58 protein-coding genes, 1 riboswitch and 1 other annotated feature (2 of these 60 running past the window's edge) are annotated in these 57,671 nt (G+C 46.7%); of the genes, 41 read left to right on the top strand and 17 right to left on the bottom strand.

Features of this window, described 5'->3' with window-relative positions; genetic code table 11:
• Positions 1 to 132, top strand: the final stretch of a protein-coding gene (locus K6T22_RS12815; RefSeq protein ID WP_238237666.1) for an MDR family MFS transporter. The gene continues 1,386 nt to the left of window position 1, outside the view; the window shows 132 of its 1,518 coding nt (coding positions 1,387-1,518); its start codon lies off the left edge, out of view; the stop codon is at positions 130 to 132.
• Between the two features lie 103 nt (positions 133 to 235).
• Here the strand turns inward: K6T22_RS12815 and ptsP are convergent, their stop codons facing one another.
• On the bottom strand, positions 236 to 1,960 hold the full coding sequence (gene ptsP, locus K6T22_RS12810) for a phosphoenolpyruvate--protein phosphotransferase (protein ID WP_238237665.1): 1,725 nt from the start codon (positions 1,958 to 1,960) through the stop codon (positions 236 to 238).
• 353 nt (positions 1,961 to 2,313) lie between these two features.
• Between ptsP and K6T22_RS12805 the strand changes: the two genes are divergently transcribed.
• The 3 genes from K6T22_RS12805 to K6T22_RS12795 are packed head-to-tail and all read left to right on the top strand — an operon-like array spanning position 2,314 to position 4,566.
• On the top strand, positions 2,314 to 3,726 hold the full coding sequence (locus K6T22_RS12805) for a leucyl aminopeptidase (RefSeq protein ID WP_238237664.1): 1,413 nt from the start codon (positions 2,314 to 2,316) through the stop codon (positions 3,724 to 3,726).
• A complete protein-coding gene (locus tag K6T22_RS12800; protein ID WP_238237663.1) occupies positions 3,723 to 3,893 on the top strand; it encodes a hypothetical protein in 171 nt (56 codons plus the stop codon). The genes K6T22_RS12805 and K6T22_RS12800 overlap by 4 nt, the downstream gene beginning before the upstream one ends.
• On the top strand, positions 3,874 to 4,566 hold the full coding sequence (locus K6T22_RS12795) for a DUF429 domain-containing protein (RefSeq protein ID WP_238237662.1): 693 nt from the start codon (positions 3,874 to 3,876) through the stop codon (positions 4,564 to 4,566). The genes K6T22_RS12800 and K6T22_RS12795 overlap by 20 nt, the downstream gene beginning before the upstream one ends.
• On the opposite strand, the gene ytvI is transcribed toward K6T22_RS12795, so the two are convergent.
• Positions 4,521 to 5,645: a sporulation integral membrane protein YtvI gene (ytvI, locus tag K6T22_RS12790; RefSeq protein WP_238237661.1), complete on the bottom strand. Its 1,125-nt coding sequence runs from the start codon at positions 5,643 to 5,645 to the stop codon at positions 4,521 to 4,523. The two genes, K6T22_RS12795 and ytvI, sit on opposite strands and share 46 nt — an antisense overlap.
• Before the next feature lie 89 nt (positions 5,646 to 5,734).
• Here ytvI and K6T22_RS12785 point away from each other — a divergent pair, with 89 nt between their 5' ends.
• Together K6T22_RS12785 and K6T22_RS12780 are read left to right on the top strand one after the other, a co-directional pair.
• Positions 5,735 to 5,920, top strand: coding sequence for a hypothetical protein (locus tag K6T22_RS12785; protein WP_238237660.1), 186 nt, complete (start codon positions 5,735 to 5,737; stop codon positions 5,918 to 5,920).
• Positions 5,886 to 6,773: a MazG nucleotide pyrophosphohydrolase domain-containing protein gene (locus tag K6T22_RS12780; RefSeq protein WP_238237659.1), complete on the top strand. Its 888-nt coding sequence runs from the start codon at positions 5,886 to 5,888 to the stop codon at positions 6,771 to 6,773. The genes K6T22_RS12785 and K6T22_RS12780 overlap by 35 nt, the downstream gene beginning before the upstream one ends.
• A 51-nt stretch (positions 6,774 to 6,824) precedes the next feature.
• On the opposite strand, the gene K6T22_RS12775 is transcribed toward K6T22_RS12780, so the two are convergent.
• From K6T22_RS12775 to K6T22_RS12760, 4 genes are read right to left on the bottom strand one after another with little or no spacing between them, the layout of a single operon-like run.
• On the bottom strand, positions 6,825 to 8,015 hold the full coding sequence (locus tag K6T22_RS12775; protein ID WP_238237658.1) for an aminotransferase: 1,191 nt from the start codon (positions 8,013 to 8,015) through the stop codon (positions 6,825 to 6,827).
• Complete coding sequence (locus K6T22_RS12770) at positions 8,012 to 8,509, bottom strand: Lrp/AsnC family transcriptional regulator (RefSeq protein WP_035406085.1); 498 nt, start codon at positions 8,507 to 8,509, stop codon at positions 8,012 to 8,014. Before K6T22_RS12770 ends, K6T22_RS12775 begins: the two co-directional genes overlap by 4 nt.
• 4 nt (positions 8,510 to 8,513) lie before the next feature.
• Positions 8,514 to 9,308, bottom strand: a complete 795-nt coding sequence (locus K6T22_RS12765; protein WP_238237657.1) for a glycosyltransferase family 2 protein — start codon at positions 9,306 to 9,308, stop codon at positions 8,514 to 8,516.
• Positions 9,309 to 9,365: 57 nt separating this feature from the next.
• Positions 9,366 to 9,605 (bottom strand): NifU N-terminal domain-containing protein, encoded by a 240-nt coding sequence (locus K6T22_RS12760; RefSeq protein ID WP_238237656.1) that lies wholly within the window; start codon positions 9,603 to 9,605, stop codon positions 9,366 to 9,368.
• 455 nt (positions 9,606 to 10,060) lie between these two features.
• Here K6T22_RS12760 and K6T22_RS12755 point away from each other — a divergent pair, with 455 nt between their 5' ends.
• The 9 genes from K6T22_RS12755 to K6T22_RS12715 all read left to right on the top strand — a co-directional run bounded on the left by K6T22_RS12755 (position 10,061) and on the right by K6T22_RS12715 (position 20,244).
• Positions 10,061 to 12,328, top strand: coding sequence for a ribonucleoside-diphosphate reductase subunit alpha (locus K6T22_RS12755; RefSeq protein ID WP_283205685.1), 2,268 nt, complete (start codon positions 10,061 to 10,063; stop codon positions 12,326 to 12,328).
• Between the two features lie 18 nt (positions 12,329 to 12,346).
• Positions 12,347 to 12,835 (top strand): flavodoxin domain-containing protein, encoded by a 489-nt coding sequence (locus K6T22_RS12750; protein ID WP_238237654.1) that lies wholly within the window; start codon positions 12,347 to 12,349, stop codon positions 12,833 to 12,835.
• On the top strand, positions 12,804 to 13,847 hold the full coding sequence (locus K6T22_RS12745) for a ribonucleotide-diphosphate reductase subunit beta (protein WP_238237653.1): 1,044 nt from the start codon (positions 12,804 to 12,806) through the stop codon (positions 13,845 to 13,847). Before K6T22_RS12750 ends, K6T22_RS12745 begins: the two co-directional genes overlap by 32 nt.
• A 432-nt stretch (positions 13,848 to 14,279) precedes the next feature.
• Entirely contained in the window at positions 14,280 to 14,672 is a 393-nt protein-coding gene (gene yugI, locus K6T22_RS12740) for a S1 domain-containing post-transcriptional regulator GSP13 (protein ID WP_012371159.1), read from the top strand.
• Positions 14,673 to 14,808: 136 nt separating this feature from the next.
• Positions 14,809 to 15,975: an iron-containing alcohol dehydrogenase gene (locus tag K6T22_RS12735; RefSeq protein ID WP_238237651.1), complete on the top strand. Its 1,167-nt coding sequence runs from the start codon at positions 14,809 to 14,811 to the stop codon at positions 15,973 to 15,975.
• A 113-nt stretch (positions 15,976 to 16,088) separates the two neighbouring features.
• Positions 16,089 to 17,438, top strand: coding sequence for a glucose-6-phosphate isomerase (locus K6T22_RS12730; protein WP_050678632.1), 1,350 nt, complete (start codon positions 16,089 to 16,091; stop codon positions 17,436 to 17,438).
• 172 nt (positions 17,439 to 17,610) lie between these two features.
• Positions 17,611 to 18,084, top strand: coding sequence for an RNA deprotection pyrophosphohydrolase (ytkD, locus tag K6T22_RS12725; RefSeq protein ID WP_047393467.1), 474 nt, complete (start codon positions 17,611 to 17,613; stop codon positions 18,082 to 18,084).
• Complete coding sequence (locus tag K6T22_RS12720) at positions 18,056 to 18,811, top strand: alpha/beta hydrolase family protein (protein WP_238237649.1); 756 nt, start codon at positions 18,056 to 18,058, stop codon at positions 18,809 to 18,811. Before ytkD ends, K6T22_RS12720 begins: the two co-directional genes overlap by 29 nt.
• A gap of 176 nt (positions 18,812 to 18,987) precedes the next feature.
• Positions 18,988 to 20,244 (top strand): EAL and HDOD domain-containing protein, encoded by a 1,257-nt coding sequence (locus tag K6T22_RS12715; protein WP_238237647.1) that lies wholly within the window; start codon positions 18,988 to 18,990, stop codon positions 20,242 to 20,244.
• Positions 20,245 to 20,495: 251 nt separating this feature from the next.
• Here K6T22_RS12715 and pckA read toward each other — a convergent pair whose 3' ends face one another.
• Positions 20,496 to 22,064, bottom strand: a complete 1,569-nt coding sequence (gene pckA, locus K6T22_RS12710; RefSeq protein ID WP_238237646.1) for a phosphoenolpyruvate carboxykinase (ATP) — start codon at positions 22,062 to 22,064, stop codon at positions 20,496 to 20,498.
• Positions 22,065 to 22,298: 234 nt separating this feature from the next.
• Positions 22,299 to 22,425: riboswitch (SAM riboswitch) on the top strand.
• A 128-nt stretch (positions 22,426 to 22,553) separates the two neighbouring features.
• On the opposite strand from pckA, the gene metK reads away from it, so the two are divergent.
• From metK to K6T22_RS12695, 3 genes are all read left to right on the top strand, one after another.
• Positions 22,554 to 23,762 carry a methionine adenosyltransferase gene (metK, locus tag K6T22_RS12705; protein ID WP_023469108.1) on the top strand — a complete coding sequence of 403 codons (1,209 nt, stop codon included), beginning with the start codon at positions 22,554 to 22,556 and terminating at the stop codon, positions 23,760 to 23,762.
• Between the two features lie 137 nt (positions 23,763 to 23,899).
• Positions 23,900 to 24,388, top strand: coding sequence for a GNAT family N-acetyltransferase (locus tag K6T22_RS12700; protein ID WP_053454094.1), 489 nt, complete (start codon positions 23,900 to 23,902; stop codon positions 24,386 to 24,388).
• Between the two features lie 78 nt (positions 24,389 to 24,466).
• Positions 24,467 to 25,171 (top strand): serine aminopeptidase domain-containing protein, encoded by a 705-nt coding sequence (locus K6T22_RS12695; protein WP_035396459.1) that lies wholly within the window; start codon positions 24,467 to 24,469, stop codon positions 25,169 to 25,171.
• A 51-nt stretch (positions 25,172 to 25,222) separates the two neighbouring features.
• Here K6T22_RS12695 and K6T22_RS12690 read toward each other — a convergent pair whose 3' ends face one another.
• Positions 25,223 to 25,849 (bottom strand): tRNA 5-(aminomethyl)-2-thiouridylate-methyltransferase MnmM, encoded by a 627-nt coding sequence (locus K6T22_RS12690; RefSeq protein WP_283205684.1) that lies wholly within the window; start codon positions 25,847 to 25,849, stop codon positions 25,223 to 25,225.
• Positions 25,850 to 25,976: 127 nt separating this feature from the next.
• Here K6T22_RS12690 and K6T22_RS12685 point away from each other — a divergent pair, with 127 nt between their 5' ends.
• The 5 genes from K6T22_RS12685 (at position 25,977) to K6T22_RS12665 (ending at position 32,934) form a co-directional block, all read left to right on the top strand.
• On the top strand, positions 25,977 to 27,155 hold the full coding sequence (locus K6T22_RS12685) for an MDR family MFS transporter (protein WP_238237643.1): 1,179 nt from the start codon (positions 25,977 to 25,979) through the stop codon (positions 27,153 to 27,155).
• A gap of 184 nt (positions 27,156 to 27,339) precedes the next feature.
• Positions 27,340 to 28,374, top strand: a complete 1,035-nt coding sequence (locus K6T22_RS12680; RefSeq protein WP_238237642.1) for a peptidoglycan bridge formation glycyltransferase FemA/FemB family protein — start codon at positions 27,340 to 27,342, stop codon at positions 28,372 to 28,374.
• A 93-nt stretch (positions 28,375 to 28,467) separates the two neighbouring features.
• A complete protein-coding gene (locus K6T22_RS12675) occupies positions 28,468 to 29,112 on the top strand; it encodes an HAD family hydrolase (RefSeq protein WP_238237641.1) in 645 nt (214 codons plus the stop codon).
• Positions 29,113 to 29,150: 38 nt separating this feature from the next.
• Positions 29,151 to 29,373 (top strand) — a binding site (T-box leader).
• A gap of 46 nt (positions 29,374 to 29,419) precedes the next feature.
• Positions 29,420 to 31,825: a leucine--tRNA ligase gene (leuS, locus tag K6T22_RS12670; protein ID WP_238237640.1), complete on the top strand. Its 2,406-nt coding sequence runs from the start codon at positions 29,420 to 29,422 to the stop codon at positions 31,823 to 31,825.
• A 131-nt stretch (positions 31,826 to 31,956) separates the two neighbouring features.
• On the top strand, positions 31,957 to 32,934 hold the full coding sequence (locus K6T22_RS12665; protein ID WP_238237639.1) for a hypothetical protein: 978 nt from the start codon (positions 31,957 to 31,959) through the stop codon (positions 32,932 to 32,934).
• A gap of 59 nt (positions 32,935 to 32,993) precedes the next feature.
• Here the strand turns inward: K6T22_RS12665 and K6T22_RS12660 are convergent, their stop codons facing one another.
• Positions 32,994 to 34,265 carry a BaiN/RdsA family NAD(P)/FAD-dependent oxidoreductase gene (locus tag K6T22_RS12660; RefSeq protein WP_238237638.1) on the bottom strand — a complete coding sequence of 424 codons (1,272 nt, stop codon included), beginning with the start codon at positions 34,263 to 34,265 and terminating at the stop codon, positions 32,994 to 32,996.
• 192 nt (positions 34,266 to 34,457) lie between these two features.
• Here K6T22_RS12660 and K6T22_RS12655 point away from each other — a divergent pair, with 192 nt between their 5' ends.
• Both K6T22_RS12655 and K6T22_RS12650 read left to right on the top strand, forming a co-directional pair.
• Complete coding sequence (locus K6T22_RS12655) at positions 34,458 to 36,122, top strand: putative polysaccharide biosynthesis protein (protein ID WP_238237637.1); 1,665 nt, start codon at positions 34,458 to 34,460, stop codon at positions 36,120 to 36,122.
• Positions 36,109 to 36,828 (top strand): pseudouridine synthase, encoded by a 720-nt coding sequence (locus K6T22_RS12650; protein ID WP_238237636.1) that lies wholly within the window; start codon positions 36,109 to 36,111, stop codon positions 36,826 to 36,828. Before K6T22_RS12655 ends, K6T22_RS12650 begins: the two co-directional genes overlap by 14 nt.
• 60 nt (positions 36,829 to 36,888) lie before the next feature.
• Here K6T22_RS12650 and K6T22_RS12645 read toward each other — a convergent pair whose 3' ends face one another.
• Together K6T22_RS12645 and K6T22_RS12640 are read right to left on the bottom strand one after the other, a co-directional pair.
• Positions 36,889 to 37,521: an SDR family oxidoreductase gene (locus tag K6T22_RS12645; RefSeq protein WP_238237635.1), complete on the bottom strand. Its 633-nt coding sequence runs from the start codon at positions 37,519 to 37,521 to the stop codon at positions 36,889 to 36,891.
• 108 nt (positions 37,522 to 37,629) lie between these two features.
• A complete protein-coding gene (locus tag K6T22_RS12640) occupies positions 37,630 to 37,848 on the bottom strand; it encodes a DeoR family transcriptional regulator (protein WP_023469095.1) in 219 nt (72 codons plus the stop codon).
• A gap of 319 nt (positions 37,849 to 38,167) precedes the next feature.
• Here K6T22_RS12640 and pepV point away from each other — a divergent pair, with 319 nt between their 5' ends.
• From pepV to K6T22_RS12610, 6 genes are all read left to right on the top strand, one after another.
• A complete protein-coding gene (pepV, locus tag K6T22_RS12635; protein WP_238237634.1) occupies positions 38,168 to 39,565 on the top strand; it encodes a dipeptidase PepV in 1,398 nt (465 codons plus the stop codon).
• Positions 39,566 to 39,625: 60 nt separating this feature from the next.
• The gene (locus tag K6T22_RS12630; protein WP_238237632.1) at positions 39,626 to 40,774 is read left to right on the top strand and encodes an MFS transporter; all 1,149 of its coding nucleotides are present in this window, start codon (positions 39,626 to 39,628) and stop codon (positions 40,772 to 40,774) included.
• 8 nt (positions 40,775 to 40,782) lie between these two features.
• The gene (gene thpR / locus K6T22_RS12625; RefSeq protein WP_238237631.1) at positions 40,783 to 41,301 is read left to right on the top strand and encodes an RNA 2',3'-cyclic phosphodiesterase; all 519 of its coding nucleotides are present in this window, start codon (positions 40,783 to 40,785) and stop codon (positions 41,299 to 41,301) included.
• A gap of 1 nt (position 41,302) precedes the next feature.
• Complete coding sequence (locus tag K6T22_RS12620) at positions 41,303 to 42,178, top strand: hypothetical protein (RefSeq protein ID WP_238237629.1); 876 nt, start codon at positions 41,303 to 41,305, stop codon at positions 42,176 to 42,178.
• 61 nt (positions 42,179 to 42,239) lie between these two features.
• Positions 42,240 to 44,354 (top strand): type I pullulanase, encoded by a 2,115-nt coding sequence (gene pulA, locus K6T22_RS12615; RefSeq protein ID WP_238237628.1) that lies wholly within the window; start codon positions 42,240 to 42,242, stop codon positions 44,352 to 44,354.
• 51 nt (positions 44,355 to 44,405) lie between these two features.
• Entirely contained in the window at positions 44,406 to 45,206 is an 801-nt protein-coding gene (locus K6T22_RS12610) for a phosphotransferase family protein (RefSeq protein WP_238237626.1), read from the top strand.
• Positions 45,207 to 45,245: 39 nt separating this feature from the next.
• Here K6T22_RS12610 and budA read toward each other — a convergent pair whose 3' ends face one another.
• The 3 genes from budA to cydS all read right to left on the bottom strand — a co-directional run bounded on the left by budA (position 45,246) and on the right by cydS (position 47,927).
• A complete protein-coding gene (gene budA / locus K6T22_RS12605) occupies positions 45,246 to 45,959 on the bottom strand; it encodes an acetolactate decarboxylase (RefSeq protein ID WP_238237612.1) in 714 nt (237 codons plus the stop codon).
• Positions 45,960 to 45,970: 11 nt separating this feature from the next.
• On the bottom strand, positions 45,971 to 47,662 hold the full coding sequence (gene alsS / locus K6T22_RS12600; RefSeq protein ID WP_238237610.1) for an acetolactate synthase AlsS: 1,692 nt from the start codon (positions 47,660 to 47,662) through the stop codon (positions 45,971 to 45,973).
• Positions 47,663 to 47,825: 163 nt separating this feature from the next.
• The gene (gene cydS / locus K6T22_RS17350; RefSeq protein ID WP_410501678.1) at positions 47,826 to 47,927 is read right to left on the bottom strand and encodes a cytochrome bd oxidase small subunit CydS family protein; all 102 of its coding nucleotides are present in this window, start codon (positions 47,925 to 47,927) and stop codon (positions 47,826 to 47,828) included.
• A gap of 177 nt (positions 47,928 to 48,104) precedes the next feature.
• On the opposite strand from cydS, the gene trmB reads away from it, so the two are divergent.
• Entirely contained in the window at positions 48,105 to 48,746 is a 642-nt protein-coding gene (trmB, locus tag K6T22_RS12595; protein ID WP_238237607.1) for a tRNA (guanosine(46)-N7)-methyltransferase TrmB, read from the top strand.
• Between the two features lie 116 nt (positions 48,747 to 48,862).
• Positions 48,863 to 49,378, top strand: a complete 516-nt coding sequence (locus K6T22_RS12590) for a hypothetical protein (protein ID WP_058703918.1) — start codon at positions 48,863 to 48,865, stop codon at positions 49,376 to 49,378.
• Between the two features lie 39 nt (positions 49,379 to 49,417).
• On the opposite strand, the gene K6T22_RS12585 is transcribed toward K6T22_RS12590, so the two are convergent.
• Positions 49,418 to 49,774 (bottom strand): DUF1304 domain-containing protein, encoded by a 357-nt coding sequence (locus K6T22_RS12585; protein ID WP_238237595.1) that lies wholly within the window; start codon positions 49,772 to 49,774, stop codon positions 49,418 to 49,420.
• Positions 49,775 to 49,843: 69 nt separating this feature from the next.
• Positions 49,844 to 50,146: a PepSY domain-containing protein gene (locus tag K6T22_RS12580; protein WP_012371126.1), complete on the bottom strand. Its 303-nt coding sequence runs from the start codon at positions 50,144 to 50,146 to the stop codon at positions 49,844 to 49,846.
• Between the two features lie 119 nt (positions 50,147 to 50,265).
• Here K6T22_RS12580 and K6T22_RS12575 point away from each other — a divergent pair, with 119 nt between their 5' ends.
• Complete coding sequence (locus tag K6T22_RS12575; RefSeq protein ID WP_238237594.1) at positions 50,266 to 51,336, top strand: M42 family metallopeptidase; 1,071 nt, start codon at positions 50,266 to 50,268, stop codon at positions 51,334 to 51,336.
• A 181-nt stretch (positions 51,337 to 51,517) separates the two neighbouring features.
• Positions 51,518 to 52,531: a PTS sugar transporter subunit IIC gene (locus K6T22_RS12570; RefSeq protein ID WP_238237592.1), complete on the top strand. Its 1,014-nt coding sequence runs from the start codon at positions 51,518 to 51,520 to the stop codon at positions 52,529 to 52,531.
• Positions 52,532 to 52,610: 79 nt separating this feature from the next.
• Here the strand turns inward: K6T22_RS12570 and K6T22_RS12565 are convergent, their stop codons facing one another.
• Complete coding sequence (locus K6T22_RS12565; protein WP_053454070.1) at positions 52,611 to 52,901, bottom strand: hypothetical protein; 291 nt, start codon at positions 52,899 to 52,901, stop codon at positions 52,611 to 52,613.
• 126 nt (positions 52,902 to 53,027) lie between these two features.
• On the opposite strand from K6T22_RS12565, the gene K6T22_RS12560 reads away from it, so the two are divergent.
• From K6T22_RS12560 to K6T22_RS12535, 6 genes are all read left to right on the top strand, one after another.
• On the top strand, positions 53,028 to 53,336 hold the full coding sequence (locus tag K6T22_RS12560; protein ID WP_238237591.1) for a thioredoxin family protein: 309 nt from the start codon (positions 53,028 to 53,030) through the stop codon (positions 53,334 to 53,336).
• 52 nt (positions 53,337 to 53,388) lie between these two features.
• Positions 53,389 to 54,186 carry a DUF1444 domain-containing protein gene (locus K6T22_RS12555; protein ID WP_055968792.1) on the top strand — a complete coding sequence of 266 codons (798 nt, stop codon included), beginning with the start codon at positions 53,389 to 53,391 and terminating at the stop codon, positions 54,184 to 54,186.
• Between the two features lie 53 nt (positions 54,187 to 54,239).
• Entirely contained in the window at positions 54,240 to 54,848 is a 609-nt protein-coding gene (gene ytpR, locus K6T22_RS12550; protein ID WP_238237589.1) for a YtpR family tRNA-binding protein, read from the top strand.
• Positions 54,849 to 54,885: 37 nt separating this feature from the next.
• Positions 54,886 to 55,626, top strand: a complete 741-nt coding sequence (locus tag K6T22_RS12545) for a hypothetical protein (protein WP_238237588.1) — start codon at positions 54,886 to 54,888, stop codon at positions 55,624 to 55,626.
• Positions 55,627 to 55,704: 78 nt separating this feature from the next.
• Positions 55,705 to 57,000, top strand: a complete 1,296-nt coding sequence (gene murC / locus K6T22_RS12540; RefSeq protein WP_238237586.1) for a UDP-N-acetylmuramate--L-alanine ligase — start codon at positions 55,705 to 55,707, stop codon at positions 56,998 to 57,000.
• A gap of 173 nt (positions 57,001 to 57,173) precedes the next feature.
• Positions 57,174 to 57,671 carry the 5' portion of a DUF2179 domain-containing protein gene (locus tag K6T22_RS12535; RefSeq protein WP_023469074.1) on the top strand. The gene runs 18 nt beyond the window's last position, so the window shows 498 of its 516 coding nt (coding positions 1-498); the start codon lies at positions 57,174 to 57,176; its stop codon lies off the right edge, out of view.

Raw genomic sequence — 57,671 nt, 5'->3', positions numbered from 1 at the left:
TCGATTTCAACCGTCTATTTCTGGGCGTTGATTCCAGCAGTGCTTGGTGTCATCTTTATCTTCTTGATGGGGAACGAGCGTCCGATTTTATCGGAACAAGCGGCTCCAGAAAAGAAAAAACAAGCTCAATAATCACGTTCCAACAACGTCTTCTTTCTTATTAGAAAGATGGCGTTATTTTTTTTATAAGACAAAAAAGACGAACCTGGAATTCTCCAGATTCGTCTAACAGGACTTATTTTTTGATATCGAATGTCGTGCTGAGGAAGTCAACGACTTCTTCTGCCGTATCCATATCAAGTACTTGCTCAACGATTGCTTCACATTCTGACTTGTTGAGACGTGTCATCAAGCTACGTGCGCGAAGGACAGATGATGCTGACATCGAGAACTCATCGAGACCAAGACCAAGAAGGATTGGAAGTGCCAATTCTTCTCCTGCCATCTCACCACACATACCGACCCATTTGCCTGCTTTGTGTGCTTCTGTGATGACGTTGTTCAAGAGGTTCAAGATGGCTGGGTTGAACGGTTGGTACAGGTATGATACTTTTTCGTTCATCCGGTCTGCTGCCATCGTGTATTGAATCAAATCGTTCGTTCCGACTGAGAAGAAGTCGACTTCTTTTGCGAACTGACGAGCCATGACCGCTGTTGCTGGGATTTCGACCATCATACCGACTTCGATGTCTTCCGATACAGTGACGCCTTCAGCTTGGAGATTTGCTTTCTCTTCAAGGAGAAGAGCTTTTGCAGCACGGAACTCTTCGATTGTTGCGATCATCGGGAACATGACAGCGAGTTTACCGTGTGCACTTGCACGAAGAAGTGCGCGCAATTGTGTACGGAACAAGTCTGTTTGATCGAGACAGAGACGAATTGCACGGTAACCGAGGAACGGGTTCATCTCGTGTGGGAGATCAAGGTACGACAATTCTTTGTCACCACCGATATCAAGTGTCCGGATGACAACTTTTTTATCGCCCATTGACTCGAGAACTGTTTTGTATGCTGTGAACTGCTCGTCTTCCGTTGGGAACGTCTCTGCATCCATGTAGAGGAATTCCGTACGATAAAGACCGACTGCTTCTGCACCGTTTTCAAGCACACCTTTGACATCGTTTGGTGTACCGATGTTTGCAGCGAGCTCAACGTGATGACCGTCAGCTGTCATTGTTTTTTCATTCTTGAGTTTCTTCCACTCTTCTTTTTGTGCGATGTATGCTGCACGTTTTGCTTCATACTCAGCCACTTGCTCTTCACTTGGGTTAACGATGACGTCACCTTCAGCACCATCAAGGATGAGAAGATCGCCATGTTTCACATCCGTCAAGACAACTTTTGTTCCGACGACTGCAGGGATTTCGAGTGAACGTGACATGATGGCAGAGTGCGATGTCCGGCCACCAATGTTCGTTGCGAAACCTTTTGCATATTTACGGTTCAACTGAGCTGTATCTGAAGGAGTCAAGTCTTCTGCGATGATGATGACTTCTTCGTTGATTTGAGCTGGAGTGACGAACGTGATACCGAGAAGGTGAGCCATCGTCCGTTTCGTGACGTCACGGACGTCTGCTGCACGTTCGCGCATGTATTCGTTATCCATTGATTCGAAAATCATGACCATCATGTTCGCGACTTCATCGAGTGCTTTCGCAGCATTTGCTTGCTCGTCCTCGATTTTTGCGTTCACCTGACTAACGATTTCCGGATCTTCTAAGATGAGAAGGTGAGCTGAGAAGATCTCTGCTTTATCTGGACCTAATTCTTGTAAGGTATTTTCACGAATGACTTCGAGTTCCGTCTTCGATTTTGCGATTGCTGCTTGGAAACGTTCTTTTTCCGCAGCTGCATCCTCGATTTTGTGCGATGGAATTTCAAAGACCGGTGTTTCCATTACGAATGCTTTTGCAATCGCAATCCCTGCAGAAGCGCCAATTCCCTTGATATGTTGTGCCATGTGCATTACCCTCTTTTCAGTAAGTTTTTTTAACGCGACGACTTCGTTTCTTAGCTATCTATAGATACCCATAAACGCCTCTCTCTTAACGAGCCTTCTGCGTACTCTCCCTTGAATGAAAACGTAGACATTTCCCGGAACAGCAAACGCATCGTTTCTTGAAGTGTCTCAACATTTCACCCGTTTAATCCTATCATATTGTGAAACGGGCAACAATTGTTTGAAACTAAGCATTTCGACAAATTGTCGAACAGAACTAGTGAAAGCGTTTGCGGTAAGTCGAGAGGCTATCAGTTGGAAAATGACTGAAAACACTTCATACTAATAGATACTAGTCAAAGGGGGAGTTTTATATGCAAATTAATCAAACCGTAGACGTACTCGTTGTCGGGATTTCAGGAAATCAACCACTCGATGAACGGTTACAAGGACTGTATGGTGACAAATTAGAGGAGTGGGTCCGTCAAGGTGACATCTCAACAAAACGAGGAGAACTGCGACTGTTGCCAACGTTAACAGGAGACGTCGCACGTGTCTTGTTCGTCGGACTCGGGAAAGTCGATCAACTCGCGCAAGATGATTTACGTCGCTTGCTCGGAAAAGCAGCACAACATGTCAAAGCCCGTCGCTTAGAACATGTCACAGTCGACGCGACGACATTCCCAGGGCAACCGGTTGAACTGATTGCCGAAACGTTCACCCTCGCTACATATGAGGTCAAGCACTATAAGACGTCTCCTTCTACAGCGTACACGCTTCATTTGACGGTCTTACCATTAGAGGAAGAAGCAACACGGCGTGGAACGGTCTTGGCTGAAGCGACGAACTTAGCGCGTCGTCTCGTGACGATGCCAGGGAATCTCTTGACGGCTCCAGCGCTTGCAGACGAAGCACACTTTATTGCGGAACGTCATGGGCACGACCTCCGGATCATCGACAAGGAAGAGATGGAAGCACTCGGGATGGGCGCATTGCTTGCCGTCAACCAAGGATCCGTCATTCCACCGAAATTGATCGTCCTTGAATATAAAGGATCAGCAGAAGCACCGATTGCCGTCGTCGGGAAAGGTGTTACCTTCGATACAGGTGGTTATTCAATCAAACCAAAAGACGGCATCGTCGGAATGAAAGGCGACATGGGTGGAGCAGCAGCCGTACTCGGTCTGTTTGAAGCACTCGGTCAGCTCAAGCCAGATGTTCATGTCATCGGAGTCATTCCGGCAACAGACAATATGATTTCAGGAGATGCCTTCAAACCGGACGATGTCATCACATCGATGGCAGGTAAAACGATTGAAGTCTTGAACACGGACGCGGAAGGACGGCTTGTCCTCGCTGACGCGGTCACGTACGTGAAAGAGTATCAGCCAAAAGCGATCATTGATCTTGCGACTTTGACAGGTGGTGTCCTTGTGGCACTTGGAACAGAAATCACAGGTGCGTTGACGAATGACGCGTCGCTCTACGAACGTTTTGAACAGGTGACGAAGGAGACGAATGAGATGGTCTGGCAAATGCCGTATGTCGATGCGTTCATCAAACAAGTTCGTCGTTCAGACGTCGCAGACTTGAACAACTCACCAGGTCGCATGGGGCATATGATCTTCGGTGGTGCGTTCGTCGGTGAATTCGTCGGAGACACACCTTGGCTACACCTCGATATCGCAGGAACATCGGAACAAAATCAAGCGTCCGAGATTGGTCCAAAAGGAGCAACCGGCGTCATGGTTCGTAGTCTGTACCGGTTCGTCGAGCAAGAAAAATGATGCGCTGGAATCTACTCGGCGTTTTGTTGACGATTCTTACAATCGTCTGGTACTTGGATGCGCGCGACCGTCTATCGCTCGGTCTCGCGACGTTCATCGGCATCTTCACAGTATTGTCGCTACTACGTTCTTTAAGGGAGAAGACGAATGACCGTCATCGGGATTGATGCTGCGAAAGCAGGTTGGGTCGTCGTCATATACGAAAACGGTCGTTATACGGGATCCGTCGAGCCGACGCTTGCACGGATTCCGATCGCTGACCGGATTTGGATCGACATGCCGATTGGCTTGATGGAAGGACGACGGGAAACGGATAAACTGTTGCGACAGGAATTACGCCCTGGGCGAACGAGCAGTGTCTTTAATGCACCGTTCCTCAGTGCGTTGACCGCGTCAACTTATATGGAAGCAAATGATTTGGCCAAACAACATGCTGGCATTGGCCTCTCAAAACAAGCATGGTATCTCTTACCGAAAATTCGGGAAGTCCGTCATGCGTATCGGAACGAGATGGTCGAAGCGCATCCGGAAGTTTGCTTCGCACGGCTCTCCGGTCAACCGGCACGTTTTTCAAAAAAGACGACAGAAGGGATCGCAGAACGAATCGCATTGCTCGAGCGCTTCGATTGTCCACCGTTATGGGATCAACGCCAGTTGCATGTTGCAATCGATGATTGGCTGGATGCGTGTCTGCTTGCGACCGGCGCCCGTTTTCCGTGCGATTATCTGCCAGCAACTCAACCGCTGGATTCAGAAGGATATCCTTTATATGCAGCAGCACCAAAAAATCACCCTCACCGAAATGGTGTGGGTGATCCTTTAACGAAGTCCCAGATGTAATGGAAAATCTGAGCGTTGTAGAGTGCTTTTAAGATGACAGCGATCAATGGTCCGAGGATTAATCCGAAGACACCAAAGAATTTGATCCCGACGAACAGCGCAATCAATGCCGTGATCGGTTGAATGCCGATATTGTCACCGACGATCTTCGGTTCCATGATGTTGCGCTGCAGAATGACGAGGGCGTACAAAATACCAAGGCCGATCGCAAGCGTCGTATCTCCGGTAATCATGGAGTAAGCAATCCATGGCAAGAAGACGGAACCGGTACCAAGGTACGGTAAGATGTCAAAAAAGGCAGCGATAAAGGCGATGGCAATCGGGTGCTCGACACCAATGATGAGCAAACCAATCAAGACGATGAAGAACGTGATCGTGATCAAGGTGAACTGTGCTTTAAGATAGCCGAACAAGGCAGAGCGTAAGCTCAAGAAGACGGATTCGAAACGCGCGAACCAAGGGAGCATCTCATAACGTTTCAATCGCATCTCGTACTGGTGCCAATCCTTTGCGATGAAGAACCAAGCGAGTAGGACAATGACGAAAATCAAAGCAATCGATGGTAATGTCGCTAGGACCGTCTGTAACATCATGGCGATACTTTTTGAGCCTTCACCAATCGCACTCGCAAGTGAACTACCGAGTGATTGGATACTGTTTTGGACCGTATTTTGTTGCGATGGTTCGAGTGAACGTAAGGCTTCAGAAGCATCGTTCCAAATCGGTGCCAGTTTTTCATTGTAGAGCTTTTGAAAATACAAGCTCAGCTCTTGGATTTGTGCCGGTAATTGATTGGCGACGAATACAAGACCACGAATCAACTGCATGATGATCAAGGCGAGGGAACCGAGTAACAGACCACTGATCAAGATGATAGACAGCAGGGCACCCCATCCGCGATTCATTCGTAACCGTTTCTGGAAGAAGTCGACGAGCGGTCGGCTGAAAAGGGCAAGCAGAAACGCGAAGACGAATGGATATAAGATAGATGAGAGACGGACAAGTAACCATCCGCCAACTACGAAGGCGAAGATCACCGTCAGGAACCGGGCCATCTGCCAAAGACGTTCAGTCGACATAAGCAACACCTCTTAGTGGTTTATGTATAATTGATAACATCATATCACGTTTAGGAACGTTACGAGTCATTCAAAAGGAGGAGATATCGATGCGTAAAAGAGAAATTGGACTATTTGCTGCGTTGATTGCTGCGACATCCGTCGGAATCCGGGAATGGAAGAAAAATCAGGCGTTTGCGAAACGCGTCAAGCAAGAGACAGAAGCGCAAGTACGCCAGGCAATCGTGGAGGGTCAGACAGATGGAACAGATGAAGACACTGCAACAAAAGGTTGATGCGACGATTCGCTCACTCGGCGGTTATTTTCGACCACTATCTGGTCTGGCACGTTTGACGGAGGAAATCGGTGAGGTCGGAGAAGCACTTGAACAAAATGATGTAGAAGCCCTTCGCTCGGAACTTGTCGACGTCTTGATGATCTCGACTTGTCTTGCGAATCAATATGTGACGAATCTTGCAGAACAGCATGAGACACTCGGTACGGTAACCGATGATCAGGACGGTTCGTTTTATCGACTTGTTCATGAAGCAGGTCAAATCGCACGTGTCATGAACGGGTATGAAGGCGATAAACCGCCGAAAGCGAAGGATACAATCATTCCAATCGGTCATTCCATCGCACGTCTGCAACGGGAACTATTTCGTTTAGCACGACCGCTTCAACTCGATTTACTGACAGAGATCGACCGGACGAATGAAAAGAATCTGAAGCGGGATAAAACACGCTTCGCGTTGACGCGTGATCCCATCACGGAAGAGACGATTGATCATTTCCGGAGTGCGACAGGAAGTGAGGCGCGCCTCTGGGGAGCCCCTATTTACGAGGATAACCAAACACTAGCGGATCATATGGAGGCAGCTCTACCATCGCTTCGACGATTCCTCCGTTGTGCGTCGATTGAGGGGATTGAGGCGTTCGTCTTCGAAGCACCGATGGAACGCTCGCGTAGTTTGGTTGAAGTGAAAGAACTAGCGGACGAAATGGGGCGCTTGATCAAAGAGCGGACACCGCTTGATTTCAAGGACTCTCCGTATCGATTAGAAGTCTTTGCGCCACAACTCGGTCCAATCTCACCGTATCATGCGGAAGACGATCATCGAATGTTCCTCGTGTTGTATATTGATTGAGAGGAAATAAGCCGCCTGCTCTCGTGAGCAAGCGGCTTATTTGTCGTCGGCTTATCGTAAACGAGACGACGCTGCCTCGTCTTGGTCTTGCCATTGTTTCATGAAGCGCTGGATACGCGCGATCGCTTCTTGTAGCTGTTCGATTGAACTCGCGTAACTTGCCCGGACATAGCCCTCACCACTTGCTCCGAAGACGGATCCTGGGACAACGGCGACACGTTCAGCAAGTAACAATTGCTCCGCGAACTCTTCACTCGTTAGTCCAGTATGACCGATGTACGGGAAGGCATAGAAGGCACCTCCTGGTAAGTGTGTCGGGAGACCGGCATCATTTAACGCCTTGACGAAATAGTTCCGGCGTTGTCGATAACTCGTCACCATGTCAGGGACCGTCTTATGACGTGAACGGAGTGCTTCAATTCCTGCAAACTGGACGAGCGTTGGTGCACACATCATCCCGTATTGATGCACTTTCAGCATCGATTGTGTGATTGCAGGTGGTGCGCAAGTGAAGCCAAGCCGCCAGCCTGTCATCGCGAAGGCTTTCGAGAAACCATTGATGATGATCGTTCGCTCCCGCATACCGGGGAGGGTCGCGAAACAGATTGCTTCCGTTTCGTACGACAGTTCCGCATAGATCTCGTCACTGATGACGTATAGATCATGTTTTTGGACGAGTAACGCAAGATCGGCGAGTTGATCGCGTGTCATCGTCGATCCCGTCGGATTCGATGGGAAACAGAAAATGATCGCTTTCGTCTTATCTGTCAGTAGTTGCTCAATTGTTTCCGGTTGAATCGCAAAACCATCTTCTGCATGGCAGGCAGCAGCGACAGGGATTCCTCCGGCGAGTTCAATTAAAGGAGCATACGAGACAAATGCCGGTTCGACGACGATGACTTCATCACCGGGATTGATCAAACTACGAAAGGCAAGGTCGAGTCCCTCTGATGCACCTGTCGTAACGATGATCTCTTCCGTCGTTGAATAGGAGATCGCGAATTTTTCTTGCATGTAAGTTGCGATTTCTTGCCGGAGTTCGAGTAGACCGGCGTTAGCACTATAAGCAGTATAGCCTTGTTCAAGCGCAGCAAAGCTCGCTTCCCGTACGTTCCATGGCGTGACGAAATCAGGTTCACCAACACCGAGGGAGATGACGTCTTCCATCGATCCTGCTAGATCAAAGAAACGGCGGATGCCGGACGGGGCTAGCTGTTCGACACGTTCAGAGAGAGACTTCATGGAGACACCTTCAATCGTTTGTCATCATCATCCTGACTGAATAGGACGCCATCATGCTTGTATGTCTTCAAGCGGAAATGCGTCGTCGTCGAGATGACAGAATCGAGCGTCGATAATTTTTCAGAGACGAATTGGGAGACTTCTTGTAATGACTTGCCATCTAGGACGACTTGCAGGTCATATGCGCCTGACATCAAATAAAGAGACGTCACTTCCGGGAAACGATGGATGCGTTCGGCGACTTCGTCAAAGCCACGTCCCCGTTTCGGTGTGACTTTGACGTCGATGAAAGCTGTCACGCCGTGATGGGCATGGATCTTTTGCCAGTCGATGACAGCGGTGTAACCGAGTAGGACACCATCGCGTTTGAATGTCTCGATTGAAGCTGCCACTTCTGACGCTTCCCAGTCGAGCATTTGCGCAAGCAAGTTCACGTCCATTGGACCATTTTGTGTTAGTAACGCTAATAATTCGAGTTGTTTTTCGGTATACATGGGATCACTCACTTTCTGTCAATTGACCATTAAAGGTACGGCGTGTCTGACGCAAGCGCGCGCGACGTTCCGCCTGGACGATATGGAAGTTCTTCATTTCATTTGTCGGAAGTTGATGTTTTTCGACAAGACGATCAAAATAGACACGTCGTGCTGCATCTTGTCGTGCTGATTCATGATTGCCGGACGGGTTGAAGGCGTACAAAACGGTTGCACGCGCCGGATGGAGGACTAAATGATCCTTGCCGACCCGTAAGATCCAGTCCCAGTCCCAGTAGTTGAAGACTTCCTCATCAAATAGACCGAGTTGATCATGAAGCGATTTGCGGTAGAGTGACCCAGACGGAATGTACGTCGAGTCTTCGCGTATCGTTTCCGAATCATACGGATACGCGAACGGCTCAGAATCAAGTGCGATTCGGTGATCGCCTTCCCAGCGATACGTAAAGAGCTCTGCATCCGTATATGTCAAATCCGCACCTGCTTCGATATCACCGACCGCTTCTTCGAGGTGACTTGGCAACAGGAGGTCATCGTCATCATGAAGTAAGATATATCGACCGGAGGCGAGCGTGACACCATGGTTTCGAGCGCGCACATGATGGTTTTCAGGTAGATCGACATATGTCAGTTGCAGACGATCCTGATAAGCAGCGGTCACTGCCGAGACATCGTCTCCATTATTGTTTAGGATGATGACTTCGAAGTCTTGATAGTGTTGACGCGTCAACGCTTCTAGCGCTTCTGCTAATTCGCGAGGACGATTGTACGTCGGAATGATGATGGATACGGTTGGCATCAGTGATCGCTCCTTGAACAAAGACACCTGTCCAGGAACAGGTGTCTTCTTGTTTTTTTACATGTACTGTTCGATACGTGGAAGCAATTCATTCCATTCCGCTTCTGGTTCTTTCGTGACAGTCACGAAGTCGCCGTAAGCGAACAGATTGTCGATGCCATCGATGGCGATCAACGATGCAAGCAACGCATCTTCAGGCGTATCTTCTTTTTTGACACTCGTACTTTTAGCACCGAAGCGCTGTTCTTCTAGTGTGATTTTGACGGAATTCGGATTTGGTGTGTAATCGACTTGCATGAGGTAAGCTCCTTTCAACGTACATACGTATATGCCGTCTTTCGTGATAGATGGATTGAGTCCTTCTTCCTTATAGACGGAAGATCGATACGTTCAGTATATCAGAAAATTCGAAGAGAATATTTTTCTTATGATAGGAGAAATGAACCATCTTTATTTTAAGGGTTCACTTGAACTTATAATGCTTTTCGCTCGCTATCTCAATATATCTCAAAAGGCGTCATGATGCCTTTTTCAAATTGTTTGACCTGAATTTCAAAGCAAGGGGTTATTTTTTTGAATTTCAGTGATAACCTATATCTTGTACATTAACAGGTTTAAAAACGTCTAAAACGTCTATATATAGAGTGACACTTGTAGAGTTCCTTCTATATGTAGGACGTCTTTTTTTAGTTTAGCGTATTTCATCGTGTAATGCGAACCTGTTTAACGATAGAGAATGGGAGTGGTTCATAGTGGCATCTCCACTGAATACAGCACGCATCTTTAAAGGTGCAATGACAATAGAAGACGTATATGTCGTGATTCGACAGGCAACGGAAGCGTATCCGGAGCTCGATATCGACCGCTATACAGAACGTGCCATCCGAGCGCTTGAAGGGAAGTCCTTACAAGCAGATCAAGTCTATGAACTGTTAACGATGCACGCACTCGATATGTTGAAGGCAGAAGAGCCGAACTGGACATTCGTAGCGACAGCGACTTACTTAAATCGGTTATACCTTGAAGCAGGTGAAAATCGCGGATATGCAGCAGAAGAACGGTATGGCTCGCTGTATACACTGATTGAAAAACTGACAGAGATTGGCATCTTCACGAAACATTTACTAGATGCGTATTCGAAGGAAGACATCAACGAACTGTCGGCAACGATCGATCCAGCCCGCGACCACTTGTTCACATACATTGGTCTTCGAACACTTGCAGACCGGTACCTCGCACGTGATCACGTCAAAAACTTGTACGAGCTACCGCAAGAACGATTCATGGTCATCGCGATGACGCTGATGCAGAATGAACCGAAGGAACGCCGTTTAGAACTTGTCAAAGAAGCTTATTGGGCATTGTCGAACCTTTACATGACAGTTGCAACACCGACACTTTCGAACGCTGGTAAGTCTTACGGTCAGCTCTCGTCGTGTTTCATCGATACAGTCGATGACTCACTACGCGGAATCTATGATTCAAACACGGACGTAGCGACGCTTTCTAAAGGTGGCGGCGGAATCGGCGTCTACATGGGGAAAATTCGCTCACGTGGTTCAGACATCAAAGGCTTTAAAGGCGTTTCAAGCGGCGTTATCCCATGGATGAAGCAATTGAACAACACGGCAGTCAGCGTCGATCAGCTCGGTATGCGTCAAGGTTCGATTGCGGTTTACCTCGACATCTGGCACAAGGATATCCTCGAGTTCTTGGATGCGAAGCTCAACAACGGGGATGAGCGACTTCGGACACATGATTTGTTCACAGGCGTCAACTTACCGGACCGTTTCATGCGTGCTGTTGAAGCACGGGAAGACTGGCACTTATTTGACCCACATGAAATCCGGACAGTCATGGGCTTCAGTCTTGAAGATTACTTCGATGAGACGGAACAAGGTGGTAGTTTCACAGAACGATACGAAGCGTGTGTCAATGAACCACGCCTCAGCAAAAAAACAGTTCCAGCGATCGATCTCGTCAAACGCTACATGCGTTCGCAACTCGAGACAGGGACGCCATACATGTTCTTCCGTGACGCGGTGAACCGTGCAAACCCGAATAAACATGCAGGGATGATTTACTCGTCAAATCTCTGTTCGGAAATTATGCAGAACATGAGCCCGACGACCGTCACGGAAGAATATACGGAAGACGGTAAAATCATCGTCACGAAGACACCAGGTGACTTCGTCGTCTGTAACTTATCATCGATCGCGCTTGCACGAGCAGTTCGTTCTGACGTCTTAGAGCGCTTGATTCCGATTCAAATGCGGATGCTTGATAACGTCATCGATCTAAATACGATCGATGTCCCGCAAGCGCAATTGACGAACCAAAAATACCGTGCCGTTGGTCTTGGAACGTTCGGTTGGCATCATCTGCTCGCACTCGAAGGCATCCGTTGGGAATCGGTTGAAGCGGTACAATACGCAGACCGTCTCTATGAGAAGATCGCTTACTTGACGATTGATGCGTCGATGCAACTCGCGAAAGAAAAAGGGGCGTACCGTCTCTTCGAAGGATCGGAATGGCAAACAGGTGAGTACATCAAACGTCGCCATTACAAAACGACGGATGAACTCGATTGGGATCGTCTCCAAGCGGACATCACAGCGTACGGTATGCGTAATGCCTACTTGATGGCAGTCGCACCGAACTCATCGACAGCAATCATTGCGGGTAGTACGGCATCGATTGATCCAATCTACAAAAAAGTCTACTCGGAAGAGAAGAAAAACTATAAGATCCCAGTCACTGTTCCGGATTTAACACCGGAAACGAACTGGTTCTATAAATCAGCGTTTGAGATTGACCAGTTATGGAGCATTCGTCAAAATGCTTCGCGTCAGCGTCACATCGACCAAGCAATCAGTTTCAATCTGTACGTGAAAAATAACGTCAAAGCAAAAGAGTTACTCGAGATGCATATGGAAGCATGGCAACTCGGGATGAAGACGATCTACTACACGCGTTCGACGACGGTTGAGATCGACGAATGTGAGTCGTGTTCATCATAAGATAAGGAGGACGATATCATGAAGGCAGCAATCGTATACGCGTCATTGAGTGGAAACACGGAGGAGGTGGCAGAACTCGTCGCAAAGACGTGTTCTGAAATGGGAATCGAGCCGACGATGTTGTTTGCGGACGAAGTGACGACGTATCAGTTAATGCCTTATGATATCGTCTATTTTGGTTCGTATACGTGGGGAGATGGACAATTGCCCGACGATATGCGCGACTGTCTTAGAACGGTTTTAAAGGATAGCACGCATGCGATTCCGCAAGCAGCTGTTTTTGGAACGGGGGATAAGATGTTCGTCAAATATTGTCGCGCTGTCGATGAGATGGCGTATCACCTCTCAAAATTCGGTGTACCGCTTGCCGGAGAACTGTTGAAAATCGAACAGTCCCCGCGTAACCGTCCACATCTCGTCAAGGAATGGACCAAACGGACTATTCTTCAATTACAGCAAGAGGGAGTCGAAGCACATGGAACAGCTACAAAAAATCAAACTGCTTGATGCACGTCATCCGAATCGCGCGACAGCGATCATCGGTGGCGAAACAAGTGCCATCGTCAACTGGAACGACATTGCCTATCCACAGTTTTATTCAATCTACAAACAACTGTTATCAAACTTCTGGATTCCAGATGAGATTTCGATGTCAAAAGACATGCAGCAGTGGAATCAATTAAGCGAACGGGAACAAGATGCCTTTAAACGGATCATTGGTCTACTCTCGATCCTTGACTCGGTTCAGACGCGCTACATCCTCGAGTCAGCGATGTTCACATCGGATTCATCTGTTCATGCGATTCTCGCGATCATCGCGCAACAGGAAGTCGTTCATAATCAATCGTACAGCTACGTCTTATCCAGCTTAGTTCCATTGGCTGAACAAAACCGGATTTTTGATATCGCAAAAGACGATGACATGGTCATGAAGCGTAATGCATTCATTCTTGATTTATACGAAGACTTCCAAAATGACCGGACGCCAGAAAACTTTGCGAAATCACTCGTTGCGTCAATCGTTCTCGAAGGCATCAACTTCTATTCAGGCTTTGCTTTCTTCTACAACTTAGCGCGTCACCAAAAGATGGTCGGGACGTCGACGATGATCAGCTATATTCAACGTGATGAACTCCAACACTCGTACTTCATCAGTCAATTGTTGCGTGCAGTTCTGTCAGAGCACCCAGAAATCGATGCTGACGGTTCATTCACACAATTCGTCTACAATACGTTCAAGCGTGCCGTTGATCTTGAAATCGAGTGGAGCGAATACGTCTTGCGTGATTTAGACGGTCTTGACGTCAGTGAAATGCGTGACTACGTCAAATATCTCGCGAATAAACGTCTTCGCGTCATTGGTTTGTCTGATCTTTACGAAGGGCACGACGAAGACGTCATGCCATGGATTCGTGCGTATTCAGATGATTCGATGAACGCAACAAAATCGGACTTCTTCGAACAAAAATCACGTTCATATGCGAAAGTAACGGATGCGAATGGATTCGATGATCTGTAAGTAATAAATAGATTAATTGATGATTGCTTCTACTCTATATTTCCTTTACGCTAGGACAGGTGAGGTCTTGCTCGACTCCTGCGGAAAAACAAGTCATCGACCCTGGAAGATGCAGTGCATCTGAAGCGGCATGAGGGCTTGTCCGCGGAAAGCGCGCAGACCAAGACTGTCCGTTTTTTTGATAGTCTTATCTGTCTTTTGTCTTTATCGTTTCAAGCATTACTTTTCTTTATCACTTAGGTCAATTGAGTAATAGAACAAAAAAGGGCCGAACTCGGAAAGTTCGGCAGAATCAGGGGGAATACTTGAAGTCTTGCTACTAAAATGTTCCCTCGTGAAATAAAAAATAAACAAATTCCAAAAATATTTTTTACGATACAAGAAAAGTGTGTTATTATAAGTTGATGAATTTAGTTAGGGAGTGTATACATTATGGCAAACTTTGAAAAAGACCAAGTCGTTACTGGTAAAGTAACTGGTATTCAAAACTTCGGTGCTTTCGTAGCACTTGACGAGCAAACACAAGGTCTCGTCCACATCTCAGAAATCTCACACGATTACGTAAAAGACATCAACGATTACGTAAAAGTTGGCGATGAAGTAACTGTTAAAGTTCTCGACATCGACGAAGCTAACAAAAAAATGAAGCTTTCGATCAAAGCAACTCAGGAAGCTCCAAAACGTGAAGCACGCGCGAAAGGTCCACGCAAAAACGCTGGACGTCGCGATGCAGGTCCTGCTTTCAAACAAGAAGAAGCACCTGGATTCAACGTTCTTAAAGGTAAATTGGAAGAATGGATTGAAAAATCAAACTTCCAAAAATAAGCCACATGAGAGAATCGACATCGGTCGGTTCTCTTTTTTTATGCAATTTTTACATAGAATAAGCATTAAATTAGATGCGAAAGGGGAATGTGTGGATAATGTAAGGTGTTCATTACTTATTGAGGAGGCAACACAGATGGAAAACTTTGAATATCGCAATCCAACGAAACTTATTTTTGGTGACGGTCAAGTCAGCCAACTGAAACCACAACTCGAAGCACTTGGTGCAAAGAAAGTCATGCTCGTCTTTGGTGGCGGTAGTATCAAACGTAACGGCGTTTATGATGATGTGACACGTGAACTCAACGCGGCAGGAATCGAGTACGTCGAATGCGACGGTGTCGAACCAAATCCACGTATCGAGACAGCAGAGCGCGGTATCAAAATCGCACGTGAAGCAGGCGTAGACGCATTGCTTGCACTCGGTGGCGGTTCTGTCATCGACTGCACGAAATTGATTGCTGCTGGTATCCCGTATGAAGGTGAAGCATGGGATCTCGTTATCGGTAAAGCGACACCAGAGACAGTCATTCCATTCGGAACAGTCTTGACGCTTGCAGCGACAGGTTCTGAGATGAACGCTGGATCCGTTATCACGAACTGGAAGACACAAGAGAAATACGGTTGGGGTAGCCCGCTTACGTTCCCAACATTCTCAATCCTTGATCCGAAATACACAGTCAGTGTGCCAAAAGATCAAACGATCTACGGTATCGTCGATATGATGAGTCACTGCCTTGAGCAATACTTCCACCCTGCGCATGCACCTGTCCAAGAACGTATGACAGAAGGTGTCATGAAAGCAGTCTTCGAAGCAGCACCAAAACTCGTCAACGATCTCGAGAACGTTGAACTTCGTGGCACAATTCTCTTTGCTGGTACGATGGCACTCAACGGTGTTCTTCAAATGGGAGCACGCGGAGACTGGGCATCACACAACATCGAGCACGCTGTCTCAGCTGTTCACGATATCCCGCACGCAGGTGGACTTGCCATCCTCTTCCCGAACTGGATGCGCCACGTGCTTGACGAATCAAATGCACATCGCTTCGTGACACTCGGTGAAAACGTCTTTAACGTTGACACGGAAGGTAAATCAGAGATGGAAGCAGCACACGCGACAATTGACGCAATCAGTGCTTTCTGGACATCACTCGGTGCACCAAACCGTCTTGCTGATTACGACATCAAAGAAGATACAGTTGATTCAATCGTCAAGTCAGCGATGACACGAGGCGACTTCGGAAACTTCAAATCACTTGGAAACGAAGATGTTCGTCAAATCGTGACAGCTGCCCTATAACAATCTGTAACATTTGCTACTCATTTCACAAAAGACTTGAACGACCTTCCTTCTTGCGTTTTAATGAAAAGGAAGGTCGCATTTCGTTGCGAATGAATAAGGAGGACGATGGCATGTCAACAGTACGTTTTGATTATTCGAAGGCCCTACAATTCGTAGGTCAACATGAAGTAGATCATATGGCGGAGACAGTAAAGACGCTTCACCATGCGATTCATGCAGGAACAGGCGCAGGAAGTGATTTCTTAGGATGGGTTGATCTTCCGACGAACTACGATCAAGCGGAGTTTGCACGCATCCAAGCGTCTGCAGAAAAAATCAAGTCGGATTCTGATGTGTTGTTAGTCGTCGGAATCGGCGGTTCATATCTCGGTGCACGTGCTGCGATCGAGATGCTCGGACACTCGTTCCACAATTTATTATCAAAAGAAGATCGGAAAGCACCACAAATCATCTATGCCGGTCATAACATCTCATCGACGTATCTGCACGATTTATTCGAAGTCCTCGAAGGAAAAGATGTATCGGTCAACATCATCTCAAAATCGGGTACAACGACAGAACCAGCGATTTCGTTCCGTCTCTTGAAATCGTTCATGGAAGAGAAATACGGTAAAGCAGAAGCGAAACACCGGATCTATGCAACGACGGATAAAGCACGCGGTGCATTAAAAACACTCGCAGACTCTGAAGGATACGAAACATTCGTCATTCCGGATGATGTCGGTGGTCGTTTCTCTGTTTTGACACCGGTTGGTCTCTTACCAATCGCAGCAGCTGGTATTTCAATCGAAGAGTTAATGCAAGGGGCACGTGACGCGCAAGAGCGCTACGCGAGCGAAAACCTAGCTGACAACGAGGCGTATCAATACGCAGTCGTTCGAAATGCGCTCTATGCGAAAGGGAAGACGATCGAGCTTCTCGTCAACTACGAACCAGCACTTCATTATGTATCGGAGTGGTGGAAACAATTGTACGGAGAATCAGAAGGAAAAGACTTCAAAGGAATCTTCCCAGCAGCAGTCGACTTCTCGACTGATCTTCACTCAATGGGGCAATACGTCCAAGAAGGCCGTCGTGACCTGTTCGAGACAGTCATCAAAGTCGGTCAAGCGCGTCATGCATTGACAGTTGAAGAAGATGCTCAGGATCTCGATGGATTGAACTTCCTTGCAGGTAAGTCGATTCAGTTCGTCAACGATAAAGCAGCAGAAGGTACGTTGCTTGCACACACAGACGGACAAGTACCGAACTTGACAGTCGAACTTCCAGAGATGACACCGTATCACCTCGGATTCTTGTTCTACTTCTTCGAAAAAGCATGTGCAATGAGTGGTTATCTTCTTGGAGTGAACCCATTCGATCAGCCAGGCGTCGAAGCGTACAAGAAAAACATGTTCGCTCTTCTTGGAAAACCAGGATTCGAAGCAGAAAAAGCAGAACTCGAAGCACGTTTGAAGTAATACAAAACGACAGTCGATTGTTCCCGAGTGGAACATCGGCTGTTTTTTTGTGTTCATCTGATGATAGTAGGCTATCATTTTCCAGATTTAGAGCCTTTCCTGGCGTTTTCACTTTTAGAATACCCGTGAAACAGGTAAAGTGAAGTTAGAAGAAGAAATGAGGTGCACGTACGTGATTACATTCTTGGATTATTATCAAAATCAAGTGGAGTTAAGTTTTGATGACCATCCGTTCTCGGATCGTCCTTTGCACGTGTGGGTCATTGCCGTGTACGAAGGAAAATGGTTGCTGACCCATCATAAGCAGCGTGGTTATGAATTTCCTGGTGGAAAGGTTGAACCAGGGGAGACGGCAGAAGAAGCCGCACGGCGTGAAGTGATGGAAGAGACGGGTGGGAAAATCGATTCCCTATCATATGTTGGACAATATCGTGTTGCCGGAAAAGGCGATACGATCATCAAAAACATCTATTTCGCGCAGATCGGATCGCTGTCGTCTCATCTTGCCGTGGATGAAACCGATGGTGCTTTTCTGTTCGAGGAACTCCCTGATCGTCTCGACACGAACCGACAATATAGCTTCATGATGAAGGACCGTGTCCTTCCGGAGACGCTCCGTGTACTTAGCGAACGCCGATTGGTTTGAGCTTCCGCGTCAAGGTCCGTTTCGGACGTTTCGGATGTTCTACACGACGGCGGACGGGGAACGTGTCGGTGCCTATATCGTCTTACCGCAAGTCGCGAACGGTCAGGGAATTCTCTACTTGCGTGGTGGTACGCGTTCGATCGGAATGGTCCGACCGACACGACTGCTCGCATTCGCGCAGGCTGGTTTTTTCGTCATGGCACCTTTCTATCGGGGAAACTTAGGCGGGACAGGAAAAGAAGACTTCGGACATCGAGATGTTGAAGACGCATGCAGTGCCTTTGACTGGTTGCAGCAACGTGTCTCGCATGTACACGCATTCGGTTTTTCTCGTGGTGGACAGATGGCATTGCTACTGGCGCATCACCGTCCGGTTGCCCGAACGGTGTCGTGGGCAGGGGTGACCGAGCTGACGTGGACGTATGAAGAACAGAAGACGATGCAAAAGATGCTGCGACGATACACGGGAGGTACACCAGACACCGTTCCTGATGCATACGCGGTTCGCTCGCCGCTCCATGTCGCACCTCAAGGTGAGGTGTTGTTGATTCACGGTGCGTATGACGAGAATGTTCGTTTACGACACGCAACGGCTTATGTTGCGCGTCATCCCGAGCAGACGACACTTCAGACCTACGCCTATGCGCATCAATTTCCGATTCACGAAAAGTTACGTGTGACGCGGAATGTGTTGAGGTGGTTTGAGACTGGTAATTATAAGCGATGAGATGACCGGTACGATGAATGTCGTACCGGTTTTTGTGTGTCATCTCAAGCGTTTTAACTTACATAACGGATGGAAAAAAAGAATATTGATTCATTGTAAAAAACAATAAACTTCCTGAAAAATAACTTTTGATATAATTAGTACCATATGAGTAATGTAGAGGGGGATGGAGGACGATGGATATCTTATTGGCACGTCAACCCATCGTTGACCGAATCGGAGCAGTTGATGCATTTGAGTTGCTGTATCGTTCCGTCAAACAAATGAATGTATTTGATGGTGATCTAGCGACGATGGATGTGTTAACGAATACACTCGTTCATATGGGTGTGGAACATGTCGCTGAAGGGAAAAAACTTTTCGTCAACTTTACAGCGGATCTATTGAAAAGTGATCTGATTCACTATTTAGATCCAAGTCGGTTCGTTATCGAAATTTTAGAAACTGTCGATATCGATACAGAGATGTTATCTGTGCTGCACAGTTGGAAAGAAGCAGGTTTTACACTAGCACTCGATGATTTTGTGACCGATTTACTTCGTCAACATGGAACAGAATTATTCGCACTAATTGATTTAATTAAAATCGACATCGAAGCGATTCCCACTCGCGAGCAAAGTGCGATTTTGCATATTGTCCGGCGTAATTATCCCCATATTAAGATGCTAGCCGAACGAGTCGAGACACATGAGGATCATACACGCTGTCTTGATATGGGATATGATTGGTTTCAAGGCTATTTTTACGCTAAGCCAATGTTGATGAAGGGAAAAGCTGTCCCTCCTCAAGTGCCGGTCTTGCTGAAGATGCTAAAATGGCTCGATACGGATGAAAAATACGATGAAGTCATTGATGAGATCGAAGCAAATCCTTATATCAGTATTCAAGTACTACAATTAATCAATTCTCCAGGAATGGGATTACGAAATACAGTCAGCTCTGTTCGTCAAGCTATCTCACTACTCGGCTTCTCGCAACTCAAAAGCTGGATTTCGTTGATTGTCTTACGCGAGATGAAGCTTGCTAGTCCTTACGAATGGTCGAATGAGTTACTCCGCTCTTCCTTACATTGTGCAAAACTTTGTGAGTTATTTGCAAAAGAGACGCGTACGCTTAAGCCGGAGAGTGCCTATATGATCGGATTGCTGTCACATATTGATGCGTTATTGTCCGTAGACATCGACGACATCATCGGTCAATTACCAATCGAAGATTCCTTGAAGGTTGTCCTACAAGGAAAAGATCATCCGTTCCGAGATTGTTTAGTGCTTGCGATCAGTGCAGATCGCGGTGATTTTGATCAGTTCGAACTGCTCAGTCAACGTTTAGATGTCTCGCTTCCGCGAGCCTATGCGCTACTAGCAGAAAGTCAGGAATGGCTCAAGCAAAAAGAAACACATCTTCAAGAAAAAACAGATTCTGTTTTAGACTGAAAATGAAGAGGCTGACTCAAAAAAGAATAACTCGTCTTTTCATGCTCTTTCCTCAGGCGAGACACAAGCCAGTTTTCCTGCTTCATTCCAGCAGGAAAGCGGGTCTTGTTTGTCTCTGATAGCGCATAAATGCGCTTTTTCCTGTAGGAGTTGCGTGTGACGCGTCATTCCTTTTTTTGTTGACCATGAATTGATTTTCTTAAGAGATGTACTGATTTCTAAACATAAAAAAGAGCCCGAAGGCTCTTTTTTTATAGACGTGGACCTGCTGACTTGATCGCATCCGTCGCACTTTCGAAACGAAGGAAGTTGTGTTGGAATTTCTCAGCAAGCGAACGCGCTTGTGTGTCGTATTCGTCCGGATTTGACCAGACGCGTACAGGGTTGAGTAACTCACTTGGAACACCTGGCACTTCAAGAGGCATATGAAGTCCGAAGATTGGGTGTTCTTCAGTCGGAATCGTTGCAAGAGTGCCATTGACGGCAGCATTGACCATCGTCCGTGTGTACGATAGCTTCATCCGGCTACCTGTACCGTAAGCGCCACCTGTCCAGCCTGTGTTGACGAGATAGACGGTAACACCATGACGATCAATCAATTCTCCGAGCATCGTCGCATATTTTTCAGGCATGAGTGGAAGGAACGGTGAACCGAAGCACGTTGAGAATGTTGCTTCTGGTTCCGTGACGCCACGTTCTGTCCCAGCGAGTTTTGATGTATAACCCGAGAGGAAGTGATACATCGCTTGTTCTTTCGTCAGTTTGCTGATTGGAGGCAAGACACCGTACGCATCAGCTGTCAAGAAGACGATCGTCTTCGGATGACCAGCGCGTGATGGAACAGCGATGTTATCGATCGCTGTGATCGGATAAGCGGCACGTGTATTTTCCGTCAACGATATGTCATCGTAATCAGGATGACGGGCTTCATCGAGAACAACGTTTTCAAGGACGGTTCCGAAACGGATCGCGTCAAAGATTTGTGGTTCTTTTTCACGCGACAGGTTAACCGTCTTCGCATAACATCCACCTTCAATGTTGAAGACACCGTCGTGCGACCAACCATGTTCATCGTCACCAATCAATTGACGGCTATCATCAGCGGAAAGGGTGGTCTTACCAGTACCGGATAGACCGAAGAACAAAGCGACGTCTCCTTCGTGTCCAACGTTTGCCGAACAGTGCATCGAAAGAACGTTTTCTTGTGGCAAGAGGTAGTTCATGACGGAGAAGATTGATTTTTTGATCTCACCGGCATATTCCGTTCCACCGATCAAGACGATCCGGTGCTCGAACGACATCGCGATGAACGTCTCAGAGTTCGTTCCGTCAACGGCAGGATCTGCCTTGAAATGTGGCGCGTAGACGACCGTGAACGGTTCGAAAGCAGCGACTTCAGGATATTCGCGTAAAAAGAGTTGTTTGGCAAAGAGGTTATGCCAAGCGTATTGTGTGAGCACACGAACCGGAAGGGTGAAGTGCGTATCTGCGCCAGCAGCAGCTTCTGTGTAGTAGAGCTGATCGGCTTCGTTCATGTAACGAAGAACCTTTTGTAACAATTGTTCAAATTTGTCTCCATCCATCGGTTGGTTAACATGACCCCAATCAATGTGAGATTCGCAGGAAGAATCACGGACGATGAACTTATCTTTTGGTGAACGACCTGTAAATTTCCCCGTTTCTACAGATAATGCGCCGTTCTCTGCAAGGACACCTTCTTCGTTTCGAATCGCATGTTCGACAAGTTCAGCAACAGATAGTTGTTTGAACACATGCTCTTTCTTGAGTAGTTCTTCGATATTCAGGACCGTCATCGGCATCCTGACCCCACCTTTCCCCTACGTTGGTTTTGGCTCACTGTATTTAGTATGACACATTCATTATATATGACATACTAAAGAGAGAGCAATCATTTTCTCGTGCTGATTTCTATTTATCTGGAAACGCTTTCAGCACTAACAGTTTAACATCTCTTTCAAAAAGTTTCGACTAGAATTTGAAACCTTGCTTGACAGAGTAGGTACAACTTTATATCATGTAATTCGTAACGGATACTCTTATTCTGAGCAGGTGGAGGGAACAAGGCCCGAAGAAACCCGGCAACCGTCCTACATTAATTCACATATTAATGAGGGAAAAGGTGCTCTCCTGAAGCGAAGTAAACACTTCGAACGATAAGAGGGTAAAGGAAGAACGCACAACCTTTCCCTGACCATTTTTTGGACTTGGAAAGGTTTTTTTCATTTTACCGTCCCACTCAACTAGGGGAAATGAGTACACCGTCAAATTCTTTTTTGGGAGGGTCATACATGACAAACCTTAATCGCCGACTATTCACGTCGGAGTCAGTCACTGAAGGTCATCCAGATAAAATCTGTGACCAAATTTCGGATTCAATTCTTGATGCAATCCTCGCAGCGGATCCAAACGCACGTGTTGCAGCAGAAACTTCTGTTACAACAGGTCTCGTTCTCGTTGCAGGTGAGATCACGACATCAACTTACGTCGACATTCCAAAAGTCGTTCGTGAAACGATTCGTGAAATCGGCTACACACGCGCGAAATACGGTTTTGACGCAGATACGTGTGCTGTATTGACATCAATCGATGAGCAATCAGCAGATATCGCTCTTGGTGTTGACCAAGCGCTTGAAGCACGTGAAGGTAGCATGTCTGATGCAGAAATCGATGCAATCGGTGCAGGAGACCAAGGTCTCATGTTCGGTTATGCAACGAAAGAAACACCAGAACTCATGCCACTTCCAATCTCACTTTCGCACCGTCTCGCACGCCGTTTGGCAGAAGTGCGTAAAAACGGTCAACTCGACTACCTTCGTCCGGACGGAAAAACACAAGTCACGGTCGAATACAACGAAAACAACGAGCCGGTTCGTGTCGATACGATCGTCATCTCGACACAACATGCGGAAGAAGTTACGCTTGAGCAAATCCAAGCTGACTTGAAAGAACACGTCATCACACCAGTCATCCCGGCTGAATACATCGACGCAGCAACGAAATTCTTCATTAACCCAACTGGTCGTTTCGTCATCGGCGGACCACAAGGAGATGCTGGATTAACGGGTCGTAAGATCATCGTTGATACGTATGGTGGATACGCACGCCACGGCGGTGGAGCATTCTCTGGTAAAGATCCAACAAAAGTCGACCGTTCAGCTGCATACGCAGCACGTTACGTCGCGAAGAACCTCGTTGCTGCAGGTCTTGCAGACAAAGCAGAAGTTCAACTCGCGTACGCAATCGGTGTCGCACACCCAGTATCAATCGCGGTTGATACATTTGGCACAGGAAAACTTCCTGAAGCACAACTCGTCGAATTGGTTGCTGAAAACTTCGATCTTCGTCCGGCTGGAATCATCAACATGCTTGATCTCCGTCGTCCGATCTATCGTCAAACAGCTGCATACGGTCACTTCGGTCGTACAGATGTTGAGCTTCCATGGGAGCAAACAGATAAAGCAGCAGTTCTTGAAGAACAAGCAAAACGCTTCGCATAAGCAACACGTCCGGAAATCCTCAGAGGGTTTCCGGACTTTTTTGTTTCCACGGAACTTTGCAGGAGACGAATGTTTTTTCTAGAAGAGGGTAAAAGTACATGAGTCAATTCGTATGAATAAAAAGGGGGGTTCCGATTATGGAAATACGCGAAGCTATTCCAGCTGATGCAGGACGTATTCATGATATCGCCATCACATCCTGGTTGGATACGTATGAAGAAATCTATTCCGAACGCTCGAAAGCTCATTTCGTGCAGGAAGCGTATCCGCAGGAAGAGGTCGTTCGTGCGATCCGGACGGCGGAAGAAGCACGGGGAGAGTATTTTTATGTCGGAATCATCGATGAGGAAGTCGTCGGATTCATTCATGCTGTTGATGTCGAGGGAACATGGGAGATCATTCGTCTCTACGTTTTGCCAAAATATCAGCAAAACGGGATAGGGCGACGTTTGATTCGTGAACTCGAACGACAAGGAGCCGTCCCACTCGAAGTCTACGTGGAGGCACGTAACTATAAAGCGCGTCAGTTCTTGACCTCATTCGGTTTTGAGGAACTGAGTGAGATGACAGAAGAAGTCTTTGGTCAAGCAGAGTCTGTCATTCGACTTCGCCATATCGCGTCGTGAAATCCGTCTTGGGACGGTTTCGTATGCGTCTGAAGTAAAGTATCGTGAAAAGGAAGTATGAAGTGAAGAGGTGAGTTTGTGGTTGAACAACCAACAGGAATCATCGTATTAGTCTATCCATTGCAATTACGTGCCCGTCCGAGCGAAGCCTTGATTCGGGTACTCGAACGAGAGTATGAAGTGTTACTCGTCGACGCCCCACGTCGCATCTCGTTTGAAGAGCATGGTCAATTATTGAAAGAAGCATTACGCGAAGCCGGGAAACGAAAGCTACCGATTCATATCGTTGCTTGTAGCATGGGCGCACTCGTCGTCAATCGTCTATTGCAAGAATATGAATTACCAGTCGCAAGCCTTGCGTTCATTTCACCGTTGTTTGATTGGCATCCGTCAAAACAACTCGGGGGTGTCAAACAAGTTTTCGCGAGTGCGTTTGATCGTTTCCGTCCTGATGCGCCACTCGGTACATTGCCGTTTGGCCAAAGTACGGAGGATACCGTTCGAATCGGTGAGTTGACGTATGCACAATATCGAGAAATCGAAGAGGAAATCGTCGTGCATGACGAGGAGCGAAAAAAATTACCTCGTGTCAACTTAGCCTGTTTTTATGCACCGGACGATCAGTTCGCAGACGTCAAGTTGACGCTCGAAGTATGCCGGAAAATGGGTGGCGATCAGATTTACTTACAACGCCTACATGGTTTTCCGCATTTCAGCTTCGAACGATTGAATACTCGATTTGCGGAGAAATTGATGCTGTTCTTTAAATTAGTCGAAGAGTGAAAAAGTGATGGTTTCCTTAGCGGAAACCATCACTTTTTTTCGTTTCTATCGTCAGCGGACTTTTTTCTCAATCGCGATGATGAACGGTGGGTGATTCTGTTGATTCAAGAAGCGGTACTGAAGGACAGCGTAATCTTGTTGGTCAAGGGCCGTCACGTAATCAAGTACAGCGTCGCGTTCTCGTTTTCCTTCGAGGTGACCATGGTAGACGACGAGGACGACGAGACCACCAGGAGCAAGGACCGGGAGAAGGGCGTCAAGCGCCTCAAGCGTCTCTTCACCTGTCGTTGTGATCGACTTATCGCTTCCGGGAAGATATCCAAGATTGAAGACACCGGCACGGACAGGGCGTCGTTCGTCTGATAGACGGGCACCGACATGGATGTGACTTTCGTGATAAAGATCGACACGCTCTAACATTTTGGCTTCGTCTAAACGACGTGTCGATTCCTCGATGGCTTGTGCTTGAACATCGAACGCAAGGACTCGACCTTCTGGACCGACGCATTCTGCTAAGAACTGTGTGTCGTGTCCATTTCCAGCAGTCATGTCGACGACACAGTCTCCACGTTCGATGACGGACTCGAGCAATTGTTTTGTATAAGGTAGTACACGGGCAAGTGGCATGGCATAGACTCCTGTTCCTATGGTCTGTTTTTCTCTTTCGTATATGATCATCGTGTGTATGATTCCTCTTGCATTATACCATCTTTTGAATCATTGACGAAAAGTGAAGTGGCTTGACAGGGAGGGGACGGATTGCGTAAAGTGGCAAGGTTGAGAATGAAATAGGAGGACCACGGGTATGCCAAAATTACCAAAAGCGGTCTGGATCCTCGTCCTTGCGATGGCAATTAATACGACGGGATCCTCTTTTTTATGGCCGTTTAATACATTATATATTCATGAATATTTAGGGGAGTCGATGACGAAAGCAGGGATGGCGTTGTTCGTCAACTCGGCACTCGCAATCGTCGGAAACTACTTAGGGGGGAAGGCGTTTGACCGCCTCGGTGGTAAAAAAACGCTCGTCATCAGTGTCATCGGACTTGTCTTGTCTTCCGTCGGCTTATTGTTGTTTCATCAGACGTATGTCGGATACGTCGCGATGCTTGGTCTAATCGGATTCGTCGGCGGGATGGTCTTCCCGACGATTTATGCGATGACGGGTGTCATCTGGCCAGAAGGTGGACGCCGTGCCTTTAACGCGATCTATGTCGCCCAAAACGTCGGTGTAGCCCTCGGGACGGCTGTCAGTGGTCAAATTGCTGCCTTCTCGATTCAGTACATCTTCATTGCCAACCTCGTACTGTATATCGCGTTTGCTATCATTTTGTTCATCGGCTTGTCTTGGATTCAGGCACCAGCACGGATGCATACAACACATGACGAGACTGAAACGACACGGACACCACTCGCACGCGGTGCAGCGCGAACGATGTTGCTCGTCTCGATTGGTTATGCCTTACTTTGGTTCGTGTATGTACAGTGGCAAGGCACGTTTGCCGTCCATACGAAATCACTCGGTGTCACGATTTCCGAGTACTCGATTCTTTGGACGATCAATGGAGCACTCATCGTCTTTGCGCAACCACTGCTCACTCCAATCTTGCGTTGGTTTGGTGACGACTTGAAACGACAACTGATGACAGGTACAGGGATTTTCCTCTTGTCTTATCTGATTGTTCCGTTCGCCGGAGGATTTAAGATGTTCCTCGTAGCGATGATCATCCTGACGATTGGTGAGATGTTCATCTGGCCAGCTGTCCCAGCCATGGCTGCGCGACTTGCGCCAATCGGAAAAGAAGGCGAGTTCCAAGGGTACGTCAATATCGCTGCTTCAGCGGGACGGATGATTAGTCCGACCGTTGGAGGATTAATCTACGATTTATCCGGTATGTCAGCGGTCTTCCTGACATTGATTGGATTGATTTTGTTAGCGGGTGTGGTCTTCCTTCGTGCCATTCCCAAAATTACATCGTAAGCGTCATTTAAAAGACAGCGGATCAATGTCCGCTGTCTATTTTGTTACACAATAAAGTCAAAAATTATAAAACAAACATTTATTAATATGGAATATTTCGGTAGAGAAACGGGTAGTTTTTAATCAAGGATTTGAAAAAGAAAGGTCATGTGAACGTTGCTTCTTTTTGACTGGAGGTGCACGAATGGAAAGGTGTCAATTCATCACAGATGCCGCAACTTGGTCGACACAGGTACAGCAACAGCCGCTTGATATCTTCTACAGTCACCAATACGTCACGCTCAACGCTAGACCGTCTGAACAAGCCGTGTTATTCCTTTATGAAGGTCATGCAGGAACGCTGTTTTATCCTTTTTTAAAACGTCGCATTTTTGATACATCCTATTCGGATCTCATTACGCCTTATGGTTACGGTGGACCTGAAATCGTCGGTTGCTTAACTGCAACAGAGATTCAGCATGCACGTCGATTGTTTGAAAGATGGGCGGAAAAAGAGTCCATCGTTTCGGAAATGATTCGCTTTAATCCGTTGACGGGCAATGAACGATTCATGCAGGACTGGACAAAAGTTTCTTTCATTCGTCATACGACGAGCATTGATTTACGCCCCACACTAGAAGAAATCATGCAGACGTTTCATAAGAAAACGAGAAGTATGATTCGGAAGTCGCTCGCTTCACCGTTAACTGTTAGAACAGGAACAAAAGAAGATTTGCCTATTTTTTTAGCGTTATATCATGAAACGATGGACCGGAAGAACGCTTCAGCTCATTACTATTTTACGGCAAGTTATTTTGAGCAATTATTTGAAGTGAATCCACTTTGTGAGCCACTACTATTGATTGCTGAAATCGATGGCGAACCGATTGGTGGATATTTCGTATTGCTTGGAAACGAATACGCCCATGGTCATTTGATCGGTTGTAAGCGAGACGAAGCGAAAGTGTTTCCGAATCAGCGGCTTGAGTATGAAGCGATTCTTCAAGCGAAAGCGCGTGGTCTTGTCGAGCAACATCTTGGAGGTGGATACCAAGAACGGGATAGTCTCTTTGAGAGTAAATGCCGTTATACCGGATATCGCCTATTTGAGTATCACCAAGGAAAATCCATCCTTCAACCAGCCATATACGATCAGTTATGTGCACGATACGGATCAGATGCTGATTCTGATTATTTTCCAGCTTACCGACAAACCAGTGTCCAGATGGCGACAAGTTAAACAATATCTAAATGAAGACAGCGAAACGGCTACATCGTGTAGTCGTTTTTTTGATATGCTGATATCAGAAAAGCGACTAAAGGAGGATGTGTCATGAAAAAACGCGGTCTGATTTTTGATATGGACGGTGTCATCTTAGATAGTGAAATTCGCTACTTCGAGGTCCATCAGCAGATGTTTAACACATTATCGATTCCACTCGACCCGGTTCAATATGCGACGTTCATGGGAAAAACAGGTGATGAGATGTGGGAAGAACTCGTCACTGAACATCAGCTACAAGAAACAGCCAGTGCGTTACTTGAAGAAGAACATCGGTTATTTCAAATCCACGCAAAACCGGAAGAGTGTGGATTAAAAGAAGGCGTCAAACAAGTCATCGAACAAGCTGTAGCTCTTGGTTATGACATCGGCATCGCCTCCTCGAGTTCGCTTCAAAAGATCGAACGTGTCATCCGTCATTATGAGCTTCCGATCAGGCACTATGTCAGCGGGGAAGAGGTCGTCCGTTCCAAACCAGATCCTGCGATTTTTCGGCTAGCAGCATCACGCATCGGACATGCGCCTGAGAATTGTCTCGTCATTGAAGACGCTGCGAACGGGATGATCGGTGCGAAGGCAGCGGGAATGGAGGTCATTGCACTTCTTGATGACCGGATGCCGATGCAACGCTTAGAACAAGCAGATCATGTAGCGCGATCGCACGCAGAAATCGAGGAAATTTTACGGAAGCGTTGACGCTTGAGGAAGAAACAGATTACACTAGGAAAAGATAGTCAAATGCATGGAACTGAAGTAGTAGGGGAAAGGTGCCGTCAAGAGAGCTGGTGGAAGGTGCGAACCAGTCGGTAACAACCGTGAACTCGTCAGGGAGCACGATTCGTGAAGTCGTAGTAGCGAATCCGGTTTTTCACACCGTTATCCGTGAATCAAGCGGTCTGTCATAGACAGACAACGTGGGTGGTACCGCGGAAGCCAAACCGGTCTTTCGTCCCTTTTCTTAGGGGCGGAAGACCGGTTTTTTTAGATTAGAGGAGGAAAAGACATGCCGTACAATCATCGTGAAATCGAACCAAAATGGCAGGCGCGTTGGGATCAAGACAACGCCTTCGTCACGACAGAAGATCCAGAAAAAGAAGGGTTTTACGCCCTTGATATGTTCCCGTATCCGTCAGGTGCTGGACTCCACGTCGGTCACCCGGAAGGCTACACAGCAACGGATATTCTCGCACGAATGAAACGGATGCAAGGATACAACGTCCTTCACCCGATGGGATGGGATGCGTTTGGATTACCGGCAGAGCAATATGCTCTCGACACAGGAAACGATCCACGTGAATTCACAGCGAAAAACATTGAGACGTTCAAGCGTCAGTTAAAAGAACTTGGATTCTCGTATGACTGGGATCGTGAAATCAACACGACGGATCCGAAGTACTACAAATGGACACAGTGGATCTTTACGAAGTTATACGAAAAAGGACTTGCGTTCGTCGACGAAGTCGCAGTCAACTGGTGCCCAGCACTTGGAACCGTTCTTGCGAATGAAGAAGTCATCGACGGATTATCCGAACGCGGAAATCATCCGGTCGTTCGCGTTCCGATGCGTCAATGGGTCTTAAAAATCACGGAATATGCAGATCGTCTTCTTGATGATCTCGATGACCTCGATTGGCCGGATTCTGTCAAAGAGATGCAACGGAACTGGATCGGGAAATCAGAAGGTGCTGAAATTGATTTCACGATTGACGGACATAAAAAACAAGTCACGGTCTTTACGACACGTCCGGATACGATCTTCGGTGCGACGTACCTCGTGCTTGCGCCAGAGCACCCATTCGTAGCTGACATCACAACAGCTGATCATCAAGAAGCAGTCGATGCGTACATCGCGCAAGTTCAAACGAAATCTGATCTTGAGCGGACGGATTTAGCGAAGGAAAAAACAGGCGTCTTCACAGGTGCTTTCGCTGTCAATCCGATTTCAGGCGATCGTCTTCCAATCTGGATTGCTGATTACGTCCTTGCTTCTTACGGAACAGGGGCGATCATGGCTGTTCCAGGACATGATGAGCGTGACCATGAATTCGCGAAACAGTTCGACTTACCAATCGTTGAAGTTGTCGCAGGTGGAAACGTTGATGAAGCAGCTTACACAGGAGAGGGCGAACACGTCAATTCACACATGCTCGATGGGCTTGGAAAACAAGAAGCAATCGAGACGATGATTGCTGAACTCGAAACGAACCAAGTTGGTCGTAAAAAAATCACGTATCGCCTTCGTGACTGGCTATTCAGTCGTCAACGGTATTGGGGTGAGCCGATTCCAGTCGTTCATATGGAAGATGGTTCGATGAAAACGCTAAGTCAAGAGGAATTACCTCTTGAACTTCCAATCATTCCGGAAATCAAACCGTCTGGTACTGGCGAATCACCACTTGCGCTTGCGGAAGATTGGTTGGATTATACGGATCCTGAAACAGGGATGAAAGGGCGTCGCGAGACGAACACAATGCCACAATGGGGTGGAAGCTGCTGGTACTACCTTCGTTTCATCGATCCACACAATGAAGAAGCGATTGCAGATCCAGAAAAATTAAAATACTGGCTCCCGGTCGACATTTATATCGGTGGAGCGGAACACGCCGTTCTTCACTTATTGTATGCGCGCTTCTGGCATAAAGTCTTATATGATGCAGGTGTCGTGCCAACAAAAGAGCCATTCCAAAAGTTATACAACCAAGGAATGATTCTTGGAGAAAACAACGAGAAGATGTCGAAATCACGCGGTAACGTCATCAATCCGGATGAAATCGTCAAATCACATGGTGCCGATACATTGCGTCTTTACGAAATGTTCATGGGACCACTGGATGCATCAGTTTCTTGGTCTGAAAACGGTCTTGATGGTGCACGTCGTTTCCTCGATCGCGTCTGGCGTTTGTTCGAGCGGACAGCGGACATTCAAGACGTTACGGAAGTCGATGCTGACTTTGAACGAACGTACCACCAGACAGTCAAGAAGGTCACGGAAGACTTCGCGAACATTCAGTTCAACACAGGCATTTCGCAACTCATGGTCTTCGTCAATGAAGCAAACAAACAACCAGTCCTTCCACGTCACTTCCTTCGTGGATTCATTCAGTTGTTAACACCGGTCGCACCACACCTTGGTGAAGAACTCTGGGAACAGCTTGGATTTGAAGAGACGTTGACGTATGCGGCATGGCCAACATTCGATGAATCGAAACTCGTCAGCGATACGATGGAATTCGTTATTCAAGTGAACGGAAAAGTTCGCTCGAAAATTGAAATCAATATCGATGCGACAAAAGAAGAAATCGAAGCACTTGCGTTTGCTGATGAAAAAACACAAGAATGGATCGGCGACAAGACGGTTCGTAAAGTCATCGTCGTACCGAAAAAATTGATCAATATCGTGGCGAACTAAGCCATAACCCCTTTCATTCACTTGACGTGCGTGGAAGGGGTTTCTTCATTTCCGTCGCAAGTCCGCTTTTTTTTTGAACGTCCTTCTGCTACACTGAATCAGAAACCGAGAAAGAAAGGCGATTACCATCAATGAAACGATCTTATATAGTCTATACAACGATCTTTGCTGTCGTTTCGGGTCTGATCCTCTGTGTTTTGCTCGTCTTCTCAAAACCAGAGACGATGTCACGTATTCAGGAAACGTTCGCGAAGATCGAGACGCAATCGAAGCATCAGGCAGCCGTGAAACAGGTGCCACCGAAAACGCCTTCAGCCATTCCGAATCCAGAAGAGCCGTTAATCAAAAATGTTCAACAGATGTTATATGATGATTCCATTGGTTCGTATCTCGTCGTAACAGACGATTACCGTTTCTTTGAAATTAGTGGAACCGGGGAACGTATTAATGCATCTTTCCAGTTGGAAGAAGGAAAGTTATTGCTCGCTGGTCTTGACGGAATGACCCTCGTTGACGGGGAGACAGTCGCATTGCTGACATCGAATCAGATTCTGGTCACAATCACGCGAAAAGATGGTGTCTGGAGCGAGGAAAAACGTGAAAAAGTGCAAGGAACGACGATTCGGGACAGTTTCCATGGTCTCGGGTATGACGCGAAGAAAAAAGAATTCTATACAATCAATCATATTCGCTCGCTTGGACGTGTTGAGTTAACGTACTTTGCGATGAAAGAGGATGAAATCAAGATTGATCCAGACGCTTCAGAGAAGAAAAAGCGTGCTTTAAAGAAAAAACAGAAACCGCCTTATTTATCGGTCATCAAACGAGATAAGATCGAAGCAGCAGATGGGATGCGAAATGATGCGAAGAAATCATTCGCATCCGAGTTCCGTCCGATTGGTCTCGCAGAGCGGCAGGGTCGAATTTATACGCTAGACTCAGAAGCACTCTATCTTTACTCGATTGATCGGAAGGATCAGACGATCACAGGGGAGACAGCCAGTCCGAAGGTATATGGTTCAAAAGGGATCTTCGTACAGGATAATGAGTTGTTCGCCTTAGTCGTCACGGATAAATTCTCGAGCCGATCGTTCACACCGATTGATTAAAGCATAATACGAAAAGACCCGATTCCTCTATGTAGTAGAGAAGTCGGGTCTTGTTCATATTAAGAGACAGCGTCACGTGCCATCTCTGCTGCGTGACTACCGGCGCAATGCCCGGTCACGAATGCGGCTGTAATGTTGTAACCACCTGTATAGCCATGGATATCGAGGATTTCGCCAGCGAAGAATAATCGTTCCGCCTTTTTCGACATCATCGTTTTTGGATCAATCTCTTTGATCGAGACACCACCACCCGTGACGAAAGCTTTATCGAAATCGAGTGTTCCCGTTGCTTTCAGTGGGAACCGTTTCAATTGTTGCAAGAAGTCCGTCCAGTCCTGTTTCTTCACTTGTGTGCAGACTTCATCACCAAAGCCGATGCGAGCAAAGAGAAGTTCAAGAAGGCGTTCTGGTACGAATCCACGGAGGGCATTGCGAACCGTTTTCTTCGGATTTGCTGCAAGTGCTGCTTGAAAGCGTTCTGTTAACGCACCAAGTGATTCATCCGGGAAGAGATCGATTGATAAATGGACGATTGTTTCCTTCGATCGTTTGCGCTCCTTAATCGTATACTGGCTACACCGTAAGGCGATCGGACCACTCAAACCGAAGTGCGTAAAGAGGAGATCACCCGTGTGCGTCTTGATCGGTTTATCTTTTTTACCATGAACCGTTAAAGCGACGTCTCTAAGAGAGAGTCCTTGTAATGTTTTTTCGTGAATGAACGTATCCCCTAATAAAATCGGTACTTCTGTTGGGAAAAGTTCTGTGATCGTATGACCCGCTTTTTCTGCCCATGGATAGCCGTCACCTGTCGAACCGGTATGGGGAACGGATTGTCCGCCAACCGCGACGATACAGCTTTTCGCTTCAAGACGCATACCGTTTTCTAGGATGACAGCCGCAAACGAACCGTCCGGGTGGAAGTCGAGTGTTGCGACTTGTGCATCCGTTTGAATCTCAGCGCCATGCGCGCGGATTTGATCAATCAAGACACGGACGACGTCTGCTGCCTTATCCGAGACAGGGAACATTCGACCGTTGTCCTCTTCTTTGAGTGCAACACCAAACCCTTCGAAGAGCTCAATGATTGATTCATTATTAAATTGAGAAAAAGCACTATAAAGGAAACGTCCGTTTCCTGGAATCGACTGGACAAGCTCGTCGAGTGGTTTTCGGTTCGTGACGTTACAACGTCCGCCGCCAGAGATCGCAAGCTTACGACCTAATTTATTCCCTTTATCAAGCAGGAGTGTTCGAGCTCCGGCTTGTAAAGAAGCGAGCGTCGCCATCAAGCCACTCGGTCCGCCTCCGATTACGATTACATCGTACATATGGTCACCTCATTCATAGAATTCTGCTTGTTTCACTTTAGCAGAAGTTGCGACTGTAAACAAACCGTCTCTTTCAATTCGAGAAAGACAGCGGTATAATGATTTGCAATTGTGTACGAGAGAACTTGTATAATGAGACAGTCACGATTAGAGTGTCGAGTTTAAAAATTAGAAAGCGTGAGGGATGTTACCATGTCCACAGTCAGTAATAAGCAGTCTACTTCTTCCGGCAATTCAGGTTTCGTTCGTGGAACGATGCTCCTGTCCGGTGCGTCACTGATTTCCCGCGCACTGGGTTTGATTTATCTCTTTCCGTTTCAGTTCATGGTCGGTGCGACAGGCATCATGTTCTATACGTATGCCTACAACTATTATGCGATCATGATTGGTCTCGCGACAGCGGGGATTCCCGTCGCTGTCTCAAAATTCGTCGCCAAATATAACGCGTTAGGCGAATATGATACGAGTGAACGATTGTATCGGTCTGGTCTGAAAATCATGTCCTTGACCGGGATTGTCTCCTTCCTGGCGTTATTCTTCCTTGCACCTTATTTAGCGCACCGGGCAATTCCGGGCGGTGACGTTGACTCAGCGGCATACGTCGATGCCGTCACGATGACGATTCGAGGCGTGAGTTTCGCCTTACTCTTGATTCCACCGATGAGTATGACGCGAGGTTACTTCCAAGGCTATCAATCGATGGGACCGACAGCGATTTCACAAATTTTAGAACAAATCGTTCGAATTATCTTCTTGCTTGCAGGAGTCAGTATCGCAATCTATTTATTTGATTCAGGTGCAGCATTTGCTGCGACGATCGCAACGTTCAGTGCCTTCATCGGCGCGATTGGTAGTGTTGCGGTTCTTATCTATTATTTCCGCAAACGTGCAAGTGGTTTGCAGGAACTTCGTGCTACCCAAACCGTCCGTTCGCCGGATCGCCCGTTAACGGATCTGTATAAGGAATTATTGACGTATGCGATTCCAATCGTCATGGTCGGACTTTCGACACCGCTTTATCAAGTCATCGACCAGAATACGATGAATGCTGCGTTACAAAGCATTGGTTATACGCTTGAGGCTGCCGGGAACGCAACTGCCTATCTGATTGCGGATAGTCATAAAATCGTCTTGATTCCGGTCTCGGTTGCAACGGGATTATCATTATCTGCGACACCACTGTTGACAGCGTCCTTCACACAAGGAGACATGCGGAAGGTACGTGCTCAAATTTCGCAGATTTATCAACTCGTCTTCTTCGTGACGATTCCGGCAGTCGTCGGAATGATTCTATTGAGTGAAGAAACGTTCCATGTTCTCTTCCCAAAAGATCAAGCGGCATGGGTGTATCTGTTAAGTTATGCACCGAGTGCGTTATTCCTCGCATTGTATTCCGTTACGGCAGCAGTCCTTCAAGGGATTAACCGTCAGTATTTTACGATTGTTGCGACGCTCGCTGGATTACTCGCGAAATATCTCCTGAATGCGCCATTGATTCATTTGACAGGTGATGGAACGGGTGCCGGTTATGCAACGATCATCGGCTATCTTGTTGCGACGGGTTTAATGTTCTTCCGGATTACACAAACGATCAAATTCCCGTTCAGTACTGTTCTGCGCCGGACATCGTTGATTCTAATCATCAGTGCGTTGATGGGAGCAGGTGTTGCACTCGTCAAGTGGGGTATGGTGTCCTTCTTACCAGAGACGACATGGGCATCTTTGTTGATCCTGATCATTGGTGCAGCAGTCGGAATCGTGATTTTTGCAGGGATTTCAATCTGGAGTGGCTTAGCAGAAGTCGTATTAGGACGTAAAATTTCATTGAAACGAGGACGAAGTCATGCGTCTAGATAAATTATTATCCAACATGGGGGCAGGCTCCCGAAAAGAAGTAAAACTTTTGCTAAAAGCAGGGGCAATTCAAGTCGATGGTGAGATCGTTCGCGATCCCAAACAACATGTCGATGTCGAGACACAACATGTCTTGATGTACGGTGAACCGGTCACGTATCAAAAATACATCTACTTGATGATGAATAAACCACCAGGAGTCATCAGTGCTACGGAGGATAAACGGGATGAGACGGTCATCGATCTGTTGTTTGAAGACGTAACATATTTCAAACCGTTTCCGGTCGGACGACTCGATAAAGACACAGAGGGATTGTTGTTACTCACGAACGATGGATCGTTCAATCATGCTTTGATGTCACCGAAGAAGCACGTCGAAAAAACGTATTACGCGGAAGTGACAGGTGTGTTGACGCAAGAGGACGTCGAGGCGATTGCGGCAGGCGTCACGTTAGAAGATGGCTACCAAGCTAAACCGGGTAAACTCGTCATCTTATCAACGACGGAGACAGATTCAACACTTGAATTGACGATTACAGAAGGGAAGTTCCACCAAGTCAAGCGGATGATGCTTGCGCTCGGGAAAGAGGTCACGTTCTTGAAGCGACGTTCAATCGGTCGTTTAGAACTCGACCCGGCACTTGCACTCGGGGATTACCGTGAATTGACACAAGACGAACTGTCGTTATTTGATTGGCAACCTGAATAAGCAAAACGAAAAGGCGATGGAATGAGCATACATTCCATCGCCTTTTGTTATGGGCGTCACTTATTGATTACGCAATGCTTCTGCGATTGGATAAGGACCACTGAGTACTTCGAATACACGAGATTGGGTTGGTTGATCAATCAAGTGTACGAATAGTGCCGCCACATCATCACGAGAGACTTTACGGTCTTCGTACGAATCGAAATGTTCTTTTGTTTCGACTGTACCTACTGGGTCATCATAGCTGAGTGGACCAGGACGGACGATTGTATAGTCGAGTCCACTCTCTTGTAGGTGTGCGTCAGCTGCTGCTTTTGATTCGAGGTATACTTTTAGTTCGCCTTTTGGTTCTTCTGTGCCGACCGAACTGAGCATCAAGAAACGATCGATCCCGTTTGCTTTTGCAGCATCGATTACTTTAATCGCACCTTCCTTATCAACTGCTCGCGTCAATTCGTCAGATGCACCACCAGCGCCGGCTGCAAAGATGACAACGTCCGCATTACTGACGACACCACTAACATCCTTCGTCAAATCCCCAAGTCTGACTTCTGATGCACCGAGTGCGATCAAATCGTTGATTTGATTTTCTTCCCGTACGACAGCAATTGCTTGATGATCGCCTTGTTTAGCAATCAATTCGACCATCTTTCGTCCAGTTGTTCCGTTTGCTCCAATGATTAAAATATTCATTCTCCTCAACTCCTTCTCCCAATAGCTATACCCCACGTTTTAAAAAAGATAACAAAAAAAGACGCGAAGAATCGCGTCATCGAAAGATAAATAGAGTGAAACAGTGGATCAACCCGCTTGCTTTTGTTTCTTGCTCGACGTCCATGTACCGCGTCGAGGGCTCACAATGAGATTGTTGTATTCAAGCACGTTCAAATCCCGCTGGACGGTCCTTGAAGTGATGCCAAACTCTTCAACCAACTCTGCTGTCGTAGTAGCTCCGTTCTCTTGGATGTAGAGATAAATCGATTTAATCCGGGTCAACATACGGTCTGTAGAATCTTTCATTGGTATAACCACTCCCCCAATGGATAGAATAGTGTTCTAAAGCTTCGGGTGACAAAAGACAATGCAATATCCAGTTGTTTCGCCTTTAGTATAACGTTTTGATGTTAAATTGCAAGTGATTTAACCGAACGTTTGCAGAAAAAACATAATCAAATGGTTTGTAAAGTCGATAATTATAGTTTTTTTTATTTGGAACGTTCGTCATTTAGAAGAAAAGATAAGAAAACAGAATTTGGATGTTCGTATCTGAACGAATATTCGCTATACTAGGAAGGTGTATAGGAAACGAATCCAAACCAGAATGAAGGAGCGAAATCAGATGGTGAATTGGAAAGAAGAAGTACTCGCACGTCGTGAGGACTTATTAGAAGATTTAAAAGAACTATTGCGGATTCCGAGTGTGCTCGATGAATCAACGATTGAAGAGGGCGCACCGTTTGGTCAAGAAGTCAAACGCGCACTTGATTGGATGCTCGCAACAGGGGAACGCGATGGATTCAAGACAAAAAATGTCGACGGATACGCAGGACATTTGGAGTATGGGCAAGGGGAAGAGTTACTCGGTATTCTCTGTCATCTAGACGTCGTACCAGCTGGTGGCGATCACTGGACATACGGTCCGTTCAATCCGACACTTGTTGATGGGAAATTATATGCTCGTGGAGCGATTGATGATAAAGGACCGACGATGGCAGCGTATTATGCTTTGAAGATCGTCAAAGAACTTGGGTTACCACTATCAAAACGTATCCGACTAATTGCCGGAGGAGATGAAGAGAGTGAATGGCGTTGTGTCAATCATTACTTCAAACATGAAGAGATGCCAACGCTCGGATTTGCACCAGATGCGGACTTCCCGATCATCAATGCGGAAAAAGGACTCTATGACGGGTTGTTGATTCAAGGAAAACCAGCGCGGACATCTGATACAGGCTATCATCTCGTCCGTTTTGAAGGTGGCGAACGTCCGAACATGGTACCTGGACATGCCCAAGCGCTTCTTCGTGTCGTTGAAGTGGGGACGCTTGAAACGGATTTCCATGCCTATCTCGAAGAACAAGGTTTAACGGGAACAGTCAAGCAAGAAGCGGAAGGTCTCATTCTTGACGTCAATGGTGTCGCAGCGCATGCGATGGAGCCGGATAACGGAAAAAATGCTGCCTTACATTTAGCTCGTTTCCTCAATACGCTTCACTTAGATTATAACGGTCGTCGTTATATCCAGCTCGTGACGCATATGTTCCGTGATTCTCGCGGCGTAGCGATTGGTGTTGCTGCTTCAGACGAAACAGGTGATTTGACGATCAATGGTGGCGTCTTCCGTTACGCAGAAGAACAAGGAACGGCGTCGATCAATATCCGTTATCCTTACACAGCAGACTTCACAGAACGCTTGCAAATCATTAAAGAAGCTGCGGCAGGATACGGTTTTGAGTTGCAGACGCGGACGCATATGACACCGCACCATGTCGATCCGAATCATGAATTAATCAAGACGCTAAGTGCCGTCTATGAGCGCCATACGAACCAGTCAGCGGATTTGATTGCGATTGGTGGTGGCACATATGCGCGTTCGTTGACAGCGGGCGTTGCGTTTGGTCCAGTCTTCCCAGGTGGTCCTGAAGTCGCACACCAAGTTGATGAGTATGTTGATTTTGATGAATTGTTACTTGCTGTCGCAATCTATGCAGAAGCGATTTATGAGCTCGCAAAATAATGATTGATGATCCCCCGCATCGTGAAGATGGGGGGATTGCTTCTTGAAAGGAAGTTCCGTGTGAAAAATCGTCAAACTTATCATTTCCAAGCGTTATATTTCTTTATTTTCTTTGGGCAGGGAGCACTCATTCCCTATCTCGCGCTTTATTTCTCGAATGATGCCTTCGGACTGTCAGCTTCAGAAATCGGGACGATCGTCGCGATCGGACCGATTCTATCGATTTTCCTCCAGCCAGTTTGGGGAATCGCAGCAGATCGACTAGGGAAGCCAAAACGGCTGTTGCTCGTCGCGATGCTCGCAGCCGGAATCTTTACATTAAGTTACTTGTTAACATCTGCTTATCTACTGTTGCTATTGATTTCTTGTGTCTGGGCGTTGTTCCAGTGCGCCCATATTCCGCTCGTCGATACGTTAGCGATTGAGTATACGCGAAAGCGAAAAGTGGATTACGGTGCCTTGCGTCTATTCGGATCAGCAGGTTTTGCTTTAGCAGTCTTCGTTCTTGGTCAAATCACCGAGGGTGGCGGACTCGATCTGATTTTTTACGCAACTGGTGCAGCATGGGTTCTTGGTTTCCTTGTGTTAATTGGTATTGAAGAGACAGGCAGTGTCCATGTTTCACATCAACAACAAGTACCGTTAAAACAACTATTTTCGAATCGGCGCTTCTTGTTGTTCTTAGCAGGTGGGAGTTTGATTTTTGGACCGATTTTTGCCAATAACTATTACTTTGGTAGCTACGTGACGATACGTGGAGAGACGACGGCGCTTGTTGGAACCTTGTTCTTTGTCGCCGTTCTGTGCGAAATCCCGTTCATGCGTATTGCATCGCGTCTCTTGTTGCGATTTGGAGCGATTCCAGTCCTTGTATTCGTTTCCTTATTATCAGCTGTTCGGACAGCGATGATTGCGTTAGAACTTCCGATTGTCATGCTCTGGATATTATCGGCAATGCAAGGAATGATTGTGGGTCTGCTAATACCTGTTGCTCTAGATTATGTCCGGTCACTCGTTCCACAAACGATGGTCGCGACAGCCGTCAGTACATACATGGCAACGACGACGGGACTCGCGACAGCATTGTTCAATCTGATGAGTGGTTTTGTACTTGAGGAAAGTACAATCTATAACGTCTTTTGGGTATATACAAGTAGTAGTATCCTCGGTGCCATTCTATATGGTATCAGTGGTCGTATGAAGGAGTGAACACTACGATGAGACAAGAACGACACTTTTTCGTCGCCTTGCCGATTCCTTCCGAAGAGTTAGCGAAGCTTGCTGGACGATTATCTTTATCTGATTATTTTCGAAACGTCTACACACAAGAAGAGTACCATCTGACGCTTCGTTTTTTTGGACCATTGCAGCAAGAAGAACGACAGTCGTGGGAACAGCAGTTGCAGAAAATCGCGCGGACCGTCGAACCATTCGTACTTCGATTTGATCGCTTGATCATGTTTGGTCGAGCCGAACGACCGCGCGTCGTTGGGTTCGGAACAGAATCGGAGGACTTGAATCAATTAGTAAATCAAATTGATCCACATGCGACTAAACCATTCGTTCCGCATGTCACGATTGCGAAGAAGTGGCGTGCTGAGGCAGATGAATGGGCGATGAGCCCAATACAACTAGTGGAATGGACGGTTCGTGAACTCGTTCTATTTGAAGTACGACCAAGTAATTCGCCACGATATGAACCGGTTTACCGGATTCGTCTAGGTAAAGAGGAATGAGGTGATCCCCATCGCAATCTTGATGAAACTATATGACTTAGATAGTCGATTTGAAAAAAATCCGCTAGAGATGACGAAGCGATTCGGTGAACATCAGGCACTCGATTATGCCCACGTCTATCGCAGGTGGGAGGCGGGAGAGTTGTTTCCTGGTGAGACGCTCATCCGTCCGAAAAAGTGGTGGCAAGTAATGAAAAAAACTGAAGTCATTCAACTTCCAGGTAAACAATTATCTCGAAGAGCATTTGATAAATGGTACAAAAAACGTCTAGAGTTACAAAAATTATTGAACGTTACTGGTGGAGCAGGTGAAGATGAGATTTGGCGGATTCCCTTGAAACGCCATTTAGACTTCTATCAGATGCTACATCTATTAAATGAACAATATGCGATGTTTTATCGCGCTGTCATTCAATATCAAGTCGGGGAAGTCGAATTGAGTCCATTCATTGTCGGTCCGTCTGCGATTTATATTATGGAGTGGCTCGATGGTGATGAAAGTATCTACCACATCCGGCGAGACAAATTATGGCGAGAGCAACCGTTCAAGGCATCTCCGAAACAAATCTTGAATCCGAACATCGGTTTAAAACGGACGGAAGATATTCTTCGTGTCGTGCTCGGGCGAGATTATGTCTTACCAATCGAACGCGTCATCCTAGCTCCTTCAGGTTATTTTGATCACATTCCGAAAGAGACGACGACGACTTATGTCAGTAAAGTCGAGTTTCCTAACTGGGTGCAACGGATGAATGCGAAAGCGACACATACAAAAGCGTACCAGATGCGTGTGTGTGAAAAAATCCTAAAAGAAACGGTATCAATTCCGTTTCATATGGCGATTCAAAGTGAGGGACAGTTTCGAATTCAAGAGTAGGGGAGGGAGCGACGGCGTTGTCGTTGCGAAAAAGATGACGAATCAAGAGGTTGTGATACCGGTGGCGCGGGCAGAATTCCTATCTTTTCAAAGCATCCGGGTCGAGGTCGAAGGCAATCCGTCCATCCACTGGTCGCTTGAATGTGATGGAGAGTCACTTGCGATCCAACAGACCGAAACGCATCGTGAGGAGCAAATGGTGATTTACGAATTAACCGTTCTTGAACCGGTCGCGCTAGAATGTCGGTATGAGGTGCTCGGAGCGGGTAAGTCGATCCGTGTCGTTCCCGATCGGTTAGTGCGGACGGAAGCGTTTGAGCGTAAGTATCGTTACGAAGGGAAGTTAGGTGTCTGGGAAGAAGCGGGTGCGTTTCAATTTGCTGTCTGGTCACCGGTCGCAGAACGGATCGTGTGTGTCGTGTACGATCAGGAAGAGCAGGTGCTCGGAAGGCACGATATGAAACGACAAGAGCAAGGTGCCTATCATCTTGAGCTCAGTCGTAATCTTGCCGAGCGCTGGTATCGGTATGAAGTGACGACGTATCTTGGAACATACGAGGTCGTTGATCCATACGCTAGTGTCATATCGGAGAATGGGCGATATGGTGTCATCGCTGACGTCGAGCGAACGATCTCCAATTGGTTCCCGAAGCGCGTCGCGCGTCCTCTGTTCGTCAAACCGTCTGACGCTGTCATTTATGAAGCGAACATTCGCGATTTCACGATCGACCGTTCAGCCGGTTCGAGTCATCCTGGGCAATACGCAGGTATGACGGAACGAGGAACGGTCTCCCCGCGTGATCATGCGACGGGACTCGACTATCTTCTTGATCTTGGGATTACTCATCTACAACTCTTGCCAGTTCACTTTTTTGAGACGACCGATGAGCGAACGCGGACACCGTACAACTGGGGATACGATCCGATGCTGTGGTTCGGATTAGCTGGAAGTTACGCGAGTTCGGTGGAACCGCTCGTTCGTGTCCGAGAATATGCAGAAATGGTAGAGCGACTCCATGAAGCAGGCATTCGTGTCACATTCGATGTCGTCATGAACCACGTGTTCGTTCGTGAGCGTTCTTCACTCGAACAGCTCGTTCCGGGTTATTATTTCCGTTATGAAGTAGACGGAACACTCTCGAATGGAACGGGGGTTGGAAATGATACCGCATCTGAACGATTCATGATGCGCCGACTGATTGTCGACTGTTTGACGTACTTTGCTCGCGTCTACCGGATTGATGCCTTTCGATTTGATTTGATGGGCATTCATGATATTGAGACGATGAATGAGGTTCGCGCGGCACTCGACGCGATTGATCCGACGATTCTTGTGTACGGGGAAGGCTGGGATCTTGCGACAGCATTGCCGGAGCGACTAAAAGCGATGAGTGCCTCGGCGGCACAAATGCCTCGAATTTCCCATTTTAATGATGTCTTCCGGGATGCGTTGAAAGGATCGACGTTTAGTGAATTCGACCGAGGATTCGTTGCGGGAGACGGTTGGAAGGAAGGGGAGGTCCGAAACGGGATCGCGGGAAGTGTTCATATCGACAATCAAACACACGGTCGTTTTCCGGAACCTACCTATTCGATCAATTACGTCGAGGCGCATGATAATCATACGTTGTACGATAAATTGAAATTATCTTGTCCCGAGGCAGATGAACAACAGTTATTACGGATGAGCCGTCTTGCTCAAACGATTGCCTTGCTTGCGCAAGGAATTCCGTTTCTTCATGCAGGTCAAGAGTTCTTGCGGACGAAACAAGGGGTCGAAAACAGCTATAATGCACCGGATGAAATCAATCGAATGGACTGGGAGCGCCGAGACGAGCATCTCTCTCTCGTAGCGTACATTAAGACGATTTTGCAGATTCGTAGAATGCATGGTGGATTCCGGTTGCATCGGGCGAATCAGATTCGAGAATTGCTTCACTTCATCGACTTACGTCCGGGAGTCATCGCCTACGAGCTCGGAGCGGTCCACTCGTATGATGCATGGCAACGAACGCTCATCGTCTACAATACGACACGCGAAATCGTTGAAGTCTCACTGGATCATTCGCGTTGGAACGTGCATGTACAAGGCGATGATGCCTCGGTCGACCCGCTTCTGAAAGGTGTCGACAGGATTCAAGTCCTTCCGTTGTCAACGACGATTGCGACGTGTTAAGATAGTCATTGTGCCTTAGGCAAATCTACTAAAAAAGTTGAGCGGATTATAATGGAATTAGATATTTTAGATGCGCTTGGCGAAGGCTGGACCCTTACGCCAGCAGGTGGAATCACAGGAGAAGCGTACATCGCTTCAACCGGACAATCGAAGTTGTTCTTAAAACGAAATTCATCGCCGTTTTTGGCGATTTTATCCGCAGACGGAATCGTCCCGAAATTATTGTGGACGAAACGGATCTATAGTGGGGACGTCATCAGTGCCCAACAGTTCATTGAAGGAGACGAATTGGAGCCGGAAATGATGGAACGTCCTGAAGTGGCTCGTTTGCTTGGGAAAATCCATGATTCGAAGGAATTGTTGTTCATGCTCCAACAGCTTGACCAACGCCCGATCGAACCGGATGAGTTATTGCGACAATGTCGCTTGTATTTTCAACCAGAGGATTTAGAGAACCCGGACCTCGTAGAACATGCGATGGTTTATCTCGAACAAAATCTAGAACATGTCAGAACGGATGAACAGGTCGTTTGTCATTCCGATTTAAATCATAATAACTGGTTGACGGGAGCAGATGGTCAGCTCTACCTAAATGATTGGGATGATGCGATCATTGCTGATCGTGCGTATGATTTAGGGATGATGTTATACAGTTATGTGGACGAAGCGGCTTGGCCAGAATGGTTTGAACATTACGGTCATCCCCTGACGAGTGATCTGAAACGGCGCATGCATTGGTATGTCGTAGCGCAAGCGGTATTATCACTTTATTGGTATGAAGATATGCGTCATCCAGACGTCGACGACAGTTATCATTTCCTGGAACAGCTACTTGAATACTCGAACGACTAAAAAGCGTGTCATTCCGAAAGGGAACGACACGCTTTTTGTTTAACCTTCTGCGATTTTAATCTCTTTTTCGATATCATGACTTTCAAGATCCGCCGACCGATACGCTTCTGTCGTGGGTAAACGTAAATCCAGGTGTGGCTTTTCTTCGAACGTGACGGTGACGTTCTTGACCGTGTAGTCAAAGACGTGACCTCCACCTTCGCGGGCGGCATCGATGAAATGAAGGTGATACCCGGCGACGGCGATACCGTGACCAAATCGTGGTGTATAGTAACCGGCAAGCGTTCCTTCAGTCTGCTTAAACGTGCGTGCGCTTTGAGAAGCGACAGCTTCCGTGATCGGAACGAACGGTTTCTCCTGACGCGCGACGGTACGTGTTTGCACTTCCGTGAACGTTCCATCAATCCGGATAGCATAAAAGCTATTGATCGTAGGAAGTTGTTCGTTTAGCCAGTGCTCGAATGTCGCTTTCGACATCTCTTCCGTCACCGTGAGAATTTGCTCCGGTTCGAAACGTGTTAATGTCGCGAAAGGCGTCGTCGTCTCGGGTTGAAGTGGTCGAGCACTGCCGTCTGAGCGGAGCTGATAGAACTGACCATCGAATCCAATCATTTCCCCATCTAAGTGATCAAACGTTCCAATACCGAAATCTCGTTGATCAAGGACGGAAGCATACGTGACGTCACTTTCGAATACTCCGTCAAGCAGTGCCATCATCGTTGAAATCTGGACGAGTGTTTTATCGTGTGCCATGTGAATCCTCCTTAGTTCAATTGATCGAGATGGACTTGTTCTCCTAGTGCAATGTTATCACGGTAATCGATTGGAACATCGACGATGACCGGACCGTCCGTTGCGAGTGCTTCATCCATAATTGCGGCTAGTTCAGATGGGTGATTGACGCGTAGTCCTTTTGCCCCGAAACTTTCCGCATATTTGACAAGGTCGACATCTCCGAAAGAGGTACCGGATTTCCGTTTGTATTTCATCTCTTGTTGGAACGCGACCATATCGAATCCGCTATCACGCCATACGAAATGGACGAGTGGAGAGTTCAAACGAACAGCTGTCTCAAGTTCCATCGCAGAGAAGAGGAATCCTCCATCACCCGAAATCGAGACGGCTTTCTTACCAGGGCGTACGAGTGTAGCGGCGATCGCCCAAGGAAGTGCGACGCCAAGCGTTTGCATCCCGTTACTAAAGAGGAGGTGGCGCGGTTCGTACGAACGGAAGTGTCGTGCCATCCAAATGTAGTGTGAACCGACATCGACCGTTACCGTGACATCGTCCGCAATTTTTTCACGTAATGTCTTCATGAAATAGAGTGGGTGTGTCAACGGAGAATCTGCGACAGGAGGAACATCACGATCGACAAGACGTTGATGTAGTCCATCAAGGAACTGAACAGAACTTTCTGGTAACGCGAGTGGTTTCAAGCGCTCTGCGATCGCGTCGACCGTTTTCGCCATATCACCGACGAGTTCGCGGTCTGGACGATAGAAATGATCGATTTCAGCACGCATTTGATCGATGTGAACAAGCGTCCGCTCGTGCGTTGGTTGATTCCAGAATTTTGGATCGTAACCGATTGGATCGTAACCGATTGAGAGGACGAGATCGGCTTCAGCGAGTAACGCGTCACCCGGCTGATTGCGGAACAGTCCGACGCGCCCGTAGAAGTTCGATTCGAGCTCGCGTGATAACGTACCGGCTGCTTGGAATGTCTGAACGACAGGGATCGAGACATTTTTGAGTAGCGAACGAATCGCGTGTACGACGTCTGGTTGACTAGCGCGCATACCGAGTAATAAGACAGGCAGTTTTGCATCTTGAATCAAACGAGCTGTTTCATCGACCCAAGCTTCTGGTGCAACACCAAGCTTAGGTGCTTCGACTGCGCGGAATGCCGTGACGTTCGCTTCGTTTAGTCCGACGTCTTGCGGAATACTAACGAAAGCAGCACCAGATGTCGTTTCAGCAGTTCGGAACGCATTCGATAATACTTCTGGAATGTTATCGGCATCTTGTACCTCTGCACTGAAGTTCGTAATCGGTGTAAAGAGTGCTTGGTTGTCCATGGATTGATGTGTTCGTTTTAAACGATCCGCTCGCGTGACAGCTCCAGCGATGGCAACGACTGGGTCTCCTTCAGAATTTGCTGTTACAAGCCCTGTTGCTAAATTTGATGCCCCTGGACCGGATGTGACAAGGACAACACCTGGTTTGTCAGTCAAGCGTCCGATTGCTTGTGCCATGAAGGCAGCATTTTGTTCATGACGTGCAACAATGAGTTCAGGTCCCCGGTCCTGTAACACATTGAAGACGGAATCAATTTTTGCACCAGGAATACCGAAAATGTAATCGACACCCTGTTCGATGAGTGAATCGACGACTAAATCCGCACCTGTTTTCTTCTGTACTAGTTCTTTTGAATCACTGTTTTTGTTTTCTTTCATTACAATTCTCCTTTTTACCAACGTTTTTTGGTGTCCGATAGCTGTAATAAATAATCTGTTTCAAAAAAAGTATACATCTGTTTCATGGTAAAACCAACCTAAAATCGTTCAGATAATAAAAAAAGTACCTTGTGTATAATTACACAAGGTACAGAGATGGTCCTTATTCGACATCGACTTTTCCGAAAGTCGCCCAGACGAATAAGGCACTAATGCCCATGACGAGAACGATGGGAGATGCCCAACTAATCAAGAAATCATCCACAGTAATAGCCCTCCTTTTCGGTTCTTACGTACCTTAAGTGTAGTAGAATGCTCACTATTTCTCAAGTGACGAACTGCTGAACATTCTTCGATCGGAATCGAAGAAGTTCTTATATAATTACCCGAATCATGATAAACTTATCTGCGGATAATTTAAGTTTGGAAAGGATGAACGACAGTGCGTTTACGACATAAACCATGGGCGCAGGATTATATGAAGGAACAATCCTCGATCTATATAGCAGAACCAGCATCCCTTAAAGGAGCATGGACTACCGAGTTCAAGAATGATAACCCGATCTACATCGAAGTGGGATCAGGGAAAGGTGCCTTCATTACCGGAATGGCGAACCAACACCCGGATATTAATTTCATCGCCATCGAACTATTTGAGAGTGTTGCCGTGACGATTGTTCAAAAATTGGTCGAAGCACCACAATCGAATGTTCGCGTCTTGACGGTCGATGCAAAAGATTTACGTGATTACTTTGAAAAAGGTGAAGTGGCGCGCGTTTACTTGAACTTCTCTGATCCTTGGCCAAAGACACGTCACGCGAAACGCCGTTTGACGTATAAAACATTCCTCTCGACATACGAAGATATTTTACCGGCTAAAGGACAAATTCATTTTAAGACGGACAATCGAAAGTTGTTTGAATCAAGTTTGATGACGATGTCGGCATATGGGATGCGTTTTGATTGGATGTCGCTTGATTTACATGCGAATGAACCGGAAGATAACGTTCGAACAGAGTATGAAGAGCGTTTCTCTTCAATGGGTCAACCGATTTATCGGATGGAAGCAACGTACCAAAATTAATTTAGACAAAAAGTTTTCTTATTTTCCTGGTATTTCTTTCACACTTTTTTCTTATTAATTGGTACAATGTTGTTGACTGAAGAACTTGTACTTATAGGTAAAGGGGGAATTTGGGGATGTGGCAGAAAAGCTTAGCCTTCGTAACGGCGCTCTTTCTCGCGTTAAGTATCGGTCAATCGGTACTTGCTGCGGTTGATACCTCAGAAATGACAAAAGCATTGAACGAGGAATTACCAACGACGCATTACGATTATAAAAAAGGTTCGGTCGAAATCGAGGATCCGAAGACGTTCACGAATGAAAAAGGAGAAGAAGTCATTGGCGGGATCGCTGTCATCGAGACAGTCCGTGACGGCATCTTCATCACGATCAAACGTGAAATCCACTTCTTCAATGCCGATAGCGGTAAATTGTTGACGAGTGCTGACGCTGCAAAAGTTGATGGCGTAAAAGAATACATCGACGGTAACTCAGATAACCTTCAACAAAAAGTCGTCTACTGGTTACCGATGCTCTTGATGTTGTTGATCATTGCTGTACCAGCAGTCATCTTATACATCGTTGTTCCACGTCTATATTCGACGACGGAATACATGAACCCGATTTACGAACGTAACGACAACCCGCGTTAATTAAGAAAAAGCCTCTATCCAATCGGATAGGGGCTTTTCTCATGCAAGCAATACGAAGATGAAAGCAAGTATGGCAGGTAAGCCTTGTTTGAGTAAAATAGAACGATTAGCGGTCAAGGCGCCGTAAAGCGCAGCGATGATGACACAAGCTAAAAAGAACAGCTGTATCGCGACATCCTCACGAATCAGACCAAATACGAGTCCAGCTGCTAAAAAACCATTGTATAGACCTTGGTTTGCAAAAAGTGTCTGAATCTGTTTTGATGCAACAGCTTCATCCGTCAAACCGAACGTGCGGCGAGCCGCTTTGGAAGAAAGAAAGAACATTTCGAGTGCTAGAATATAAAAGTGTTCCAAGGCGACGAGAATAACAAAAATCGTGGCAAGGGTTGACATGAATGAGGTCTCCTTCCTATGAACGTGGAAAAAAGACCGTACTTCGTCGATCGAAGCACGGTCTTTTGATTAAGCGTATTCGAGTAAAGCACCAGTTTCGGCATCAACTGTGAATTGATACGTTTTTTCGTCATCACCTTCAAGGACCGAGATGCCACCTTTGTAGCTTTGGTAGTCACGTGACTCATATGCGTAAGCCTCTGGTGTTGCAGAGATCCATGCACCTTGGACACGTCCTTTTGCTGAAAATGTGCGTTTCGTGATTTCGAGCGCTTCCTCGGCAGAAAGTTGTTTGTTGTCAACAGCCTTCTTCACTGCGAAAGCGGCGACGACAGCTGCTGCCAATCCGATAATCCAATAGCGTTTTTTCATTAAAATTCCCCTCCTTACAGGTTCTATTCCTACTGTACCAAATAATTCGTTCAGAGAGAAACAAAAGGTTAAGTGATAGAAGCAATTTTTTGTATAATGGGAAGCAGGAGGCGATACATATGAATGAAAAAACGAGAGAGTTATTTCGAACACTGACGGAATTAAATGGAGCACCAGGGTTTGAGCACGATGTTCGTCAGTTCGTTCGCGAACGTATCACACTCGTCACGGATGAAATTGTCACAGATGGACTAGGATCGATTTTTGGGAAACGAACAGGTGACGCGACAGGACCGAAAGTCATGGTTGCCGGACACATGGACGAAGTAGCCTTCATGGTGACGCAAATCACGAAGAACGGGATGTTACGGATCCAGCCGCTCGGTGGTTGGTGGAGTCAAGTGTTGCTTGCACAACGCTTTTCGATTTGTACGGATAACGGCGTCATTCCTGGTGTTATCGCGTCGATACCACCACACTTATTAACAGAAGAAGTACGAAATAAGCCGATGGCAATCAAAGATATGTTCATCGATATCGGGGCAGATTCAAAAGAAGAAGCGGAATCCTTTGGCGTACGTCCGGGTATTCCTGCAGTGCCTTTCTTCCCGTTCACACCAATGGCAAATCCGAAGAAGATCATGGCGAAAGCATGGGATAACCGTTATGGTGTCGGAATGGCAATCGAATTATTGGAAGAAACAACAGCAGCGGATCATCCGAACATTTTGTTCTCCGGTGCAACCGTTCAAGAAGAAGTCGGATTGCGCGGTGCACAAACAGCGACAGCACTCATCGATCCGGATGTGGCGTTCGTCGTTGATGCTTCACCTGCCAATGATGCGTCAGGTGATAAAACAGAGTTCGGTCAACTCGGACAAGGCCCACTGCTTCGAATCAAAGACAGCGTCATGATTCTTTCGAAAGAGATGACGGATTATGTTCTCGATACGGCAGAATCAAACAAAATTCCGTACCAATATTATGTCGGTGCAGGCGGAACCGACGGTGGTGTCATCCATCGTTCGAATAATGGGATTCCAACAACAGTCGTTGGTTTACCAGCACGTTATATCCACACGCATGCGTCAATCATGCATACAGATGATTATGACGCGGCGAAGGAATTGTTGCGAAAACTCGTCACGAATCTCGATACGACGACACTTGCGACATTGCAAGTCAAGTAAATAACGGACGAGGATGATTTCCTCATGAAATAGACGGCGGATGCGTAATCCGTCGTCTATTTCTGTTTCAAGAGAATGTAATAATGATACCAACTGTCTTGTCAATTGGAAAAACAGTCTAGTCGAATTGAACGGAGATTTGATATAATGATACGCGATGTTGAGAAAAGGACGTGACAAGATGTTTAAAGAAAAAGGGATCTCACTAAGCCCTAAAGTATATTTCATTACCGTATTAAGTTATATGGCACTTGGATTGTTTAGCTCGCTGATCATGGGATTGATTATTCGGACAATCGGTGAAGGATTAGTCGATCGTGGGATTGAAGCGAAGTTCCTCATTCAATTAGGGGAGCAGGCGATTGCGTTGACTGGACCAGCAATCGGTGTTGCCGTAGCCTTTGCCCTCGAGGCACCACCACTGATTTTATTCGCTGCCGTTGCCGTTGGTGCATTCGGATACGAAGCGGGTGGACCTGCTGGTAGTTATGTCGCGACATTACTTGCAACGGAAATTGGGAAACTCGTTTCGAAGACGACGCGACTCGACATCTTATTGACGCCGTTCGTTACGTTAGTAGCTGGATTTTTTGCTGGACGTTACGCGGGTAAGTGGATTGGAAAAGGGATGACGGATCTTGGTGAGTTGATTCGCTGGGGAACGGAACGCGAGCCGTTATTCATGGGCATATTCATCGCTACCATCATGGGGCTTGCCTTGACGGCACCGATATCGAGTGCCGCACTTGGAATCATGCTTGGTTTAGACGGACTCGCTGCCGGCGCGGCAACGATTGGTTGTGCAGCGCAGATGATTGGCTTTGGCGTCATCAGTTACCGCGATAACGGAATCGGTGGTGTAGTTGCTCAAGGGATTGGAACATCGATGTTACAGGTCGGAAATATCATTCGAAATCCTTGGATTCTTCTACCGCCGACTGTAGCCGGTGCCATATTAGCACCGTTCGCAACTGTGCTATTGATGCTAGAGAGCAATCCGGAAGGCTCCGGTATGGGAACGAGCGGATTCGTTGGTCCGTTAATGTTACTAAAAACGATGGGGTTCGAAATGGAATATTACATAGCAGTCGCTGTGCTCTGTTTCATTGCGCCGGGAATTATCAGTTACTTCATCTATCGTGTCTTGCGACGCTTTGGTCGGATTCAAGATGGTGACTTAAAAATCGAATATTAAGTACAAAAAGCTGATTCAAAAGAATACTTGTTTGACCGAATGTGGACAAACAAGCAAATGACTTTTGAATCAGCTTTTTTCATAAAGCGAATCCGAATGAACTTGAATAAAAGCTCGTAAAGAAGACATAGAGGTAAATCAAATAGAGTGGTGTCAAATATCGCATGCGTACGACCGGTAATTTCCGAGCAAGTCGTTTTCCGAGTGCTTCGAGTAGGATGATAAGCGCAAAACCGACGACCAAATATAAAAAGATTTCCGGCAAACTCCGTTCGGAATCAATGAAGGAGTAGCCGTAACGTAAACAACTCGTCATGCCGACGAAGCCGACGAAGCGTTCGAACGGATGTTTGATTGGTTGATCTGCCATAGTGGAGTCCTTTCTCGGTGTTTTCTAGTTGCAGTATAGCAAACCAAGCACGAAAACGCACAGTCACAATTGAATATGCTATGATGAGGGCAATGACTTCTAAGGAAATCAAAGGAGGAAATCATCGTGAAAACACTACAATCAAAACAAGAATTCGATACAGCAAAACAAGGACAAGCCGTCTTTTTATTCTCAGCAAACTGGTGCCCGGATTGCCGCTTCTTGGATCCGTTCATGCCAGAAATCGAGCAAACGTTTAATGGATTCGAGTTTTACTATGTCGATCGCGACGATCATATCGAAATTGCCCAGGAAATGGACATCTTCGGAATCCCGAGTTTCGTTGCGTTCCGTGATGGCGAAGAAACAGGTCGTTATGTCGGCAAAGAGCGGAAGACACCAGAACAGGTGACAGCATTTTTAGAAACGGTTTAAGAAAAAGCGAGCGCTGACTCGCTTTTTTTCATGATAGAAAGGATGAATTCGAATGGAACTACAACAAATCCGAAGAATGATGACACAAACATTTGAAGAAGAGGGCTACACGACGTACTTCGATCGCGAAAAGTCCGTATTACGGATTGAGCGTAAACACGATAAATCAGGCGTTGATGTCGGATTGAATCCGCTGGTCGCTAAAGCAAAACGAAGAGGTGTCATCGCAGTCGAAGAAACGATTGAATATATCCGTGCTGTACTCGGACAAACGGATCAGATCTCGCTCGTTGGGCAGGAACAAAAAATCTTCCCTGTCATTCGTGCCAAATCGTTTGCCGATACGACAAAAGAAGGAAAGACACTTGTTAGTACACCACACACGGGCGAAACAAAAATCATGTATGCACTCGATTTAGGAGCTACTTATCGTTTGATTGATGAAGAGTTACTAGCATCTGCAGAGTGGACAGCTGAACAGTTGTCAGAAGCTGCTCGTTTTAACGTGAAGTCGCTCGAAGCGCCATTCAAGCAGGATGAAGTAGCAGGTAATATCTTTTACTTCTTGAGTCTCGGTGACGGATACGAGGCGAGTCGTGTTTTGAACAAGACATTACTAGCAGATTATGCTGCTCAAATCGAGGGAGAATTTGCGGTCGGCATTCCACACCAGGACGTTCTGATTTTTGCTGATATTCGTAATGATGCTGGATATGATGTCTTACAACAGCTCATGTTTGATTTCTTCTCAAACGGTCGGGTTCCGGTCACGGCACTGCCATTCCTATATGAAGATGGTAATCTTGAGCCGGTCTTCGTCCTTGCGAAAAACAAGCAGCCGAAAGAGTGAAGAATCTGATACAATAGGCATTGTGAGAAAGACGGAAGGGAGTCATGGATTGAATGAATGTGTTTTATAATAAAGAGGGCGTCGGTGACGTCTTAATGATCATTTTGGAAGACGCACCGCGTGCGGAAGTGACAGCGACTCGTGAAGGAGATGTAGCGACAATCAAGCATGGTGATCGTATCGTCGGTTACAACTTGTTTGATGCTTCGAATACATTTACGATTGAGACACAAGGACCGGTTGAATTGACGGAAGAATTCGCTATGCGTATTCAAGAAGAACTGGCGAAACGAGAGATCGAATTATCACTCGAACACGTTGATTATTCTCCGAAATTCGTTGTTGGATTCGTTGCTTCTTGCGAGAAGCATCCGGATGCCGATAAATTATCGGTCTGTCAGGTAGAAGTAGATAACGGAACTTTACAAATCGTTTGTGGAGCACCAAATGTAGCGACGGGTCAAAAAGTAGTCGTTGCTAAACCAGGTGCAGTCATGCCATCCGGTTTAATCATCCGTCCTTCAGCGCTACGCGGTGTACCTTCAAGCGGTATGCTCTGTTCAGCGCGTGAGCTCGGTCTTGCCGATGCACCACAAGAAAAAGGGATTCTTGTACTCGGTGATACAAAAGCAGTAGGGGAAGCATTCTCAATCGGTCGATGATTCGACCGATTTTTTAACAAGATGGAGGGGTGAACGTATGAGTAATCGTTATGAACAGTCACTAAAAGAGCAGGCTGCCCGGATTCGTCGTGAGCTTGCAGGGGAACGTGAGACGAAGCCGGTAGAGCGTCCGAAAAAAGAGGAGCGTGAAGATCGTTTCGTTTTGACGGATGTTCCTTCGCCGATCTATGGATTCCAACGTCCGAAGCAATCTACATCAGAAACGGTAGAAGCTGCGGAAGAAGTGGAAACAGTTGAACAGGTTTCGGATACAGTCGAAGAGGGAATTACTGATGAGGTTGCTTTGACTGATCAAGAAGTGATCGCGCCAGAAGTCGTCTTAGACGAAGCGGAAGCAGATGCTGGTATGGTACCGGTGACGGACGTTGAATTACTCGTACCGGAACCTGAAGTACATCAAGAACACGCGAGCAAAGAAGAATTGCCAAGCGTATTAGAAGCAGAAGAAACGGACGTAGTAGAGACGACATCAGAGCCTGTAACTGAAACGCCTCTTACTAGTGAGACTGTTGAAGGATCAATTGTTTTAGCGGAGACATCAAGTGAAGTATTTGCCGATGACCAAGAAGTCGAGGAGCAACTACCTGAAAACGTCACGTCGACTCCAGATACACCTGTTGCCGAAGCGCAAACTCCTGTTCAGTCGGAAGTAAAAAAGCCGGTCGGACCGCCTGTCAACGTCGTCATGACAACAAAAGACTTGATGGCGATGTATCGTGCACGTCGAGAACAAAATAATTTACATGGTAAAAAATAAATCGGTTTGCTATAATGGTACAGGTTTTGTACCCGAGCCCGATGGTACGGACCGGAACGTGAATTGGAGGGCTTTTATATGACAAAGTATCATTTTGTTGGAATCAAAGGAACAGGGATGAGCGCGCTCGCCCAAGTACTGCATGAGATGAATCATGAGGTACAAGGTTCAGACATCGAAAAGCACATTTTTACTGAAGACGCGTTACGAGCTAAGGAAATTCCATTTTTCCCGTTCAATGCGGATAACATCAAAGAAGACTATGTCATCATCCAAGGGAACGCCTTTGGGGATGATCATCCAGAAATCGCACGGGCAAATGAACTTGGTTTAACCATCCATCATTATTACGATTTCTTAGGACACTTAGCAAATGAATATCGTTCAGTCGCCATTACAGGCTCACACGGAAAAACGTCGACGACAGGTTTACTTTCGCACGTCTTAAGTGGAATCACACCAACAGCTTTCTTGATCGGAGACGGTACAGGAGCAGGTGTAGAGGATGCGAAGGCATTCGTCTTCGAGGCATGTGAATACAAACGTCACTTCTTATATTACAAGCCGGACTACGCTATCATGACGAATATCGACTTCGATCATTCGGATTATTTCACAGGAATTGATGATGTTGTTTCGGCATTCCAAGAGATGGCGATGCAGGTCAAGCAAGCAATCGTTGCTTGTGGGGATGATGAGCATCTTCAAAACATTCAAGCGAATGTACCTGTTCTCTATTATGGATTCGGAGAAAACAATGATTTCCGTGCGGAAAATGCAACGTCAACGCCAGACGGGACGTCGTTTGATGTGTATTTGCGTGATGATTTCTACGGCACGTTCCTTATCCCAGGATTCGGTCGTCATCATGTCTTGAATGCACTCTCAGTCATTGCAATCTGTCAGTATGAAGGATTAAGCAAAGAGGATGTAGCGGAGCGCTTAGCAACGTTCGGTGGTGTGAAACGTCGTTTCAGCGAGTCGGAATTCGGCACGCAAATTCTAGTAGATGACTACGCGCACCATCCAAAGGAAATCAGTGCAACGATTGAATCGGCACGGAAGAAATATCCGGACCGTGAAGTCATCGCGATTTTCCAACCACATACGTACACACGCTTGAAATCATTCATGAATGATTTCGCGACATCTTTACGCGAAGCAGATGCGACATATCTATGCGAAATTTTTGGTTCGGCACGTGAGCAGGAAGGGCAAGTTCGAGTCGAAGATTTGCAGGAGAAGATTCCGCAAGCTTCAATTCTGACACGCGATAACGTTTCTGTCCTACGTCAGCATGAAAATGCTGTGCTTTTGTTCATGGGAGCGGGAGATATCCAAACGTATCAGCATCAGTACCAAAGCGTAAAATAAGCAACAGATTGAAAGTGTCACTCGACCGGAGTGGCGCTTTTTTTTGTCGTATTTTTGAATTATGATAGTAATTTCAAAAAACAGATGAGGAAAATCTAAAATAGGATTGCATCTTGAAATAAAGTTTGAAATAGTGTGTATGTGTTGAAGTTATTACAGAGAGGAAAGACACCATGGGACAGATTCTACTCATCTTATTGCTCCAGTTGATTTACGTTCCGGTTTTGACATTACGGACCATCATGCTCGTTAAAGGGCGGACCGTCATTGCAGGATTATTCGGGACGGTCGAAACATTGATCTACATTTTTGCACTAGGGATTGTCTTTCAAGATTTGACGACGCTCGGCATGGTCGTCTACGCGCTTGGATTTGGTCTTGGGATACTCGTCGGTGGTTATGTCGAACGAAAACTCGCCATCGGTTACAATATGATTCAAGTGCATACACAAGAATTTCCGGCAGAACTGATTCAAGTCATTCGAGATAATGGTTTTGGCGTGACACATTACCAAGGGCAAGGACGCGACGGTGTCCGTTACCGGTTAGATGTCCTCGCAGCCCGAACACGCATGAAAGTGCTTCGTAATCTCGTTGAGGAATACGAACCGAAAGCATTCCTCGTCGCTTTTGATTCTGTTGATTTTAAAGGTGGTTACATGTTGAAAGGG

It is taken from the genome of Exiguobacterium acetylicum, from assembly GCF_022170825.1.
GTDB classification, from domain to species: Bacteria; Bacillota; Bacilli; order Exiguobacteriales; family Exiguobacteriaceae; genus Exiguobacterium_A; species Exiguobacterium_A acetylicum_B.
Note: the sequence above shows the minus strand (reverse complement) of the source record. Positions and strands in the feature narration are given on the sequence as shown.

Coding starts and splice junctions, on each gene's coding strand:
- ptsP (WP_238237665.1), bottom strand. CDS start 1,960: ATGGCACAACATATCAAGGGAATTGGCGCTTCTGCAGGGATTGCGATT.
- K6T22_RS12805 (WP_238237664.1), top strand. CDS start 2,314: ATGCAAATTAATCAAACCGTAGACGTACTCGTTGTCGGGATTTCAGGA.
- K6T22_RS12800 (WP_238237663.1), top strand. CDS start 3,723: ATGATGCGCTGGAATCTACTCGGCGTTTTGTTGACGATTCTTACAATC.
- K6T22_RS12795 (WP_238237662.1), top strand. CDS start 3,874: ATGACCGTCATCGGGATTGATGCTGCGAAAGCAGGTTGGGTCGTCGTC.
- ytvI (WP_238237661.1), bottom strand. CDS start 5,645: ATGTCGACTGAACGTCTTTGGCAGATGGCCCGGTTCCTGACGGTGATC.
- K6T22_RS12785 (WP_238237660.1), top strand. CDS start 5,735: ATGCGTAAAAGAGAAATTGGACTATTTGCTGCGTTGATTGCTGCGACA.
- K6T22_RS12780 (WP_238237659.1), top strand. CDS start 5,886: ATGGAACAGATGAAGACACTGCAACAAAAGGTTGATGCGACGATTCGC.
- K6T22_RS12775 (WP_238237658.1), bottom strand. CDS start 8,015: ATGAAGTCTCTCTCTGAACGTGTCGAACAGCTAGCCCCGTCCGGCATC.
- K6T22_RS12770 (WP_035406085.1), bottom strand. CDS start 8,509: ATGTATACCGAAAAACAACTCGAATTATTAGCGTTACTAACACAAAAT.
- K6T22_RS12765 (WP_238237657.1), bottom strand. CDS start 9,308: ATGCCAACCGTATCCATCATCATTCCGACGTACAATCGTCCTCGCGAA.
- K6T22_RS12760 (WP_238237656.1), bottom strand. CDS start 9,605: ATGCAAGTCGATTACACACCAAATCCGAATTCCGTCAAAATCACACTA.
- K6T22_RS12750 (WP_238237654.1), top strand. CDS start 12,347: ATGAAGGCAGCAATCGTATACGCGTCATTGAGTGGAAACACGGAGGAG.
- K6T22_RS12745 (WP_238237653.1), top strand. CDS start 12,804: ATGGAACAGCTACAAAAAATCAAACTGCTTGATGCACGTCATCCGAAT.
- yugI (WP_012371159.1), top strand. CDS start 14,280: ATGGCAAACTTTGAAAAAGACCAAGTCGTTACTGGTAAAGTAACTGGT.
- K6T22_RS12735 (WP_238237651.1), top strand. CDS start 14,809: ATGGAAAACTTTGAATATCGCAATCCAACGAAACTTATTTTTGGTGAC.
- K6T22_RS12730 (WP_050678632.1), top strand. CDS start 16,089: ATGTCAACAGTACGTTTTGATTATTCGAAGGCCCTACAATTCGTAGGT.
- K6T22_RS12715 (WP_238237647.1), top strand. CDS start 18,988: ATGGATATCTTATTGGCACGTCAACCCATCGTTGACCGAATCGGAGCA.
- pckA (WP_238237646.1), bottom strand. CDS start 22,064: ATGCCGATGACGGTCCTGAATATCGAAGAACTACTCAAGAAAGAGCAT.
- metK (WP_023469108.1), top strand. CDS start 22,554: ATGACAAACCTTAATCGCCGACTATTCACGTCGGAGTCAGTCACTGAA.
- K6T22_RS12700 (WP_053454094.1), top strand. CDS start 23,900: ATGGAAATACGCGAAGCTATTCCAGCTGATGCAGGACGTATTCATGAT.
- K6T22_RS12690 (WP_283205684.1), bottom strand. CDS start 25,849: ATGATCATATACGAAAGAGAAAAACAGACCATAGGAACAGGAGTCTAT.
- K6T22_RS12685 (WP_238237643.1), top strand. CDS start 25,977: ATGCCAAAATTACCAAAAGCGGTCTGGATCCTCGTCCTTGCGATGGCA.
- K6T22_RS12680 (WP_238237642.1), top strand. CDS start 27,340: ATGGAAAGGTGTCAATTCATCACAGATGCCGCAACTTGGTCGACACAG.
- K6T22_RS12675 (WP_238237641.1), top strand. CDS start 28,468: ATGAAAAAACGCGGTCTGATTTTTGATATGGACGGTGTCATCTTAGAT.
- leuS (WP_238237640.1), top strand. CDS start 29,420: ATGCCGTACAATCATCGTGAAATCGAACCAAAATGGCAGGCGCGTTGG.
- K6T22_RS12665 (WP_238237639.1), top strand. CDS start 31,957: ATGAAACGATCTTATATAGTCTATACAACGATCTTTGCTGTCGTTTCG.
- K6T22_RS12660 (WP_238237638.1), bottom strand. CDS start 34,265: ATGTACGATGTAATCGTAATCGGAGGCGGACCGAGTGGCTTGATGGCG.
- K6T22_RS12655 (WP_238237637.1), top strand. CDS start 34,458: ATGTCCACAGTCAGTAATAAGCAGTCTACTTCTTCCGGCAATTCAGGT.
- K6T22_RS12650 (WP_238237636.1), top strand. CDS start 36,109: ATGCGTCTAGATAAATTATTATCCAACATGGGGGCAGGCTCCCGAAAA.
- K6T22_RS12645 (WP_238237635.1), bottom strand. CDS start 37,521: ATGAATATTTTAATCATTGGAGCAAACGGAACAACTGGACGAAAGATG.
- K6T22_RS12640 (WP_023469095.1), bottom strand. CDS start 37,848: ATGAAAGATTCTACAGACCGTATGTTGACCCGGATTAAATCGATTTAT.
- pepV (WP_238237634.1), top strand. CDS start 38,168: ATGGTGAATTGGAAAGAAGAAGTACTCGCACGTCGTGAGGACTTATTA.
- thpR (WP_238237631.1), top strand. CDS start 40,783: ATGAGACAAGAACGACACTTTTTCGTCGCCTTGCCGATTCCTTCCGAA.
- K6T22_RS12610 (WP_238237626.1), top strand. CDS start 44,406: ATGGAATTAGATATTTTAGATGCGCTTGGCGAAGGCTGGACCCTTACG.
- budA (WP_238237612.1), bottom strand. CDS start 45,959: ATGGCACACGATAAAACACTCGTCCAGATTTCAACGATGATGGCACTG.
- alsS (WP_238237610.1), bottom strand. CDS start 47,662: ATGAAAGAAAACAAAAACAGTGATTCAAAAGAACTAGTACAGAAGAAA.
- K6T22_RS12590 (WP_058703918.1), top strand. CDS start 48,863: ATGTGGCAGAAAAGCTTAGCCTTCGTAACGGCGCTCTTTCTCGCGTTA.
- K6T22_RS12585 (WP_238237595.1), bottom strand. CDS start 49,774: ATGTCAACCCTTGCCACGATTTTTGTTATTCTCGTCGCCTTGGAACAC.
- K6T22_RS12580 (WP_012371126.1), bottom strand. CDS start 50,146: ATGAAAAAACGCTATTGGATTATCGGATTGGCAGCAGCTGTCGTCGCC.
- K6T22_RS12575 (WP_238237594.1), top strand. CDS start 50,266: ATGAATGAAAAAACGAGAGAGTTATTTCGAACACTGACGGAATTAAAT.
- K6T22_RS12570 (WP_238237592.1), top strand. CDS start 51,518: ATGTTTAAAGAAAAAGGGATCTCACTAAGCCCTAAAGTATATTTCATT.
- K6T22_RS12565 (WP_053454070.1), bottom strand. CDS start 52,901: ATGGCAGATCAACCAATCAAACATCCGTTCGAACGCTTCGTCGGCTTC.
- K6T22_RS12555 (WP_055968792.1), top strand. CDS start 53,389: ATGGAACTACAACAAATCCGAAGAATGATGACACAAACATTTGAAGAA.
- ytpR (WP_238237589.1), top strand. CDS start 54,240: ATGAATGTGTTTTATAATAAAGAGGGCGTCGGTGACGTCTTAATGATC.
- K6T22_RS12545 (WP_238237588.1), top strand. CDS start 54,886: ATGAGTAATCGTTATGAACAGTCACTAAAAGAGCAGGCTGCCCGGATT.
- murC (WP_238237586.1), top strand. CDS start 55,705: ATGACAAAGTATCATTTTGTTGGAATCAAAGGAACAGGGATGAGCGCG.